We start from the raw sequence: 56,539 nt of genomic DNA on the forward strand, positions 1-56,539 counted from the left end.
TCGCTGCCGTCGGCGTACTTCAGCGTGACGGTTTTGCCGAGCGAGGCGAGGACGTCCTGCGGGCTGCGGACGTCCAGCAGCAGGTACGCGATCCAGAACGCGAGCAGCGGCACGCCGACCGCGAATCCGGTCAGGTAGTAGGCACCCTTGCGGATGCGGCGCCACGTGCGACGGGCGGATTGGTCACTCTCCGGGGCTGGCTCCACGAAGGAAGGACGACTGAACCAGTGACAAGGTTCTGCCGAGTCCGTGAATTGCTCACGAGAGGAACGCGCGCAGCAACGACGCGGTGCCCTCGATGTGCTCGGCCATCGCCTGCCGGGCGGCGACCGGATCGCCGGCCAGGATCGCGTCGACGATCGCCTCGTGCTGCGCGTTCGAATGCTCCAGATTGGGTTCGAGCAGCGGAATCCGGTCGAGCAACTGGTTGACTCGCGTCCGCGCGTCCGCGACCGTGCTGGTCAGCGACGCGGACGCAGTGACCTCGGCGATCGCCAGGTGCAGCCGCGAATCCTTGCGCCGGTAATCGGCGAGACTGGCCGCGGACGCTTCCGCGAGCGTGCCGGTGAGATGCTGCCGGTCAGCCGGGCTCAACGTGCGCGCCGCGGCCGCCTCCGCGGCACCGGTCTCGAGCACATGCCGCAGGCACAACGCGTCTTCCAGTCCGGCCGGGTCCACCTGCCCAATCGCGCGCTCCGCGGGCTCCGGCAGTTTCTCGTTCACGAACGTGCCGCCGTACCGCCCGCGCCGCGACTCGACGTACCCCGCGTCAGCCAGCGCGCGGATCGCCTCCCGCAAGGTCACGCGGCTCACCCCGAGCCGCTCGGCCAGCTCGCGTTCGGAGGGCAACCGGTCCCCCGCGCCGACGACTCCGAGCCGGATCGCCTGCAACAGCCGCTCGACGGTCTCCTCGAAGGCGTTCCCGGCGCGCACTGGCCGGAACAGGGCCGCGTTCGCGCTCACCACCGAGGTCGACTCCACCTGTCCGATTCTATGCTGCCTGGTTGCAGAGAACTCTTTGCAAGGATCCTCTGCGCTCTACTCTACGGAGCGTGCCCGACGAACGCCGAGCCCGCCGGATCGACGCCCGCACCCTGCGCGCGCTGGCGCATCCGCTGCGCATGGAACTGCTCGACCTGCTGACCGTCGACGGCCCGGCCACCGCGACCGGGCTGGGCAAGCGCGTCGGCGAAAGCTCCGGCACCACGTCGTGGCACCTGCGCCAGCTCGCGGACGCCGGACTGGTCGAGGAAGACACCAGCCGGGGCTCGAAGCGCGAACGCTGGTGGAAGGCGGCGCAGGAATCGACCCGGATGCGCGCGGCCGACTTCGTCGACGACCCGGAGATGTCCGGACCGCTCATGGCTTTCCTGCACCAGCACGTGGACATCCGCTACCGCGAACAAACGCAGTTCGTCTCGGAACTGCCGCGCTGGGCTGGCGAATGGCAGGACAGCGCGACGCTGAGCAGCACCCGGATGCCGCTCACGCCGGGCGAATCTGCTCGCCACCCCGAAACGCCGTGAAGGGCTCCTCGAAGGAATCTGCTTGGGTTCTAGTGGTGGTTGCAGCACCTGAGTTGTGCAGGAGTTGCAGTGGCCGGGGTCGGTGGGGATCGGGCGTCGCGGGGTCGGGTGCGGTTGGCTGCGGAACGCCGCCGGTATTTTGATCTTGTGGCGGAGGGCGTGGGCACGGTCGAGGCGTGCCGGATTGTCGGGGTCGGCCGCAGGACCGGGCATCGCTGGCGGCACGGGCGGCCGAGCCGGGCCGGCGCGAACGCCCGCCCGGCTCCCGCCCGGCCCGGGCCGGGTTCGGACCGGTTCCTCTCGGTCGAGGAACGGATCGCGATCGCGGACGGGCTGGCGACGGGCCGCTCGCAGCGGGCGATCGCGGCCGAGCTGGGCCGCAGCCCCTCCACGGTCAGCCGGGAGATCGCCCGCAACACCCCTCCCGCAGGCGGCTACCGGCCCCATGCGGCGCACGACCTGGCCCGGGCACGCCGCCCGAGGCCGAAAACGGGCAAGATCGCGGCCTGCCCCGAGCTGCGGGAACGAGTGCAGGCCATGCTGGGCGAGAAATTCAGCCCGGAGCAGATCGCCCGCCGGCTGCGCCGCGACCACCCCGACCGGCCGGAGCTGCACGTGACCCACGAAACGATCTACCAGGCCCTCTACGTCCAAGGCCGCGGCGAACTGCGCCGCGAACTGGCCCGCGCCCTGCGCACCGGCCGCGCCAGGCGCAAACCCCGCGCCGGCCAGCAACGCCGGCCCCGCTTCGCCGAACCCATGGCCATGATCAGCGACCGGCCCGCCGAAGCCGCCGACCGCGCCGTCCCCGGGCACTGGGAAGGCGACCTGATCATCGGCAAGGACAACGCCTCGGCCATCGCCACCCTGGTCGAACGCACCACCCGCTACGTCCTGCTCGTGCCCCTGCCCCGCGGCCGCGGCGCCGAGGCCGTCCGCGACGCCCTCGCCGCCACCGCCGCGACCCTGCCCGCGCACCTGCAACGATCCCTGACCTGGGACCAGGGCAGCGAAATGGGCCGCCACCACGAATTCACCATCGCCACCGGCATCCCCGTCTACTTCTGCGACCCCCACAGCCCCTGGCAACGCGGCAGCAACGAAAACACCAACGGCCTGCTGCGCCAATACTTCCCCAAAGGCACCGACCTGTCCGCCCACACCCCCGAACACCTCGCCGCCGTCGCCGCACAACTCAACCGCCGACCCCGCAAAACACTCGACTGGGACACCCCAGCCGAACGCCTCGCTAACCTCCTCACCACAACCACATAACCACCCGTGTTGCAACCACCCCTCGAATCCACCCTGATTCCCTCAAGGAGCCCTTCACGGAACGAAAATCAGCACTCGATGACGTTCACGGCCAACCCGCCGCGCGCGGTCTCCTTGTACTTCACCGACATGTCCGCGCCAGTCTCGCGCATGGTCTTGATCGCCTTGTCCAGCGTCACCACGTGGCTTCCGTCGCCGCGCAACGCCATTCGCGCGGCGTGGATCGCCTTCGACGCACCGACCGCGTTGCGCTCGATGCACGGGATCTGCACCAGGCCGCCGACCGGGTCGCACGTCAAGCCAAGATGGTGCTCGACCCCGATCTCAGCCGCGTTCTCGACCTGAGCGGGCGACCCGCCCTGCACCTCGGTCAAGCCGGCCGCCGCCATCGCCGATGCCGAGCCGACCTCGCCCTGGCAGCCGACCTCCGCACCCGAGATCGACCCGGTCTGCTTGAGGATCGACCCAATCGCCCCAGCAGTAAGCAGGAAGGTCACGATCCCGTCGTCCGACGCACCGCGCACGAACCGCTGGTAATAGTGCAAGACCGCGGGAATGATTCCCGCCGCGCCATTCGTCGGCGCGGTGACGACGCGACCGCCCGCAGCGTTCTCCTCGTTGACCGCGAGCGCGTACAGACTCACCCAGTCCATGGCGTACAACGGATCGTCCGCGCCGTCTTCCGCGAGCAGCTTGTCGTGCAACGACTTCGCCCGCCGAGGAACCTTCAGACCACCGGGCAGCACGCCCTCATGCGTGTACCCGTTCCGCACACACTCCGCCATGACCTGCCAGATCTTCAGCAGCCCGTCCCGAATTTCCTGGCGGCTGCGCCAGGAAAGCTCGTTCCGCAGCATGATCTCGCTGATCGGCAGACCGGTGTCCGCGCAATGCTTCAGCAAATCCGCCCCGGTGCGGAACGGATAAGGCACCGGCGTGGAGTCCTCCACGAACACCGTGTCGGTCTCGAACGACTCGTCCCGCACGAACCCGCCGCCGACCGAGTAGTACGTCCGCTCCCGCAGCAACTCGCCGTCCGCGTCGAACGCCCGGAACACCATCCCGTTCGGATGCGCGGGCAGAGACTTCCGCCGGTGCATCGTCAGGTCGGTGTCCTCGGCGAACGCCACCTCGTGCGTCCCGCCGACAGCCAGCCGCCCGGACTCCCGGATCGCCGCCACCTTGGCGGGCACCGTGTCGGTGTCGATCTCCTCCGGCCGCTCCCCGGAAAGCCCGAGCAGCACCGCCTTGTCGCTTCCGTGCCCGAACCCGGTCGCGCCGAGGGAGCCGAACAACTCGGCCCGCACCCGCGCGACCCGTTCGAGCACGCCGTCCTCGACCAGACCGTCCACAAAGGTCTTGGCCGCTCGCATCGGGCCGACCGTGTGCGAACTCGACGGCCCGATGCCGATCGAAAACAGGTCGAAGACGCTGATCGCCATTGATCCGCCCCTTCTCTTAGTTCCTCGCCAGCACGCTGCTGGCTTCTTGTGCCGCCGGTCCTTCGGCGGTCAGGTGGGCGAGGTTCTCCGGCAATTCCTCGCCCCGGTGGGCCTTCGTCTGCGCGTACAACCGGCCCGCGCGATACGACGACCGCACCAACGGCCCCGCCATCACACCCGGGAACCCGATCGCCTCCGCGGTTTTCGCGTGTTCGACGAATTCTTCCGGCTTGACCCACCGGTCGACCGGGTGATGGCGCGGCGAGGGCCGCAGGTACTGGGTGATGGTGATGATCTCGCACCCGGCGTCGAACAGGTCCCGCAACGCCGCCGACACCTCGTCCGGGGTCTCGCCCATGCCGAGGATCAGGTTCGACTTCGTCACCAAACCCGCCGCACGCGCCCGGGTGATCACCTCCAGCGAACGCGCGTACCGGAACCCGGGACGGATCCGCTTGAAAATCCGCGGCACCGTCTCCACATTGTGCGCCAGCACCTCCGGCCGCGACCCGAACACCTCCGCCAACTGCTCCGGCTCCGCATTGAAATCCGGGATCAGCAACTCCACCCCCGTGCCCGGATTCAACGCATGGATCTGCCGCACCGTCTCCGCATACAACCACGCCCCGCCGTCAGCCAGATCGTCCCGGGCGACACCGGTGATCGTCGAATACCGCAACCCCATCGCCTGCACGCTCTCCGCGACCTTCCGCGGCTCCGTGCGGTCCAGCTCAGCAGGCCTGCCCGTGTCGATCTGACAGAAATCACACCGCCGCGTGCACTGATCCCCGCCAATCAAAAAGGTGGCTTCCCGGTCCTCCCAACACTCGTAAATGTTGGGACACCCCGCCTCCTCGCACACGGTGTGCAAGCCCTCACGCTTCACCAAACCCTTCAGCTCAGTGAACTCCGGACCCATCCGCACCCGCGTCTTGATCCACGACGGCTTCTTCTCAATCGGCGTCTCACTGTTGCGCACCTCAAGCCGCAACAACTTCCGCCCCTCGGGCTGCGCGCTCATCGGCTCAGGTCCGCGTACAGCGGGTGCTTCTTGGCCAGCAACTCGACCCGGGTGCGCAACGCTTGCTGCGCGGCCTCGTCGAAGTCCGGTTTCAGCGTCTCGGCGATGATGTCAGCGACCTCGGTGAAGTCCTCCGCGCCGAAACCGCGGGTGGCCAGCGCCGGGGTGCCGATCCGCAGGCCCGAGGTGACCATCGGCGGACGCGGGTCGAACGGCACCGCGTTCCGGTTGACGGTGATCCCGACCGAGTGCAGCCGGTCCTCCGCCTCCTGGCCGTTGAGCTGGGAGTTCACCAGGTCGACCAGCACCAGGTGCACGTCGGTGCCGCCGGTGAGGACGCGGACGCCCGCCTCGGCGCAGTCGGTCCGCGACAGCCGGTCGGCGAGGATCTTCGCGCCTTCCAGGGTGCGCTCCTGGCGCTCGCGGAATCCGTCGGTCGCGGCGATCTTCAGCGCCACGGCCTTGGCCGCGATCACGTGCTCCAGCGGCCCGCCCTGCTGACCGGGGAACACCGCCGAGTTGATCTTCTTCGCCAGCTCCTGGCGGCACAGGATCAGGCCGCCGCGCGGGCCGCCGAGGGTCTTGTGCGTGGTGGTCGTGACGATGTCCGCGTGCGGCACCGGCGACGGGTGCAGCCCGGCGGCCACGAGGCCGGCGAAGTGCGCCATGTCGACCATCAGCTTGGCGTCGACCAGGTCGGCGATCCGGCGGAACTCGGCGAAGTCGAGCTGGCGCGGGTAGGCCGACCAGCCGGCGACGATCAGCTTCGGCTTGTGCTCGACCGCCAGCCGCTCGATCTCGGCGACGTCGACGATCCCGGTCTCCTTGTCGACATGGTAGGCGACCACGTTGTACAGCTTGCCGGAGAAGTTGATCTTCATCCCGTGCGTGAGGTGCCCGCCGTGCGCGAGGTCGAGGCCGAGGATGGTGTCGCCCGGCTTCAGCACCGCGAACATCGCCGCCGCGTTGGCCTGCGCGCCCGAATGCGGCTGCACGTTCGCGTGCTCCGCGCCGAACAGCGCCTTGGCCCGGTCGATCGCGAGCTGCTCGACGACGTCGACGTGCTCGCAGCCGCCGTAGTAGCGCCGGCCCGGGTAGCCCTCGGCGTACTTGTTGGTCAGCACCGAGCCCTGCGCCTCGAGCACGCCGACCGGCGCGAAGTTCTCCGAGGCGATCATCTCGAGCGTCGACTGCTGGCGGTCCAGCTCCGCGGCCACCGCGGCGGCGACCTCGGGGTCCACCTCGGACAGGGGGGCGTCGAACGGGGCGGTCATCAGTTCTCCTGGGTCAGCTCGGCGTACGCGGACGCGTCGAGCAGCTCCGGGACGTCGCCCGAGAGCCGCACCTGCAGCAGCCATCCTTCGGTGTAGGGGTCGGAGTTGATGACCTCGGGGGTGTCCGATGTGGCCTCGTTCACCGCCACCACCTCGCCGCTGACCGGCGAGTACAGCTCGCTGACCGATTTCGTCGACTCGACCTCGCCGAACACCTCGCCCGCGGTGACCGTGTCGCCGACGCTCGGCAGCTGCACGAACACGATGTCGCCGAGCGAGCTGGCCGCGAACGCGGTGATGCCCACGGTCGCGACGCCGTCGGAGACCGACAGCCACTCGTGTTCCTTCGTGTAGGACAGGTTCTGGGGGATGCTCATGGTTGGGCGGCCTCTCAGGCTCGGGAGTAGAAGGGCAGGGCGACGACCTCGACCGGCTCGACGCGGCCCCGGATGTCGACGGACAGCGCGGTGCCGGGCTCGGCGTGCTCCCGGTCTACATACGCCATGGCGATCGGGTAACCCAGCGTCGGCGACAGCGCGCCGCTGGTGATCTCCCCGATAGTGGCATCCCCGGACAGCACGGCGTACCCGTGCCGCGGGGCGCGGCGGCCGGTGCCGCGCAGGCCGACCCGCACGCGCGGGACGTCGGCCTTCGCCAGTTCCTCCAGGGCCGCGCGACCCACGAAGTCGCCCGGCTTCTCGAACTTCACGACCCGGCCGAGACCGGCGGCGAACGGGTTCAGCTCGCGGCTGAGTTCGTTGCCGTACAACGGCATTCCGGCTTCCAGCCGCAGCGTGTCGCGGCAGGCGAGGCCACACGGGACCAGACGGTGCTCCTCGCCCGCCTCGGTCAGCAGCCGCCACAGAGCCGGGGCTTCCGCCGCGGGCACGAACAGCTCGAAGCCGTCCTCGCCGGTGTAGCCGGTGCGGGCCAGCAGGATCTCGTGGCCCTTCACGACGGCGGGCACGCTCGCGTAGTACTTCAGCGCACCGAGGTCGGCGTCGGTCACGGCGGCGAGCACGTCGACCGCCTTCGGGCCCTGGACCGCGATCAATGCGGTGTCCGCGGACCGGTTCTCCACCACCGCGTCGAATCCGGCGACGCGCTCGGCCAGCGCGTCCGCGACCACGGTGGCGTTGCCCGCATTGGCCACGACCAGGTACTCCTCGTCGGCGAGCCGGTAGACGACCAGGTCGTCCAGCACGCCGCCGTCGGCGTCGCAGATCATCGTGTAGCGGGCGCGGCCCGGCTTCACGCCGCTCAGATTGCCGACCAGCGCGTAGTCGAGCACGTCGGCCGCCTGCGCGCCGCGCACGTGGATCTCGGCCATGTGCGACAAGTCGAACAGCCCAGCCGCCTCGCGCACGGCCTTGTGCTCGGCCAGTTCGCTGGCGTAGCGCACCGGCATCGACCAGCCGGCGAAATCGGTGAACAGCGCGCCGAGATCCTGGTGGACCTGGTGCAGTGGGGTTTCCGTCACGGGAAGCCTTTCGTTGTCGCGAGCGGAGAGCGCGCTCACGCGTCGTACGCGTCGAGGGGCGGGCAGGAGCAGACGAGGTTGCGGTCGCCGCGCGCGCCGTCGATCCGCCGCACCGGCGGCCAGTACTTGGTCCTGCGCGCCACACCGACCGGGTACACCGCCAGCTCGCGGTCGTAGTCCGCGGTCCACTCGCCGACGACCGACGACGCGGTGTGCGGCGCGCCGCGCAGCGGGCTCGTCTCGGCGGTCCAGCGACCGGCGGCGACCTCGTCGATCTCGTGCCGGATGGCGATCATCGCCTCGCAGAACCGGTCGATCTCGGCCAGGTCCTCGCTCTCGGTCGGCTCCACCATCAGCGTGCCCGCGACCGGGAACGACATGGTCGGCGCGTGGAAGCCGTAGTCGATGAGCCGCTTCGCGACGTCGTCCACGGTCACGCCGGTTTCCTTCGTGATGCCGCGCAGGTCGAGGATGCACTCGTGCGCGACCAGGCCGTCCTGGCCGGTGTAGAGCACCGGGTAGTGCGGCGCGAGCCGGGCGGCGATGTAGTTGGCCGCGAGCACCGCGACCTTGGTGGCCTCGGTGAGCCCGGGCGCGCCCATCATCCGCACGTACGCCCAGGAAATCGGCAGGATCGACGCCGAGCCGTACGGCGCGCCGCTGATCGGGCCGACGCCGGTGTCAGGTCCGGCCAGCTCCAGCAGCGGGTGGTTGGGCAGGTACGGCGCGAGGTGCTCGCGCGCCGCGACCGGGCCGACGCCCGGGCCGCCGCCGCCGTGCGGGATGCAGAACGTCTTGTGCAGGTTCAGGTGCGAGACGTCGCCGCCGAACTCGCCCGGCTTCGCCAGGCCCAGCAGGGCGTTGAGGTTCGCGCCGTCGACGTACACCTGTCCGCCGCCGTCGTGCACGATCTTGGCGAGCCGCTCGATGCCGTGCTCGTAGACGCCGTGCGTGGACGGATAGGTGACCATGATCGCGGCCAGGTCGGCGCTGTGCTGGTCCACTTTGGACTGCAGGTCTTCGAGGTCGACGTTGCCCTCGTCGGTGCACTTGACCACGACCACGCGCATCCCGGCGAGCACCGCGGACGCGGCGTTGGTGCCGTGCGCGGACGACGGGATCAGGCAGACGTCGCGCTCGGGCTGTCCGTTCGCCTGGTGGTAGGCGCGGATGGCCAGCAACCCGGCGAGTTCGCCCTGGCTGCCCGCGTTCGGCTGCAGCGACACCTGGTCGTAGCCGGTGACCTCGGCCAGCCAGCCGGACAGCTGGCGGACCAGCTCGTGGTAGCCCTCGGCGTCCTCGGCCGGCGCGAACGGGTGGATCCCCGCGAACTCGCGCCAGCTGATCGGCTCCATTTCGGTGGTGGCGTTGAGCTTCATCGTGCAGGAGCCGAGCGGGATCATCCCGCGGTCGAGCGCGAAGTCCTGGTCGGCGAGACGGCGCAGGTAACGCAGCATCGACGTCTCAGACCGGTGGCTGCTGAACACCTCGTGCGTCAGGTAGCCGCTCTCGCGCGCGAGGCCGTTCGGGAGCGCCTGCGCGGCTTCCCACGCACTGTCGACGCCGAAGGCGCGAAGCACCTTCGCCAGCGTGTCGGGACGCGTGACCTCGTCGCAGGCGATACGGACGTGGTCGGCGTCGATGTGGCCGAGGTTGATCCCCGCTTCGCGCGCAGCCGCGTGCATCTCAGCAGCACGGCCAGGCACCTTCGCGACGACAGTGTCAAAGAAGGCCTCGTGCACGACCTCGACACCGCCGGCGCGCAGCGCGTTTGCGAGACCGGCCGCGAGGCCGTGGACCCGCGTCGCGATCGCCTTCAGCCCCTCGGGACCGTGGTAGACCGCGTACATCGCAGCGAGCACCGCGGGCAGCACCTGGGCGGTACAGATGTTGGAGGTCGCCTTCTCGCGACGGATGTGCTGTTCGCGCGTCTGCAGCGCGAGGCGGTACGCAGTGTTCCCGTCCGCGTCCACGGACACACCGACGAGACGGCCGGGCAGCGAACGCTCCAGACCAGCGCGCACCGCCATGTATCCGGCGTGCGGACCGCCGTAGCCCAGCGGCACGCCGAAGCGTTGCGTAGAGCCGACGGCGACGTCCGCGCCGAACTCGCCGGGCGCGGCGATCATGGTGAGCGCGAGCAGGTCGGCAGCGACCGCGTACACCGCGCCCGCGGCCTTCGCCGCTTCGGAAACCGCGTGGTAGAAACCGCGTCCGCGCAGCACACCGGACGCGCCGGGGTACTGCACGACAACGCCGAAGAACTCCTCGGGCAGCCCGGTGAGCAGGTCGCGCACCTGCACGTCGATGCCGAGACCGGCGGCGCGCGTCCGCACGACCTCGATGGTCTGCGGAAGGACCTCGGAGTCGAGAACGACCACATTGGACTTCGACTTCGACGCGCGGCGCATCAGCGTCATCGCCTCGGCGACGGCGGTGGATTCGTCGAGCATCGAGGCGTTGGCGATCGCCAGCCCGGTCAGGTCGGACACCGCGGTCTGGAAGTTCAGCAGCGCTTCGAGCCGTCCCTGCGAGATCTCCGGCTGGTAGGGCGTGTACGCGGTGTACCAGGCCGGGTTCTCCAGCACGTTGCGGCGGATGACACCCGGCGTGACGGTGTCGGAGTAGCCGAGGCCGATCATCTGCGTCATCGGCCGGTTGCGCGCGGCGAGCGCGCGCAGTTCGGCGGTGGCCTCTTCCTCGGACGCGGGCACGGGAAGCGCCAGGTCACCGGCCGTGCGGATGGCGGACGGCACCGCCGCTTCCACGAGGGCGTCCAGGCTTCCGTAACCGCATTCGGCGAGCATCTTCGCCCGCTCGGCCTCGCCGGGACCGATGTGGCGGGTGTCGAAGGGGGTGGAGGTGATGGGAGCTCCTCGGGACGGGCACCGGGCGCGGCGGTGCACTGGGAACTCCCCCTCTGTCATGGGCACCTGAGAGTTTCACCGCGCGCTCGGCACGGCTTTCACCTTGGGTGAGGCGCGGGTGCGCCTGCTTTCCAGAGTGGCCTCGCCGAAAGCGGTAGCGGTTACCTGAGAGATTCCGGGGAGTTTGCTCCTTCGGTGTCCCACTGATCGCATGGGACTCTCCCGCTCCGGCTCGAACGGCCCAGTATTCGATTGTGGGTGCGGCCACCTTACCTGCCGCTTCACGCGCCAGTCTACCGCGCCGGGCCTACGCCACACCCCCTGCCAAAGGTCCGTGAAGGGCTCCTTGAGGGAATCCGATTCTCTCAAGGAGCCCTTCACGGACAGTCACAGCGGCGTTACGTAGGCACCGGAGATGCCGCCGTCGACCAGGAATTGCGCGGCGGTGATGAAGCTGGCGTCGTCGCTGGCCAGGAAGGCCACCGCGGCGGCGATCTCCTCCGGTTCGGCGAACCGGCCGACCGGGACGTGCACCAGCCGCCGGGCCGCGCGCTCCGGGTCCTTCGCGAAGAGCTCCTTCAGCAGCGGCGTGTTGACCGGCCCCGGGCACAGCGCGTTGACCCGGATGTTCTCGCGCGCGAACTGCACGCCCAGCTCGCGAGTCATGGCGAGCACGCCGCCTTTCGAAGCGGTGTAAGAAATCTGCGACGTCGCGGCTCCCATCACGGCCACGAACGACGCGGTGTTCACGATCGAACCGCGGCCTTGGCGCTGCATGTGCGGCAGGACGGCCTTGCAGCACAGGTACACCGACGTCAGATTGACCCGCTGCACCTTCTCCCAGGCTTCGATGCCGGTGGTGAGGATCGAATCGTCCTCGGGCGGCGAGATGCCCGCGTTGTTGAACGCGACGTCGACCGCGCCGAACTCGTCGACCGTCGTCTGGAAAAGGGCCTCGACCTGGTCGGCGTCGGTGACGTCGACCTGGACGAAGGCCCCGCCCACCGCGTCGGCGGCCGCCTTGCCCTGCTCCGGCGTGACGTCGCCGATGACCACCTTCGCGCCTTCGCTCGCGAGTCGCTTGGCGGTGGCGAGGCCGATGCCGCTCGCGCCGCCGGTGATCACCGCGACGCGGCCGTCAAAACGCTGCACCATCGTGGGTCATTCCTCCGTGCTCAGAAAGACGTTCTTGGTTTCGGTGAAGGCAGCCGCGGCATCCGGGCCCAGTTCGCGGCCGAGACCGGACTGCTTGAAGCCGCCGAAGGGCGTCCAGTAGCGGACCGAAGAGTGCGAATTCACCGACAGGTTCCCGGATTCGACGCCGCGTGCGACGCGGAAGGCGCGGCCGACGTCGCGGGTCCAGATCGAGCCGGACAGGCCGTATTCGGTGTCGTTGGCCATCCGCAGTGCCTCGGCTTCGTCGCGGAAGCGGACCACCGCGACGACCGGGCCGAAGATCTCGTCACGGGCCAGCGGATCGTCCAGTCCCGGCGGGAGCACGACTGTCGGCGGGAACCAGTAACCCGGCCCGGACGGTGCGCTGCCGCGGAAGGCGACCGGCGTCTGCCCGGTGACGTAGGAGGAGACTTTGGCGTGGTGGTCCGCGGAAATCAGCGGGCCCATCTCGGTCGCCTCGTCGCCCGGATCGCCGACGACCACGCCTTGCACGGCGGGTTCCAGCAGTTCGAGGAACCGGTCGTACACGGTGTCCTGCACCAGGATCAGCGACCGCGCGCAGCAGTCCTGCCCGGCGTTGTCGAACACCCCGTACGGTGCGGTCGCCGCGGCCTTTTCCAAGTCGGCGTCAGCGAACACGATGTTGGCGTTCTTGCCGCCCAGCTCCAGCGTCACCCGCTTCACCTGCGCCGCGCAGCCCGCCATCACCTGCTTGCCGACCTCGGTGGACCCGGTGAACACGACCTTGCGCACCGCCGGATGCGTGACAAACCGTTGCCCGACAACGGATCCCTTGCCCGGCAGCACCTGGAAGACGTCCTCCGGGATGCCCGCCTCGCGAGCGAGTTCGGCCAGCCGCAGCGCGGTGAGCGGCGTCAGCTCGGCCGGTTTGAGCACGACCGTGTTGCCCGCCGCGAGCGCCGGCGCGAAGCCCCAGCCCGCGATCGGCATCGGGAAGTTCCACGGCACGATCACGCCGACCACGCCCAGCGGCTCGTGGAAGGTCACGTTGACGCCGCCGTCGACCGGGATCTGCTTGCCCAGCAACCGTTCCGGCGCGCCCGCGGAGTATTCGAGCAGGTCGCGCACGTTGCCCGCTTCCCAGCGAGCGTTGCCGATGGTGTGCCCGGAGTTCTCGACCTCGAGCCGCGCAAGGTGCTCGATGTCCGCGTCGACCGCGTCCGCGAACCGGCGCAGCAGCCTTGCCCGATCGCCTGGGGCGACTGCTCGCCAGGCCGGGAACGCGGCGTGCGCGCGGGCGATCGCGGCGTCGGTCTCCGCCTCGCTGGTCAACTCGACCTGGCGCACCACTTCCGCGGTCGCCGGGTTGCGCACCTCGAACGTCGTCATTTCCCCTCCTGCGCGGCGTTCACCAGCGCGGCGAACAGCCGTACGTCGTCGCCGTCCTGTTCCGGATGCCACTGCACGCCGAGCACGAACTCCCCCGGCACCTCGGCGGCCTCGATCGTCCCGTCCGCCGCGTGGCCGGACGCGATCAACCCGGAGCCGAGCCGGTCGATGGCCTGATGGTGGTAGCACTGGACTTTTGTTTCCTGGCCCAGAATCGCTGCCGCCCGGGTGCCGTCGACCAGGGTGACCGTGCTGGTGCCGAACGTCGCCGGAGCTGGCTGATGCGTCGTGTCCCCCAGGGTTTCCGGCAGATGCTGCGAGAGCGTGCCGCCGAGCGCGACGCTGATCACCTGCAGGCCGCGGCACACGCCGAGCACCGGTTTTCCGGCCGCGCGCGCCGCCTCGAACAAGCCGAACTCGAACGCGTCGCGCTCCGGGCGGATGTAGGTCGCGGGGTGCGGTTCCTGGTCGTAATGGCTGGGTTCAACGTCCGCGCCGCCGGTGAGCACGAGACCGTCGATGCGCTCGACGAGGCTGGCGTATTTGTCCGTCACTGGCGGCAACAGCACCGGAATCCCGCCCGCCTTGACCACGCAGTCCGCGTACACCCGGTGCAGCAGCGTCGCTTCGGTGTCCCAGGCCAGGAACTTCGCTCGTTCCGAATAGGTGCTGAGCCCGATGACCGGCGGGTCAGAGTCGTTCGAAACCACGGATGCGCTCCCAATCGGTCACAGCTCGCTCGTACGCTTCGCGCTCGATCCGCGCGGCGTTGAGGTAATGGTCGACTACATCGGCACCGAAGGCATCTCGCGCGATACGGCTGCCTTCGAGGACTTGAGCGGCTTCAGCGAGCGTAACGGGCACAGTGGGTTTGTCGGACGCGTACGCGTTGCCGACGAACTCAGGCTCCAACGGCAGTTCGTTCTCGATGCCGTGCAGCCCCGCAGCGATCATCGCGGCGACTGCGAGGTACGGGTTCACGTCTCCGCCGGGTACGCGGTTCTCGACGCGCAACCCGTCACCGTGTCCGACAACGCGCAACGCGCACGTACGGTTGTCCGTGCCCCACGCGATCGCTGTCGGCGCGAAGCTGCCAGGTACGTAACGCTTGTACGAGTTGATGTTCGGGGCGAAGAAGTAGGTCAGCTCGCGCAACGCATCGAGCTGTCCGGCAAGGAAGTGCTGCATCAGCTTCGAGAAGCCGTGGTCGCCGTCGCCGGGAAGCACCGCTTCGCCGGACTTGCCGCGAAGGCTCAGGTGGATGTGGCAGGAGTTGCCCTCGCGTTCGTTGTACTTCGCCATGAACGTGAGGCTCTTGCCCTCCTGCGCGGCGATCTCCTTCGCACCGTTCTTGTAGATGCCGTGGTTGTCGCACGTCGTGAGCGCGTCGGCGTAGCGGAAGGCGATCTCGTGCTGACCCGGGTTGCACTCGCCCTTCGCCGACTCCGGGTACAGACCCGCGCCCGCCATCCCGTTGCGGATCCGGCGCAGGAGCGGCTCGACGCGCGCGGTGCCGAGCATGGAGTAGTCGACGTTGTACTGATTGGACGGTTTGAGGTCCTGGTAGCCCTTGTCCCACGCGGACTCGTAGGAGTCGTCGAACACGATGAACTCGAGCTCCGTGCCCACGTACGCCGTCAGGTCGTGCTCGGCGAGCCGGTCGAGCTGACGGCGCAGCACCTGGCGCGGCGAAACGGAAACCGGGCCGCCCTGCACGCGCTCGACGTCCGCGAGCACCAGCGCGGTGCCCTCCTGCCACGGAATCTCCCGCAGCGTCGCGAAATCCGGCCGGAGCACGAAGTCGCCGTAGCCGCTCTGCCAGGACGAGATGTCGTAGCCGTCGACGGTGTTCATGTCGACGTCCACCGCGAGCAGGTAGTTGCACGCCTCGGTCGCGTGGCCGGCCACCTCCTCGAGGAAGTACTCCGCCGAACACCGCTTGCCCTGAAGGCGCCCCTGCATGTCGGTGAGCGCGACGAGCACCGTGTCGATCGTGCCCGCCGTCACCCGTTCGCGGAGAGCTTCGAGCGTGAGCATTCCTCGCCTGGCCGCCATCGCATCGCCCCAAAGGTTCGGATCAGGTCCTTTGCGGCTTCTTCCTACCGGGCCGCCGGGGCCGGGTCAATCCGCTGAAAGGTATTTTCCTAGACCTTTAAACGGCCGGTTGACTAGCCTCACCCGCCCGGCGCCTGCTATGTCCGGCTTGCCCGGCTGAGAAGATACTGTGAATCCGGTGCGTCCGGGACCAAATCCGCCGCCTCGTGCGTTGGACCGGGCAAGAGAGGTGAGAGGGATGACTGAAGCATTCACGCAGACCACGTTCAGCCAGCAGCAGGCGCGGTCGCAGCTCCCGACGCTGCCCACCGGGTGGCCGATCGGGTCGTACGAGTCCTACGAACAGGCCCAGCAGGCCGTCGACCACCTCGCGAACGCTGATTTCCCGGTCACCGACGTCACGATCGTCGGGGTCCAGCCGATGCTCGTCGAGCGCATCGCGGGCAGGATGAGCTGGAGCCGGATGCTCAGCAGCGCGGCCATGTCCGGCGCGGTGTTCGGCCTGTTCCTTGGCCTGGTGCTGAGCATGCTCAACCCGGCCGCCGGGCTGCTGTCCATCGTGCTCGGCCTGGCCGCGGGTGTCGTGTTCAACGTCGCCTTCGGCGCGCTGGGCTACGCGGCGAACCGCAACAAGCGCGGCTTCATCTCGCAGAGCCAGCTGGTCGCGCAGCGCTATGACGTGCTGTCGCAGCCGCGCAACGCCGAGAAGGGCCGTCAGCTGCTGGCGGACCTGGCCGCGCGCTCCGCGTTCAACCACTGAGTTTCGATACTCGCCTCCCGGGCGTCCGGGCCGTTCGCGGCCGGGGCGCCCGGTTTCGCGTTCCAGGGCCTCGCCACAGGGTCGGCGACTGATCCGGTTGGGTCCCGGGCAAGGTGAAGCGGTATCGCGCTCCGGGCCGCTTCGCGAGACGCGCCGAGGGTTCGGCGAGAAACCGGCCTGGCCACCCGCCCGACTCCGGCGCTCCGGGGCTCCTCGCGAGACACAGGCTTCACCGCAAGACTGGCCTAGCCACCCGAACCTGACTCCGGCACGCCACTCCCCTCGCGAGACCCGCCGAGAGTTGAGCGCGAAACCGGCCTGCCACACAAACCCGGCTCAGGGGCCGCGAGATGCACGGAGGCGCTGGCCAGAGACCGTCCGGCCGAGCAAATCCGGCTCCGGCAGCCCAGTCGCGCCTCGCGAAACCGGCCATGCCCCTGCCGAGCGCCCGCGTCAGGCCCGCAGTCTGCGCTGGAGGCGGCTTCCGGAGCTGTCGCGGCGGGGTCGGCGAACGTCGCGGCTTCGGGCGCAGCCGAGGTGCCGGTCAAGTCTCGACCTCCGCTCCCCGCCCCGAGCCGATCTACCTTGTCGGCGGAGCAGGCTTCACCGGGCCGGTCGGCGGCACCGGGACCCGGATATCGCCGACGCTTTCGGGATCACCGCCGCGAACGGCACCCCGCGTCCTCCCGGCAGTAGCCGCGATAACCGTTGACGTTCCCCCGATCATCCTGCACCCCCTCGACGACCTTCGGACGCGGGAACTGGTTGTCCTGCCCGATCATCTGGCTCGTGCCGGTGTCCTTGTCGCAGCCGTAGCGCGTGATCGTGAGCGGGCGGCCGCGATCGTTGTATACGTAGACGTTCTCGAGCGATTTGCCGTTCGCGTCGAAGACGTTTCGACGGCCGCGGAACGCAATGCCCGCTGGCAGACTCGGCCGCACTCGGCTGTGTGGGCACCGACCAGCAGCTACGCCGCCCGTGCCCGCCGCTGGCACCTCGGGCACGAAAACGACGACCGGTTCATGAACGGTTCCCTCCGGATCGGCGACCCGCATCGACGGCACGGCATCCCCTCCTGGCCGTACGCGTCGAGCGAACGCTCGAAGTACCCCGATTGCCCGTTCACATTCACATAAAGCGCGTCGAACGACGTCCCACCCGCGAGCAACGCCGCCGCCATCACGTCGCTCGCCGCGGACAGCAGCGTTCGCCCTTGCGCGGCAGTGAGTTTCTCGGTCGGCCGCGACCAATGCAGCTTGGCGCGCCACAACGCTTCGTCCGCGTAGATGTTGCCCACCCCGGACACCAGCGTCTGATCGAGCAGCGCGCGTTTCACCTCGGTCCGGCGGGAACGCAGCGCACGCACCGCCGCCTCCGGATCGAACTTCGGGTCCATCGGGTCACGGGCGATGTGCGCGATGGTGCCGGGCAGGCTGTCGCCGTCGACCTCGACCAGTTCGTCCAGGGCCAGGCCGCCGAACGTGCGCTGGTCGACGAAGCGCAGTTCCGGTCCCCCGTCGGCGAACCGGACCCGGACGCGCAGGTGTTTCTCGTCCGGCGCGTCCTCGGCCTGCACCAGCATCTGGCCGCTCATGCCGAGATGAGCCAGCACCGCCTCGCCGTCGGACAGTTCCAGCCACAGGTATTTGCCGCGCCGCCGGGCCGCCTCGATCGTGACTCCGGCGAGGCGTCCGGTGAAGTCGGCGGCTCCTTGCGCGTGCCGCCGGATGGCGCGGTCGTGCAGCACCTCGACGGCCCGGACGGTACGGCCGGCGACGTGCGCTTCGAGACCGGCGCGGACGGTCTCGACCTCGGGTAGTTCGGGCATGCGCTCATTCTGCCTGGCACCCCCGACAAAAAACGGGGACCCGTGCCCCGGCAACGAAAACGGGGCCGGCCGACATCGAGTCGGCCAGCCCCGGAAAGAGTGAAACGCGTCAGCTCGCGTCGTCGCCCGTGCCGAGTTCCTCCGACAGGGCCCGCCAGGCGGTCTCCGCGGCCTTCTGCTCGGCTTCCTTCTTCGTGGTGCCGGTGCCTTCGCCCAGCGCGCGGCCCGCCACCAGCACGGTGGCGGTGAATTCCTTGCGGTGGTCCGGACCGCTGTCCTCGACGCGGTACTCGGGCACGCCGAGCCCCCCGGACGCGGTCAGCTCCTGCAGGCTGGTCTTCCAGTCGAGGCCTGCCCCGCGCAGCGGAGCCTCGGCCAGCAACCCGTCGAAGAGGTGGTGCACGAGCTTGCGCGCGACCTCGATGCCGTGCGCGAGGTACGTGGCGCCGATGACGGCTTCGAGACCGTCGGCGAGAATGCTCGCCTTGTCCCGGCCGCCGGTGAGCTCTTCGCCCTTGCCCAGCAGCAGATGCGCCCCAAGCCCGCCCTCGCCGAGCCCGCGCGCGACGCCGGCCAGCGCGTGCATGTTGACGACGCTGGCGCGCAGCTTCGCGAGCTGGCCCTCGGGCAGGTCGGGGTGGGTGGTGTAGAGATGGTCGGTGACGACGAGGCCGAGCACCGCGTCTCCGAGGAACTCCAGTCGCTCGTTCGGCGGCAGGCCGCCGTGCTCGTACGCGTACGAGCGGTGGGTGAGCGAAAGACGGAGCAGCTCGGGGTCGAGTTCGACCCCGAGCGCCTCGAGCAACGATGCGGGATCGGCCGCGGGTCCTCCGACGGGCTTACCCCCCATGGTCGGCTGCCCGCTCAGGCGGGCTCGACGACCTGGCGGCCGTTGTGCTGGCCGCAAGCCGGGCAAGCGACGTGCTGGATTTTCGGCTGGCGGCAGGCGCGGTTGGAGCAGGGCACCAGCTGAACCGGAGCCGCCTTCCACTGGCTGCGGCGGGAGCGCGTGTTGGATCGCGACATCTTCCGCTTCGGGACGGCCACGAGTAGATCTCCTTCAAACGGTCTGCTCGCGGGTGCGAGCGAACTTACTTCTCCCGGATCGAGCTGGACGCTCGTCAGGCTTGCTCTCCGGAGCCGTGCGCAGGCTTTTCGCCCGCGTTCTCGTCGAATCGCTCGACCAGCGCGGCCCACCGAGGGTCTATCTTCTCATGCCCGTGTCCGGGCTCGAGATCGGCCCACTTGACGCCGCATTCGACGCACAGTCCGGGGCAGTCCTCGCGGCACAGCGGGGCGAGCGGAAGCGCCAGCACCACGGCGTCGCGGACGGTCGGCTCGAGGTCGATCCGGTCGTCGACCAGGCGAGGGATCTCGTCCTCGTCGGTAGTCTCCTCGGTGGCCGAGCCCGGGTAGGCGAACAGCTCGGTGAGGTCCACCTCGATGTGCTCGGTCACCGGGTCGAGGCAGCGCGAGCACTCGCCGGTGGCCACGGCCGCGGCGGTGCCGGTGACGAGGACGCCCTCGACGACGGATTCGAGCATCAGGTCGAGCTCGACGGGCTCGCCTTCGCGGATTTCGAGCACGCCCGGCACGCCGAGCGAGGTCGGCACGGGCGCGCTGCGGCGCAGCTCCCGGCTGAGTCCCGCGCGGCGGCCGAGCTCACGGGTGTCGACCACCCAGGGGCTGCGGTCGTCGAGCTGCGCGGGGCGGGGGTTCTGGGCAGGGTTTTCGGACATCGCCTACCAGCGTACGCAGGCCCCGCGCACATCGCTGCGGCGGCTGGTCAGACCTGGTAGTCGTACAGCGTCGAGCGGCCCCCGCCGTGGCCGGTCGCGGGCGAACGCAGGTGGTTGCGGCCCGAGTCGACGGTGCGCAGCGTGGTGGCCAGCAGTTCGGAGAACTCGGCCAGTTTGCCGTCCACGTACGCGTCGCAGTCGGCGCGCTGACGGTCGGCCTCGGCGTGCGCCTCGTCGACGATGCGCGCGGATTCGGCGTGCGCGGCCTGCACGACCTCGGTCTGCGAGACGAGCCGGGCCTGTTCGGCGCGGGCGTCCTCGATCGCGCGGTCGTAGGCGTCGCGGCCGGCCTGGATCATCCGCTCGGATTCGGCGCGGGACCGTTCGGTGAGGTTCTGGTACTCGGCCTGCCCGCCGGCGACCATGCGCTCGGCCTCGTTGTGCGCGTCGCTCAGCATCTGCTCCGCGCGGGCGCGCGCGTCGGCGAGGATGCGCTCGGCCTCGGACGTCGCGTCCGACACCGTCCGCTCGGCTTCCTCGTTCGCGCCGGCGACGGTCTCCCCCGCCTCCTTGCGCGCGGCCAGCAGCAGGTCGTCGCGTTTGTCGAGAACGTCCTGCGCGTCGTCCACCTCGCCGGGAAGCGCGTCGCGGACGTCGTCGAGCAGCTCGAGGACGTCGCCGCGGGGCACCACGCAGCTGGACGTCATGGGAACCCCACGGGCCTCTTCGACGATCGTGACGAGCTCGTCGAGTGCCTCGAAAACCCGGTACACGGCCACTCCCTCAAGCAGTTTCCCCGATCACTGGCTTCCAGTCTGCCCGCTTCGCAGCCTGAACCGGTGAACGAGCACCCGACCGGGCGTGTCCTGGCATCGGAGGGAAGGGGCGGTCTCACTCGCTGGTGGGACCGCCCCTTCCGGACCGGGTCAGCTGTCGAGATCGATCTTCTGGAAGGTGGCGTAGTGGTCCGGCGTGTAGACGAGCTCGCCGCCCTTGCCGGAGATCACGCGGTCTTCCGAGCCGACGTCGTAGAGCGTGTAGTAGCCGGCGTCGCAGGCGGGCAGGACGCCCTCGCGGTTCTGATAGGTCGTGCCGTCGCTGAGGGTGCCGTTGCGTACGCCGTCGACGACCTGCTGGGCGTCGGCGGAAAGCGTCGAGTAGCCGACCGGGCTCAGCTTCGACAGGTCGCCGCACTTCGTCGGGGTGCTGCCGCCGTCGATGTCGATGACCTGGAAGGTCGCGTAGTGGTCGCCGGTGTAGAAGTACTCGCCGCCCTGGCCGGTCACGATCCGGCGGGTGCCGCGGTTGCTCGCGCCGGGCGTCGGCACGGTGTACTCGTGGTAGTAGCTCGACGAGCAGGAGGGCAGGATCCCCTCGCGGTTGGTGAAGACGACGCCGTCGTTCTTCGGGTACGGGAACGGCCCGTTCGTCTGGATGAGCTTGTAGGTGTCAGTCGCCTCCGGAGGCAGCGCCGACAGCTTGACGTGGGTGAAACCGGACAGGTCGCCGCAGGAGTTCTGCTGCGGCTGCACGGATGCCGGTGCCGCCGGGGAAAGCGGGACGGCCTCCGCGGCCGTGCCGAACCCCAGGAAACCGACCAGCAGTGCGAAAAGGACACCGACTACGCGGCTGCGATTGTTGGTCATTTTCGGACGGTAACCCGATGGGGTGGTCTGCAGAATGACGCGAGGTGAACAGCTTCGGGCCGCGGCCGAAGTCCCGACGAAGGCAGTAATCCGTTCAGGCTAAATCCGCCGCCGGACTGGCGTCCGGGCCCGACGCGGTACTCAGTCCTTTTTGGCGTAGACCGCGAGGAGGCGTTCGTGGACCACCGGCGGCACCAGGTTCTCGATGTCGCCGCCGAGCGCCGCGATCTCCTTGACCAGCGAGCTGGACACGAAGCCGTACGCCGGGTTGTTGGCCATCAGCAGCGTTTCGAGGCCGGTGAGCTCGCGGTTCATCTGGGCCATCTGCAGTTCGTAGTCGAAGTCGCTGACCGAGCGCAGGCCCTTCGCGACCGCGGCGATGTCGTTGTCGCGGCAGTAGTCCACGAGCAGGCCCTGCCACGAATCGACGCGCACGTTCGGCAGCTTCGCGGTGATTTCGCGCAGGATCTCCATGCGTTCCTCGACGCTGAAGAGGCCCTTCTTGCTCTTGTTCACCCCCACCGCGACGACGACCTCGTCGAAGAGCTTCGATGCCCGCTCGATGATGTCGAGATGTCCGTTGGTGGCCGGATCGTAAGAACCGGGACAGACCGCACGCCGCATGGCGCGGACGCTATCAAGCCCCGCCGCCGCGCGCGCTCTCGTGCCGACTGCGTCACACCTCGGATGAGCCGTCGTACTCCGCCCAGTACAGCGCCGTGTCGCCGTAGCGCTTGTCGCGAAGCGGCTTGAACGTCGACGGCCAGTCCGGAGCACCGTCGCGCGCAGCCCGTTCGATCACGGTCAACGCGCCTTCAGCGAGCCAACCGCCGCTGTGTAGCGAAGCGAGCACGGTGCCCAGCGAAGCAGCGTCGACCGCGTACGGCGGGTCTGCGAGCACAACGTCGAACTGCACCGGCGCAGGCGCTGCGACCACTGTCTCGACCTGACCGGCTCGCACCGTGCCGCCTAGCCGCAAATCGGCGACGTTGCCGCGAAGCACGTCTGCCGCCCGACGGTCGGCTTCCACGAACCACGCGTCCGCGGCACCGCGCGAAAGCGCTTCGAGACCGAGCGCGCCCGAGCCGGCGTAGAGGTCGAGCACGCGGGCTCCGTCCAGCTCCCCGGCCACTTCGAGGGCGTTGAACAGTGCTTCCCGCACCCGCTCCGACGTCGGGCGGGTGCCCTTGGGCGGCACCTTCAGCCGCCGTCCGCCCGCCTTCCCCGCCACGATCCTCGTCACCCGGCCATCTTCGCCCAAGGTCGCGATGTGGCGTTGGGCAGGACTTGCCGAACCCTCGCGCGCGGGCGCGTAGAGTCGTCCTTCGCCCTCCAGGGGCGCGTTGATGGAGTTCAAGGGAGCGTTGCGTGTCGGAACCCCGGGTGAGACGGGCTGAGATCGCCGTCGAGCAGGCACACGTGGACCGGGTCTACACGCGGCTCGCCGAGCTGCGGACCCAGGCCGAGGCGATGCGGACCAAGGGCTACGAGCTCGGCCAGGGCGCCCAGCGCGAAGCGATCTTCGAGCAGGCGTCGATGCTGTTCGAGCGCGACATGATGGTCTACCACGCGAACCAGACCCTGCAGACGCTCGACGCCGAGTACGAGGGCCTGGTCTTCGGCAGGCTCGACCACCTCGACCGCGAGCACATCTACGTGGGCCGCCTCGGCATCCGCGACACCGAGTTCGACAACCTGGTCACCGACTGGCGCGCCCCGGCGGCCGCCGCGTTCTACCAGGCCACCGCCGAAGAGCCGATGGACGTCGTGCGCCGCCGGGTGATCCGCTGCTCCGGGCAGACGGTGCTGGACGTGGACGACGACGTGCTGATCGCCGACGCCGTGCCCGAGGACATGCAGATCGTCGGCGAGGGCGCGCTGATGGCCGCGCTGGGCCGCTCGCGCGGCGAGAAGATGCGCGACATCGTGGCCACGATCCAGAAGGAACAGGACGAGGTCATTCGCGCGCCGTGGCGCGGCGTCACCGAGATCACCGGCGGCCCGGGCACCGGAAAGACGGCTGTCGCGCTGCACCGCGCCGCGTACCTGCTGTACCGGCACCGCCGTCAGCTCGGCGGCGCGGGCGTTCTGGTGGTCGGTCCGTCGGGCGTCTTCACCACGTACATCTCGCGCGTGTTGCCTTCGATGGGCGAAACGAACGTAGAGCTGCGCGCGCTCGGCGAAGTGCTCGACGGTCTCGAAGCGACGCGACAGGACACCGCCGCGCTCGCCGCGATCAAGGGTTCGCTTCGGATGCGAAAGGTGCTTCTGCGCGCGTTGCGCGACACCCCGCCCGAAGCGCCGACAGAGCTGAAGATCGTCTATCGCGGCGAAGTCCTGAAGCTCGCCGCGCGCGAGCTGGAGAAGGTGCGGCGCAAGGCGCACACGCAGGGCGCGCCGCCGAACCGGTCGCGCGTACGCGTGGCAGAGCTGCTGCTGGCCGCCCTCGCGGACAAGGCCGAGGAGTACGCGAAGGCGGACGGCAAGGAGATCGACCGCGCGGAGCTGATCACCGATCTCGGCGAGCGCATCGACTTCCACCGCTTCCTCGTGGTGTGGTGGCCGGTGCTGTACCCGGCGCAGGTGCTCAAGTGGCTGGGCAACGAGAAGCGGATGGCCGCGGCGTCGAAGGGCATCTTGAACCGGAACGAGATCAGCCTGCTGTCGGCCGATTTCGCGGACCGTTCGCGTGGCTGGTCGGTCGCCGACGTCGCGTTGCTGGACGAGCTGCGCGTGCTGGTCGGTCCGGAACCGAAGCGCCGCCGTCGCCAGACCGTGGTCGAGGCGGCCCCGGAGCGCGGCGGATCCGGAGGCGCGCCGCACCGTCCGGAGCACTACGACGAGTACTCGCACGTGGTCGTCGACGAATCGCAGGACCTTTCGCCGATGCAGTGGCGGATGATCGGCCGTCGCGGCAAGTACGCGAGCTGGACCGTCGTGGGCGACCCGGTGCAGAGTTCGTGGCCGGATCCAGACGAGGCGGCGCAGGCACGCGACCAGGCGTTCGGCGTGAAGACCACGCGGCGGCGCTTCACGTTGCGCACGAACTACCGGAACTCGGCGGAGATCTTCGACCTGGCGGCGAAGGTCGTGGCCGGGCACGCGCAGGCCGACGAACTGCCCAAGGCCGTGCGCACCACCGGAATCGAGCCGGAGGTCCGGCCGGTCGACCAGGCCGCCTTGGCGACGGCGACGCAGAGCGCGGCGAAGGAACTGCTCGGCGCGGTCGAGGGCACGGTCGGTGTGATCACTGCCATGGACCGCGTCGAAGAGGTCGAGGGCTGGCTCGCCGGGCAGACGGACGAGCGGCTGAAGGTCGTCGGCAGCCTCGATTCGAAGGGCCTCGAGTACGACGCGGTCGTGCTGGTCGAGCCGATGGACCTGGTCACCGAGTCCTCGACTGGGCGGCGCGTGCTGTACGTCGCGCTCACCCGGGCGACCCAGCAGCTGATCGTGCTCGCCTCGAACCCGGATTGGCTGCCGCACGCATAAGCGCGTCAGCCGGGAAGGGAATCGCGGCCGCGCGCGTTACTGCTGTACGTGACTTCCCTGCCTGACGTGCCGCTGTCCGTGCTCGATCTGTCTCCCGTTTCCGAAGGGAAGGGGGTCGGCGAAGCACTGCGCAACACGCTCGATCTCGCCCGCAACGCCGAGCGGCTGGGCTACCACCGGTACTGGCTCGCCGAGCACCACAACATGCCGGGCATCGCCAGCTCGGCAACGGCGGTCCTGATCGGGCACGTCGCGGACGCCACCGAGAGCATCCGCGTCGGCTCCGGAGGGATCATGCTGCCGAACCACGCGCCGCTCGTGGTGGCCGAGCAGTTCGGCACGCTGGAGGCCTTCCACCCGGGCCGGATCGACCTGGGCATCGGCCGCGCGCCGGGCACGGACCAGCGCACCGCGCTCGCGCTGCGGGGGCCGGGCGGGCTGTCCGCGGAGAACTTCCCCGAGCACCTGATGGAGCTCATCAGCTACTTCGAGCCGGACCCGGCGCGCGGCGTCAACGCGGTCACCGCCGAGGGCAACAAGCCGCCGGTGTGGCTACTCGGCTCGTCCGGCTTCAGCGCGCAGCTCGCCGGAAGGCTGGGGCTGCCGTTCTCTTTCGCGCACCACTTCGCGGCCGAGAACACGCTGCCGGCGGTGCGGCTGTACCGCGAGAACTTCCGTCCGTCCGAGGTGCTTTCCGAGCCCTACGTGATGCTGGGCGTCCAAGTAATCGCCGCCGAGAGCGACGAACGCGCGGAGTATCTGGCCGGGCCGAGCGGGCTGACCTTCCTCAGCCTGCGCCGCGGCCGCCCGATCGCGCTGCCGACGCCGGAGGACGCCGCCGAGTACCCGTACACCGAAATGGACCGCGCGTTCCTCGCCGAGCGGTTCGGGTCAAGCATCGTCGGCGGACCGGAGACCGTCCGGAAGGGCCTGGACCAGCTTCTGGCCGACACCGACGCGAACGAGCTGATGATCACCACGATGGTGCACGGCCACGAGGACCGCGTGCGCTCGTACGAGATCGTGGCTGATCTGAAGCGCTGATGGACGTCTTCGACTGGCAAGGAAAGCACGGTCAGCGAGTGCGGTGGTCCCGGCAGGGTTCGGGGCCGCCGCTGGTGTTCTGCCACGGCACGCCTTGGTCGTCGAAGCTGTGGGAACCGATCGCCGCGACGTTCGCGTCGGACTTCACCGTGTACCTGTGGGACATGCCGGGCTACGGCAGTTCCAGCATGGCTGAAGGCCAGGACGTTTCGCTGGCCGCGCAGGGCGAGACGTTCGCCGCGCTGCTGGACTATTGGGGCCTCGAAGAGCCGGACGTGGTGGCGCACGACTACGGCGGCGCGGTCAGCCTGCGCGCGTTTCTGTTGCACGGCGCGGCCTACCGGTCACTGGCGCTCGTCGACGTCGTCGCGCTGGCACCGTGGGGCTCGGAGTTTTTCCGTTTGGTGGCGAAAAACGCGGACGTGTTCTCGCAGCTGCCGCCGAATCTGCACGAAGCGCTGGTGCGGGAGTACATCGCCGGTGCCGCTCATCGTCCGTTGTCCGCCGAAGCGCACGACATGCTCGTCGCGCCGTGGCTCGGCGAGACTGGGCAAGCGGCCTTTTATCGGCAAATCGCGCAGGCCGATCAGCGCTACACCGACGAAATCGAGCCGCGCTACCGAGACGTCAGCGTGCCCACGCTCGTCGTGTGGGGCACCGAGGACACCTGGATTCCGGTCGACCGCGCACACCGGCTCGCCGGGATGATCCCGGGTGCCGGACTGGAATTGGTCCGTTCGGCCGGACACCTCATCCAACTCGACGCACCCGAGGCGCTCACCGCTTCCTTGCATCGCTGGCTCGCGCGCTGAAACACCCGGAACCCGCCACACCGGAATTCATTTTCGCACGCTGACAACCGAATCCCCGTCGGTTGTCACACCGCACAGGAATCCGGCGATGACGCAGCCGACGGCACAGCGCGATCGAGTCCCCGCTCCACCGACATCGCAGCTTCTTCGCTTCGCCCCGGTTTCCCGACCGCGCCACAACGTCGCCAGGAGCCCCTCGCCCTTTAATGGCGACACCCGGCACATCGAAAGCCAACACCAAACGTGTCAGCACCCGCCGAAGAGACTTCTCGTCACGTTCGCGACAAGTCACGAGGTCGGAGTGGCACAACACCACCAGGCGCGCCACGCCGTGCGTACCAACGGGCGCACTCAGATGCCTGGCCCTTCAGCGGCGACCGAAGTTCAGCGAAAACGACCATAGAGCGTCATCCCGCAGAGCCCGCGGCTCTCTTGTAGCATGCACTTGATACAAGAGGGAGGGGTCCACGATGCAACTCGACTCGACGCTCGCCCTCGCGGGCGTCACCGGCCTGTTCGGGTTGATCATCCTCGTCGTGTTGTGGCCAGGCGAGAAGCAAGGCACCCGGCTGCTCACGAAATGGGGCGTGCGGAACCCGACCGCCGACCAGGTGCCGGTGGCCGTGCGCTATCTGCGCCGTCGGCGATTCTGGTATCCGTGGCTGTTCCTCGGCCTCCCGCTCATCCCGGGCGCGACGGATCTCGTCGGAGAACGGAACGCGAACTCGCTGGTGTTCGTGGTGCTGCTCGGCGGGCTCGCCGCCGAAATCCTCGCCCAGCGCCCCTCGCGGGAACCGCGCAGAGAAGCTGTGCTGGCACCGCGCGGCGTGCTCGATTTCGCTCCGTTGTGGACGGTCGTCGTCTCCGGACTGGCCACCCTCGCCGCCGTCGTGCATATCGCCGTTTTGCGGCAATGGGGCCCGCTCGCGGCGACCGTCGGCGCGGCCGCGGTGTCGTGGATCATCGTGCTCCTCGCGGTGCGGCGTCCGGCCGCCGGCGACCCGGAGGTCGACATGGCACTGCGCGTTCGCAGTGCACGCGTCGCACTCGGGCTCGGCACCGGAACGGCTGCCACGCTCGGCTGGACGGTCGGCGACTTCACCTCGTTCCTCGCGTTCGTAGTGACCGTCGCCGCGTTCCTCGCGATCGTCGGCCCGCCGCCGAAGCAGCGCGCGACAACCACGGCAGCGCGGTAGATGTCGCTGCGAGTAGTGGTCGACGCCGAGAGCGGGGTTCCGCCCTGGCGTCAGGTGCACGACCAGATAGTCCGCGCGATCACGACCGGCTCCCTTGCCCGGGACGCCCGTCTTCCGCCGATCCGTCAGCTTTCGAGGGACCTCGGACTCGCCTCCGGGACCGTCGCCCGCGTGTATCGCGAACTCGAGGCCGCCGGCTGGGTCACCACCGCACGAGCACGCGGAACCGTCGTGACCGGCCCGGCCGAACGACCGGATCCGGGCACGCTGCTCCGCAACGCGGCCGCCGACTACGCCCGGCACAGCCGGGAACTCGGGGTCGCGCCGGACGAAGCCGTCGACGCCGTACGCGTGGCATTGGCGAGCCTGGACGCACCGCCGCAGTGAATCCTCGGCGATCGTCCGGCCGGCGCGGTTTTCGCCGTTCTGTGAACCGTCGTCCGCACGGTCTCGGGCTCACCTCCTTTGTGCCCGTGCGTTCCCGTGGTCCACTCACCGGACGAGGCGCGGATCCGCTGCCTCGATGCGGAGGTTCAGCCCTCCATCAGCACCCTCCCCACCGCGGCCAGCACGGGTTCCAGCGCGGCGACTTCCGCGCTGACGCATTCCGTGATGCCCACACCGACGACGTCCATTCCGGAAAGTCCGTCGATTGCTTCGGCCAATTCGGCGATCGTGAGCCCGCCGGGCTCCGGATAATTCACTCCGGGGAACTCTTCGGGATCAAGAATGTCCAAATCCACATGCAGATAAACGCGGTCGGCGCCCGCGGCGTTCAGCGCTCCGGCGGGGTCGTCGGAGCGCACGGCGAGACCGTCGGCAATGGCTTCCTCTTCCGCGGAATCGAGCGAACGGGTGCCGAACAGCACCGCCCGTCCCCGTTCGATCGCCGGGCTCGCGGCGAAATCCTGGTCGCCCTCGCCGAGCAACGACCGCAGCACCATGCCGTGGTACGCGCCCGAGGGCGACGAATCCGCGGTGTTCAAGTCCGCGTGCGCGTCGAACCACGCGACGCCGAGCGTTGCGCCGTAACGGAAACGCGCGACGCCGACCGGGACCAGGTCAACACCGCAGTCGCCGCCGATCGTGAGCACCGGCCCTTCCGGCGCTTCGAGCGCGGCGAGCTGCCACTGCCGGTTCGTGCCCGTGAGCACGGCCCGGTTGGCTATCCCGGCGACGACGTCGGACGTCGCGGCGTCCTGACGTACGTGGTGCACCGGCTTGCCGAGCACGTGCCCGGCCAGTTCGGAAAGTGCGCGACAGCCCTCGATCAGCCCCTTGGCTCGGGGACTGATCGCGCCCTGCCATTGCGGCACCGCGTTGATCAGCATGCATCGACGCTAGCGCGAACACCCCGGAAAAAGCGAGCCGTAAATGGTGCGAGGGGTCCCCTCGCTCCGTTATGGAGCGAAGGGACCCCTCGTACCGAAAAAAGTGGCGCGAGCGCGGGCTATTCGAGCACGATGAGAAGGTCTCCGCCCTCGACCTGCTGAACGGAGGTGATTGCCAGCCGGCCGACTTTGCCCGCCACCGAAGCGGTGATGGACGCTTCCATCTTCATGGCCTCGATCGTCGCCACGGTCGCTCCGGCCGCCACCTGGTCGCCCTCGGCCACCTGCAGCGTCACCACGCCGGCGAACGGCGCGGCGATCTGCTTCGGGTTGCCCTTCTCGGCCTTTTCGGTGGCCGGGATGTCCGAGGCGATCGACCGGTCCCGGATCTGGATCGGCCGCAGCTGGCCGTTGAGCGTGGACATGACGGTCCGCATGCCGCGTTCGTCGGCCTCGCCGATGGCTTCCAGCTCGATGAGCAGCCGGACGCCGGGCTCGAGGTCCACCGAGTACTCCTCGCCCGGGCGCAGACCGTAGAAGAAGTCCTTGCTCGGGAGCACGCTGGTGTCGCCGTACGCTTCGCGGTGCGCGAGGAATTCCTTGGTGGGCCCGGGGAACAGCAACCGGTTCAACGCGGCGCGGCGGTTGTCGGTGAGTTCCTTGTGGTCCTCTTCGGACAGTTCGGCGACGGGTTTGGCCGCCGAACGGCCTTCGAGTGCCTTGGTGCGGAACGGTTCCGGCCAGCCGCCGGGCGGGTCGCCCAGTTCGCCGCGGAGGAAGCCGATCACCGAGTCCGGGATGTCGAACTTGTTCGGCTCCGCCTCGAAGTCCGCCGGGGAAACGCCGGAGCCGACGAGGTGCAGCGCGAGGTCGCCGACCACCTTGGACGAAGGCGTGACCTTCACGAGGTGGCCGAGGATCTTGTCCGCCGCGGCGTACATGGCCTCGATGTCCTCGAACCGGTCGCCGAGGCCCAGCGCGATCGCCTGCGTGCGCAGGTTGGAGAGCTGGCCGCCGGGGATCTCGTGGTCGTAGACGCGGCCGGTGGGCGACGCGAGACCGGCCTCGAACGGGGCGTAGATCTTGCGGACGCTCTCCCAGTACGGCTCCAGGTCGCCGATCGCGTGCAGGTCGAGGCCGGTGCTGCGGTCGGAGTGGTCAGTGGCCGCGACGATCGAGCCGAGCGACGGCTGCGACGTGGTGCCCGCCATCGACGACACGGCGCCGTCCACCGCGTCGGCACCGGCCTGGATGGCGGCCAGGTAGGTGGCGAGCTGACCGCCGGCGGTGTCGTGCGTGTGGATGTGCACCGGAAGGTCGAATTCCTTGCGCAGCGCAGTCACCAGCCGAGCCGCGGCGGGCGCGCGGAGCAGGCCGGCCATGTCCTTGATGGCGAGGACGTGCGCCCCGGCTCCGACGATCTGCTCGGCGAGCTTGAGGTAGTAGTCGAGCGTGTAGAGCTTTTCGTTCGGATCGGACAGATCGGAGGTGTAGCAGAGCGCGACCTCCGCGACCGCGGTGCCGGTGGCGCGGACGGCTTCGATGGCCGGCCGCATCTGCTCGACGTCGTTGAGCGCGTCGAAGATGCGGAAGATGTCGATGCCGGTCGCGGTGGCCTCCTCGACGAAGGCCGTGGTGACCTCGGTCGGGTAAGGCGTGTAGCCGACGGTGTTGCGGCCGCGCAGAAGCATCTGCAGGCAGATGTTCGGCACGGCCTTGCGCAGCTGCTCCAGCCGTTCCCACGGGTCCTCGGCGAGGAAGCGCAGCGCGACGTCGTAGGTCGCGCCGCCCCAACACTCCAGGGACAGCAACTGCGGCACAGTCGCGGCGACGACCGGAGCGACGGCGAGCAGGTCCTTCGTCCGGACGCGCGTCGCGAGCAGCGACTGGTGCGCGTCGCGGAACGTGGTGTCCGTGACGCCGAGCTGCGGCGTTTCCCGCAGCCAGCGCGCGAATCCCTCCGGGCCGAGTTCGGTCAGCTTCTGCTTCGAGCCGTCCGCGGGAGTGAGATCCGCGGGCAGCTTCGGCAGCTTCGTCACGGCATCGGGGGTGCGCGGACGCTCGCCGTGCGGACGGTTCACCGTCTGGTCGGCGAGGTAGGTGAGCAGGCGCGTGCCGCGGTCGGCGGAATGCCGCGCGGTCAGCAGGTGCGGCCGCTCCTCGATGAACGACGTGGTGACGTTGCCCTCGCGGAAGTCCGGGTCGTCCAGCACCGCCTGGAGGAACGGGATGTTCGTCGCCACGCCGCGGATCCGGAACTCGGCGACCGCGCGCCGGGCGCGGCCGACCGCGGTGCGGAAATCGCGGCCGCGGCAGGTGAGTTTCACCAGCAGGGAGTCGAAGTGGGCGCTGATCTCGGTGCCGGAAAACGCGGTTCCGCCGTCGAGCCGGATGCCCGAACCGCCCGGCGAGCGGTAGGCGCTGATCATGCCGATGTCCGGGCGGAATCCGTTGGCCGGGTCCTCGGTCGTGATGCGGCACTGGAGCGCGGCTCCGCGCAGGTAGATCTTGTCCTGCGACAGGCCGAGGTCGGCGAGGGTTTCCCCGGAGGCGATACGAAGCTGGGACTGCACGAGGTCGACGTCGGTGACCTCTTCGGTGACCGTGTGCTCGACCTGGATGCGCGGGTTCATCTCGATGAACACGTGCTTGCCTTCGCGGTCCAGCAGGAATTCGACGGTGCCCGCGTTGCGGTAGCCGATCTGCCGGGCGAATTTCACGGCGTCGGCGCAGATGCGGTCGCGCAGTTCCGGGTCGAGGTTCGGCGCGGGGGCCAGCTCGATGACCTTTTGGTGGCGGCGCTGGACGGAACAGTCGCGCTCGAAGAGGTGGATCACGTTGCCCTCGCCGTCGGCGAGGATCTGGACCTCGATGTGCCGCGGTTCGACCACGGCCTTCTCCAGGAACACCGTCGGGTCGCCGAACGCGGACTCGGCCTCGCGCGCGGCGGCCTCGATCGACTCGCGCAGCAAAGCCGGGTCCTCGACGCGGCGCATGCCTCGGCCTCCACCGCCAGCGACCGCCTTGACGAACACCGGGAAGCCGAGCTCGTCGGCGGCCGCGACCAGTTCGTCGACGTTGCTGGACGGCTGCGACGAACCGAGCACCGGGACGCCGGCCTCGCGCGCCGCCTTGACCGCGCGCGCCTTGTTACCGGTCAGTTCGAGGATTTCGGCGCTCGGGCCGACGAAGGTGATCCCCGCTTCTTCGCAGGCCATGGCCAGGTCGGGGTTTTCCGACAGGAAGCCATAGCCCGGGTAGACCGCGTCCGCGCCCGCCTTCTTGGCGGCCTTGACGATCTCCTCGACCGACAGATAGGCGCGGACCGGATGGCCCGGTTCGCCGATCTCGTAGGCCTCGTCGGCCTTCAGCCGGTGCAGCGAGTTGCGGTCTTCGTGCGGAAACACGGCGACTGTGCCCGCGCCCAGTTCGTAGCCTGCGCGGAACGCCCGGATCGCGATTTCGCCGCGATTGGCCACCAGCACTTTGCGGAACATGCCCGGTCCTTCCCTTTTCGGATCGGTATCGAAGGCACGTTACCCGGTTCGTCCCGCGGTGCGGGAGCCGTAGTCCAAGTGATGGACATCATGCGCGCCGACCTGCATGCATGATGCGGGCCGAGCCGTCGTGCCGCAACCGTCAGGGCGTTCCCGCAGGCAGTGTGCACAGCAGCCTATTCGCGGTTCCGGAGGGCGCATTCTTGACCACGTTCTGCGTTGCGTCCTGCACAATTGCTTCGCTGACCGCATTGGGCGCGGCGTCGGGGTGGGCGGACCGGTAGAGGGTCACCGCGCCAGCGGTCACCGCGGCGGCCATCGAGGTGCCCGACAAGGTCCCGACGTCCGCGGTCCCGGCGATCGGCGCGGGGATGTCGACGCCCGGTGCGTACAGGTCGAGCGACGTGCCGAAGTTCGAGAAGGGCGCGACCTGGTCTTGGACGTCAGTCGCACCCACGGTGAGCGCCTCTGGGACTCGGGCGGGCGAGGTTTGGCTGGCGTCGGTGCTGCCCTCCCCCGCCGGAACCACGATCGGCATCACCGCGGCGACTCCCTTGACCGCGTTATCGAGCTGCTCGTTCGGCACCCCGCCGATACCCAGCACCGCGACCGCCGGCTGGTTTGCGTTCTGGGCGACCCAGTTCAGCCCGGCGATGATCGTGTCGGTCGCGCCGCCGCCGGCTTTGTCGAGCACTCGGACCGGGAAGATCTGCGCGTTTTTGGCGACGCCGTAGTTGTGTCCCGCCACGATTCCCGCGACCCGGGTGCCATGGCCGTTGGTGTCCGACGTGTCCGGTCCGGTGGTGAGGAAATCCTTGCCGGGCAGGACTCGGCCCTGCAGATCCGGGTGTTTGGCGTCGACGCCGCTGTCGATCACGTAGACGGTGACGCCGGAGCCGTCCGAGTCGTAGTGGTACTTCTGATCGAGGCCGGTTCGCTGGTCGATCCGGTCGAGCGCCCAGCTCGGCGGGTTGACCTGAGTCCCGCTCGCCGCGAGCGCGGCCGGTTGCACCCCGACGACCAGCAGAAATGTCAGTGTTGCCGAAAAAAGGCCACGCGCCGCTCGGTTCCGCATGCCTGCGGTGGTATCCCGGTCGCCATCCCGCGGCAACTCGACGTCACACGATGGGCTGGTCCGGGTCCACCCGCACTGCCGCAGGACGCACCTACCTGCGACCGGCACGAGACGACGAACTGCAGCACTCGAGGTTTAGCCGTTATGCGACCAACTGTTGACCGACCGACAGCTACTTCGCCGCGGGAACGTGCGCGCTCACCGACATCGTCGGCAAGTAGACCAGTGCGTCGAAGGCTTGCACGACGTCGACCTTGGTGAACATGTGCGCGTGCCGCATGCTCGACGGTCCGGCTTGACCCTGTGCTCGGTCTTGCCGCAAATCGACTACGCACGGACCAGCACCGGCCAAAGCTGCCTCGACACTGCCTTCGACGGGAGGCTCCAGCTCCTGTTCGAAGACACGGAAGCCGAGACGCTCGCTCTCGTCCGGTTCGAGGCCGGTGGTCGTGCCGGTGCCCGCAGTCAGGCCGAGCGCGAAGTAGTCGTCGCCGAACTCTGCGGCGAGATGCGTGCCCGCGGAAGGGAACGTCATGTTCGGCAAAGGGGCGAACGGCACTCGCTGCAGGTGTCCGTTGTGGACCATCACCACGATCTTCTCGCCTTCGCCGTACAGCTGGCGAAGCAGCTTCACGGTTGCGGCCATGTACGTGTCGCGCGACGCCCCCTGGAGCGACGGCGCCGTTCCCGACATCATCGCGGTCAGTTCTCGCAAGTACGCGTCTACGCGGAGCGCGCCGACCGCGTGGTGTTCGGCGACGGCGTACCGAGCCGGATTAGTCCGTTGCCGAAAAACTGGCGACAGCGAACGAAGGTGCGCTAGGAGAGTCGTCAACGCAGCAGTCGCCGCGTCCCGTTCCGCGGCGGACATTGCCGCATAACGGCCAGGCGCGACCGCGTTGCTGACCGCCGAATACGGCTCCGATGCGGTGATCGCTGCGTCGACCAGCGTAAGCGCTTCCGGATCGACTTCCTCCATGAAGCTGCGGACAACCTGCAAAGCAGGCTGTGGCGAACCGCTCGAGCTGGGCAGGTCGAGGCCGGCGAAGCGGACGCCGCCGTGGCTGCGCATCCACGTCAACATTTCGTGCACCTCGACTGACTCACCAAGGGAAAAGGTGAATCCTTCTCGCGCAATCTCGGTGACAGTGCCCGGACCACCGCTCAGCCACTGCTGCACAAGGTCGCCCTCGGCGAAGCCCGATTCGAAACCGAGCACCGTGAACCCGTGGTCCTCGACGAGCCTGCGGAGCAACCGGGCGCGGAGTTCGCCGAACTCGCGGACGTGATGGTTGTTCTCGCCGATCGCGACGATGCGTGCGTCGCCGATCAGACTGGCGATCGCAGCGACGTCGCCGTCCAGCGGCGAGCGGGTGGTCAGCGGTGCCATACTGAGGACACTAACGCAACAGGAGTAGTGATTGGCAACTGAGTTACCAGGGACGAGCCGGCCGGGCGGGCGCACGGAACGCACGCGCGTCGCCGTTTTGCGGGCGACGCTCGACCTGCTGGCGGAGGTCGGGTTCATCGACCTGACGGTCGAGGCCGTCGCCGAACGGTCGGGCGTGCACAAGACGACGGTTTACCGGCGATGGGAATCCCGCGAGGGGCTGATCGCGGCCGCGTTGAGGTTCGGCACCGACGAACCGTGGAGCCCGGCGGACACCGGCTCGCTTGTCGCCGATTTGCGGCAAATGGCGTTGGAGGTGGTGCACGCGCTGACCACTCCGGGGCAACGCGAGCTTCCGACCGCCGCGGTGCTGGCGGGATTCCACTCAGAACGGGCGGCCGAGGCGTTGCGGGAGTTCTATCAGGACCGGCATGCCCGGGCTGCGGTGATCGTGGAGCGGGCGGTCGCGCGCGGAGAAGTCCCGGCCGACACCGATCCAGACGAGGTGACGCGGACGGTGTGCGGGCCGGTGTTCTACCGGTTGTTCGTGTCGCGGGAACCGGTGTCGGAGGAGACGGCCGATGTCGCGGCGGAGGCTGGTGGCGCGGCGGCACGGGCGGGGGTTTTGCGCAGGCGATTGCCAAGGAGTGGGGACGGGAGTTGAGTCCCCGGGCTAGGGGTTGTTGCCGGAAAACGGCGACGGATGGAGGCGAGACGGCTGGCGGGTCGACTCGGCGATTGCCGCGAAACGGCGAAAGAGCGGACCGGACAGAGAACCGGCTAAGTTTCGCCGAGAGACGGCGACGGAAGACGCGGCTTGGTAAGCAGGGTGGCTAGGTTCCGCCACGAGACGGCGACAGATGACACGGCTTGGCAAGCAGGGCGGCCCGGCATTCGCCGCGCAACAGCGAAAGACGAGCGGGCCAGCCCGAGGACCGGCTAGGTTCCGCCGAGAGACGGCGACGGAAGACGCCGTTCGGCAAGCCGGATGGCCCGGCATCCGCCGTGCAACTGCAAAAGACGAACGGGCCGGACCGAGAACCGGCTAGGTTTGGCCGCGAGACGGCGACGGAAGACGCCGTTCGGTAAGTCGGGCGGCTCGGCGTCCGCCGCGCAACGGCGAAAGACAAGCGAGCCAGACCGAGGGACCGGCTAGGTTTCGCCGCGAGACGGCGACAGATGACGCCGTTTGGCAAGTCGGGCGGCTTGGCATCCGCCGCGCAACGGCGACTCACGAGGCACGCTTGCTGAATAGGCTGAACAGACAGCCGCCATTCAGCAGCGACAGGAGCGACGGGCCGCGCAGGCTGTCCAGCACCCCTTCCCGACAGACCGCTGCCACATGGCGACGAGGTCGTGCGTGCGGGGACGGGCAGACCCAGAAGTCGCCGCCCAACGGCGACCAGGACCAATTCGCGGGGCTGACCTGGCAATCGCCGCTAAAGGGCGACAGGCGAACTGGCCTAGCCCTCCAGCGGCAACCGGTACCGGACCTCCTCCAAGGTCACCGCTCCGTCGGAGATCGTCTCTACCTTGGTCTTCCCGTCCGTGACCCACCCGGCCCGTTCGTAGAACTTCCGGGCTCTCGTGTTCGTCGACAGCACCCACAGCGTCGCCGCTTCGTACTGGGCTGACAGGCCACGCACGCACTCCTCGTGCAGCGCTCGGCCCATCCCCCGGCCCCACTCCGAGGGCAGGAGGTAGATCGACGACAGTTCGCCCGTACTCGGGGTGGCGTCGTCGTCTCGGCTGGGGCCGAAGACTGCGAAGCCGGTGATTCCTCCGTCCGCACTTGCCGCCAGGACGGTGTGCGGCCGGGAAGGGTCGGCCAGGTTCGAGGCCCAGAACTGTTCCCGCGTCGCGATCGACAGCCGGGACAGGAACTCGTCCGGCAGCAAACCCGCGTAGGCCGCTTGCCAGGAACCGACGTGGACGGCTGCGATGCCCGCCGCGTCTTCCGGCGTCGCGGGGCGGATCACGAGGTCGGGCACCATTCCTCCGGCGGCTCGGCGACGATCGGCTGTGAGCAGTCCAGCACAGAAGCCCACGCGCCCGCATGCGGTTTAGCCGAAGTGACCACAAAGGACAGTCAGGGGCACGGAGCCGGGCAAAGGCACCGAAAGCGGCCGGAGAGTGCGTTCGGGCAAGGGCACCCGGGAGTTCAGGCATCACCGCCTCGTCCCGGCGGCTGGTCCTCCGGCGTGCCGATAGCTTCGTCGGACTGGTGGGTCAGTCCGTCATGCCCGTGCGACCGCGCGTCAGCTTTTCTCCAGGTACTCCGCCCGCTCCAGGTCGACCACGTCCGCCACCATCTGCGCCAGGCCCGGCAGCGAGGCGAGGTCCGGATCGGCCGTCACGATCTCCTGGGCCTGCGCCCGCGCCTCGGTGATCAGGTCCTCGTCGCGCAGCAGCGACAGCAGCTTCAGCCCGGACCGCTTGCCCGACTGAGCCGCGCCCAGGATGTCGCCTTCCCGGCGCAGTTCCAGGTCCAGCCGGGACAGCTCGAAACCGTCCGTTGTGGACTCGACCGCGGCGAGCCGTTCGCGCGTCGAAGTGCCGTCCAAAGTTTCCGTGACCAGCAAGCACAATCCGGGCACGCTCCCCCGTCCGACGCGGCCGCGCAGCTGGTGGAGCTGGCTCACGCCGAAGCGGTCGGCGTCGAGGATGACCATCGCCGTCGCGTTGGGGACGTTCACGCCGACCTCGACCACGGTCGTCGCGACCAGCACCTCGACCTTCCCCGCGCCGAACGCCTGCATGACGGCGTCCTTCTCGTCGGTCGGCATCCGGCCGTGCAGCGCGGCGATCTTCAAGCCCTTCAACGCGCCGTTGGCGAGATCCGGCGCGACGTCCAGCACCGCGAGCGGCGGCCGTTTGTCGCTCTTGTCCGACGGCGGTTCGTCGCCGATCCGCGGGCACACGACGTACGCCTGGTGTCCCTTGCCGACTTCCTCGCGGACCCGCTGCCACACCCGGTCGAACCACGCCGGCTTTTCCGCGACCGGCACGACCGTCGTCTTGATCGGCGAGCGGCCGACCGGCATTTCGCGCAGCGCCGAGATTTCCAGGTCGCCGTAGACCGTCATGGCGACCGTGCGCGGGATCGGCGTCGCCGTCATGACCAGAACGTGCGGACTCGTCGAATCGGCCCCGCGCGAACGCAACGCATCCCGTTGCTCCACGCCGAACCGGTGCTGTTCGTCCACCACCACGAGCCCGAGATCGGCGAACTGCACGGTGTCCTGGATCAGCGCGTGCGTGCCGACGACGATGCCCGCCTCGCCGCTCGCCGTCTCCAGCAACGCTTTCTTGCGTTCCTTCGCGCCCATCGACCCGGTGAGCAGCGTGATCCGGGTGGAATTCTCGGCCGCGCCCAGCTCGCCCGCCATCCCGAGGTCGCCGAGCATTTCGCGCAGCGAGCGCGCGTGCTGCGCGGCCAGGACCTCGGTGGGCGCCAGCATCGCCGCCTGCCGTCCGGAATCGACGATCTGCAGCATCGCCCGCAGCGCGACCACCGTCTTGCCGGACCCGACCTCGCCCTGCAGCAGCCGGTTCATCGGATGCTCGGTCGACAAGTCGGCCGCGATCTCGTCGCCGATCGCGCGCTGGCCCGCGGTGAGGTCGAACGGCAGCCGCTTGTCGAACGCGTCGAGCAGGCCGCCGTCGACGTGCGGGCTCGCCTTCGCCGGACGCGACACCGCGGAATGCCGTCGCTGCGCGAAAATCAGCTGCACGGCCATCGCTTCGTCCCATTTGAGCCGGTGCCGGGACGTCTCCAGATGCGCCCAGTCCTCCGGGCGGTGGATGCCACGCAACGCACGTTCGAGGCCGGGCAGGCCGTGCCGCTTGCGCAGCTCCTCGGGCATCGGGTCCTCGCCGACCTCCAGCACGTCCAGCACCTGCCGCACGCATTTGGCGATCGACCAGGTCGGCATGCCTTGCGCCGCCGGGTAAACCGGGATGATCTCGGCGAGGAAATTGTCGACCGCCTCGGCCTCGCGTTCGGCGTCGAGCAGTTCGTATTCCGGATTGGCCAGCTGCAGCGTGTCCCGGAACGCGGTGACCTTGCCCGCGAACAGCCCGGTCTTGCCGGGGACCAGCTCCTTCTCGCGCCACGCCTGGTTGAAGAACGCGCACGCGAGCCGTCGCTTGCCGTCGGTGATCACCATGTCGAGGATGGTGCCGTTGCGCGATTTCATCCGGCGCTTGCTGATCTTCTCGATCCGCGCCAGCACAGTCGCGTGCTCGCCCAGCTCCAGCCCGGCGATGTCGGTGAGCTCGCCGCGTTCGGCGTAGCGGCGCGGATAGTGGCGCAGCAGATCGGAAACCGTCTCGATGTCGAGCGCGGTCGAAAGCGCCTTCGCCGTTTTCGCGCCCAGCAGCAGCGGGAGCTTGTCGCGAAGACCGGCCATGATTATTCGACCCCCATCAGCAGCACAGCGTCGCTTTGCCCGCTGGCGTAACTCGTCAACTCCACCTCGGGGTGCTCCAGCCGCAGTTGTTCGGCGAGTTCGGCGGCCACGCTCGGCGGAGCGTCCGCCCCGCTCAGGACGGTGACCAGCTCGCCGCCGAGCGCCAGCATCCGGTTCAGCACGCTGACCGCGGCCGCGACGAGATTCGTCGCCGACGCCGGGGCGGGTTCGATCAGCACCACTTCGTCGTCGACCAGACCGATCACGTCGCCGGACTGGGCTCGGCCCACCCAGGTTAGCGACTCCTCGCGGGCGATCCGCAGCTCGCCACGCCTGGTCGCGGCCGCCGCCTCGGCCATCGCGACGACGTCGTCGTTGACCCGGCGGCCGCCGTCGTGCACCGCGAGCGCGGCCAGCACCTGCACCGGCGACGCGCACGGGATCACCACGACGTCGCGGTCGCCCGCCATCGGATGCCCGGCGGCGGCGTCGGCGGACGCGGTCAGGTCCGGTCCGCCCGGCAGCACGCTCAGGTGCTGTCCGGCCGCCTCGTTGAACAACCCGATCATGTCCTCGACGCTGGGAAGCTCGCCGTCCGGCACCGCCAGCACGGCGACGCCCTCGGCCCGCAGGAGCTCGGCGAGCCCGCCGCCGCGCACCACCGCGACCACGGACCGGTCGATCCCGCCGCCCGGTTCGATCGGCGTCGGCGTGATCAGCGGTTCGACCCGGATCCGCCGCGGCCTGCCCAGCTGCAGCCCCGCTTCGATGGCCGCGCCGATGTCCGCGCAATGGACGTGGACCGCGTGACTGCCCGAACCATCTCCGGCCACGGTCACGCTGTCGCCGAACCCGCTCAGCTCCTTCCGCAACGCCGGCAGCCGGGCCTCGTCGACCTCGTCCAGCAAGTACATGACCTCCCACGCGTACGGCGCCTGCTCCGGCAGCGAAGCGACCGCCTTCAGGTCGTGCCCGGGGTCTTCGGTTTCGCCGGTGATCACGCTGGCGAGCGCGTCGAGCACCGCGACCAGGCCGCGGCCCCCGGCGTCGACGACCCCGGCCTTGGCCAGCGCGGGCAGCTGCTTGGGCGTCTCCTCCAGAGCCGCCGCGGCCACGGTGACGACCTCGCGCGCGACCTCAGCCAACGTCCGCGTCGCCCCGCGCACGGCAGCGGCCACGGCGTGCAGGACGGTCAGCATCGTCCCCGCGACCGGCCTGCTGACCGCGCCTGTGGCGGCCTGGTCGGCGTGCCCGAGCGCGGCGGCGAGACCAGCGCCGTCCAGGTCTCCGCCGGTCGCCGCCCAATCGGCCATCCCCCGCACGACCTGGGAAAGGATCACACCCGAGTTGCCCCGCGCGTGCGCCACCGCCCCGCGCGCCAGGACCGCGAGCGCCTCGGCCGCGTCAGCCGGTTCCGCCTCGGCGAGCGCCTCGTGCGCGCCGGTCATCGTGTACAGCAGGTTGGAGCCGGTGTCGGAGTCCGCGACCGGGTAGACGTTGATGCCGTCGATAGCCGAGCGCAGCCTGTCCAAGCTGCGCACAGAAGCCGCCGCCCAGCCCGACACCGCCGCCGCGTCCAGCACCCGCACCCCGTAACCTCCTAGCCGGTCACCGCGAGGGTAACGACCCCGAGGCAAGCCCTCCGGAACCACTCGTTACTATGGTCGAGTTGCCCGGCACGTTCGGGCGCGCATTCTTTGTCCCATATCCAGAGGAGTTCGACGTGGCTGCCGTGTGCGACGTCTGTGGCAAGGGACCCGGCTTCGGCAAGTCGGTCTCGCACTCCCACCGGCGTACCAACCGCCGGTGGAACCCGAACATCCAGGTTGTGCACGCGAAGGTCGGCGTGTCCCAGCGCAAGCGCCTGAACGCCTGCACCTCGTGCATCAAGGCTGGCAAGGTCGTCCGCGGCTGAGCGCAGATTTGAGGGTGGCGAGTGCTCGTGGAGAGCACTCGCCATTTTTCTGCGCTCAGGTGTCTTCCGGGGGTCGAACCCCCGGAAGACCCCGCCAGGGGGCGAGCCCCCTGGACCCCCGCGTGGGGTCACCTTGGGTTTAAGGCAGGGGTGAAGGGGCGAGTGCGTTGCACTCGCCCCTTTTTCGTCACCTCAGGAAGTTGGTCAGGACGTCTCGCAGGGACTCCGGCGCGTTCAGCACTCCGTGGTCCTGGCCGGGGATCTCTTCGTAGCGGCCGTGTGCGACGGCGGCGGCGACTGCCTTCGAGGAGGACGTCATCCACGCCTCCCCCGCACCGCCGGAGAGGGACAGCACCGGGACGGTGATCGCCGCCAGCCGGTCCGCCGGCAGACGGCTGCCGGGGCCGCAGACGGTCAGGTCGTAGGGCAGCGTGTGCGCCAGTCCGACGAACCAGCCCCACACCGGCGCGGCTTTCATCGACTCCACGATCTCCGCCGGGGTCCCGGTGCCCTCGACCAGGAACAGCTCCACCGCGCCGTCCCGGTCGCCGTCGGCGAGGCGGGCGCTGACCCGGTCGACCAGGTCTTCGGCCGGACGCGGGCGGTCGTCGCCGATGTACGGCGGTTCGTACACGGCCACCTTCGTGATCGGCAGACCGCGCGCCGCCGCTTCCAGGGACAGGATCGCGCCGGACGAGTGGCCGAACACCGCGGCCGAGCCGCCGACGGCCTCGATCAGCACCTCGAGGTCGTCGATCTCGCGCTCGACCGCGTAGACCGGCGCGTCGCCGCTGTCGCCGCGGCCCCGCCGGTCGTAAGCGATCGCGGCGAAGCCGGCGTCGGCCAGCACCGCGGCGAGTCCGGCGACGGTCGTCCGGTCGTTCACCGCGCCGCCGACCAGCAGCACCGGCGTACCCGAGCCGTAGGTGTCGAAGGCGATGGGGGTGCCGTCGGCGGACGTGACGGTGGCGGTCATGGCGTTCCTCCAGGAGTTCAGTCGGTGCTTACCCTCGTGGTCGGAACCAGCCGCCGGAACTGGACACGCCGCGTCAGGGAAGTTTCCAGTCGAGCGGTTCCGCGCCCTGCTGGACCAGCAGCTGGTTCGCCCGGCTGAACGGACGCGACCCGAAGAAGCCGTTGCGCGCCGACAGCGGGCTCGGGTGCGCCGACTCGATGCACGGCACGTCGCCCAGCATCGGCCGCAGGTTCCGCGCGTTGCGGCCCCACAGGATCGCCACCAGCGGTCCGCCGCGCGCGGCGAGCGCCTTGATCGCCTGCTCGGTGACCTGCTCCCAGCCCTTGCCCTGGTGCGAGTTGGACTTGTACGGCTGCACGGTGAGCGACCGGTTCAGCAGCAGCACGCCCCGCTCCGCCCACGGGGTCAGGTCGCCGTTGGACGGCGTCGGATGGCCCAGGTCGTCGCAGTACTCCTGGTAGATGTTGATCAGGCTCTTCGGGATCGGCCGCACGTCCGGGGCCACCGAGAAACTCAGGCCGACCGCGTGTCCCGGGGTCGGGTACGGGTCCTGGCCGACGATCAGCACGCGGACGTCGTCGAACGGCTGCTTGAACGCGCGCAGCACGTGCTCGCCCGCGGGAAGATAGGTGCGGCCCGCGGCGATCTCGGCGCGGAGGAACTCCCCCATCGCGGCTACCTGCGGGGCCACTGGTTCAAGGGCCTTCGCCCAGCCGGCCTCGACGATTTCGTCCAGCGGTCGTCCAGTCACGGCCCGCGAGCCTAGCGCCACGTGCCCGGCGTCACCGTGGCGGGTCCAGGCTCCGGCGAGATGTCCGTGAAGGACTCCTTGAGGGAATCAGATTCCCTCAAGGAGTCCTTCACGGACTTAGTCCAGCCTGCGCAACTCGGCGCGGAACCGGGCCCCGCGCCGCACGTAGGAATCCACCACCGAGGCGATCTGGTCGGGCGAAAACGACTTGTTCGGCCGCGTTTTCGCCGGAACCCCGAGTGCGATCTCGCCGGTGCCGACCGTCGAGTCGTACGACAGCACCGCGCCCGCGCCGACCATGCCGCCGTCCTCGATCACGCTTCCGTTCAGCACCACCGAACCCGACGCGATCAGGCAGCCGGTGCCGATCGTCGCGCCCTCGATGTGCACCGCGTGCCCGACCGCCGAGGACGGGCCGAGGATCGTCGGATGCCGCGCGGTGCAGTGGACGACGCAACCGTCCTGCACGTTCGAGCGTTCGCCGATCTCGATGTACCCGTGGTCGCCGCGCAGCACCGTCTGCGGCCAGACCGAGGCGCGCGCTCCGATCCGGACGTCGCCGATCACGGTGGCGTCGGGATGGACGTAGGCGTCCGGGTGGATCGTCGGGACCAGGTCGCCGAGCGCGTAGATGGCCAATGCCGCCTCCGGGTCAGGTGTCAGTCGCGGACGAGGTCCTTGCCGTAGTACCGGCTTTCCGGCAGGTCGCCGTAGTAGCCGAAAGCCGGGATCTCGCCGTACCCCGACGAACGGTAGAGGGCGATCGCCTCCGGCTGTTCGGTGCCCGTCTCCAGCACGACCCGGCGCCGTCCGGCGGCGACCGCGGTGCGTTCCAGTTCGGCGAGCATCGCGCGGGCGAAACCGCGGCCCCGCGCGGATTCGACCACGTACATCCGTTTCACCTCGACGTCGCCGGGCCAGAACGTCGGCGCGGGACCGTCGTGCGCGCGCCACGCACCGGACGCCACCGGCACGTTGTCGAGGTACCCGACCAGAAACAGACCCCGCGGCGGCGCGAACTCCGCGGGGTCCATCGGGGTTTCGTCCTCGGAGCCGTAGCGGCGCACGTACTCCAGCTGTACTTCGGCCATCAGCTTGGCGGCGTCGGGATGGTCGAAGGCGACGACACGGATGTCCACGCCGCCAGCCTAATGAAGGATCATTGCTGCCAGTGCTCCCAGCCGCCTTGCTGGTCGAACTCCCGTCCGTCCACAGTGACCCCGGAGCCGGGCATGGTGACCACGCCGATCTTGCGCCAGCCCTCAGGCAGGTCGTCGAACGGCGGGAACGTCGCGACCAGCGCGTGGTCCTCGCCGCCGGTCAGCACCCACTGCAGTGGGTCCGCGCCCAGCGCGCTGCCGACCTCCTTCAGCCGCGTCGACACCTCGAGCAACGCGGTCTGCACGTCGAGCCCGACTTCGGACGCGGCGGCCAGATGCGCGAGATCGGCGAGCAGGCCGTCGGACACGTCCATCATCGCCGTCGCACCGGCCAGCGCGGCCTGCGGACCGGCCTGGTACGGCGGTTCCGGGCAGCGCTGCGCGTTCACCACGCCGACCGGCGACCGGAAACCGCGGCGCAGCACCGCGAGCCCGGCCGCGGCCCAGCCGAGCCGTCCGCACACCGCGAGCACGTCGCCGGGGCGCGCGCCGGACCGGGTCACCGGTTCGCGGTCTTCGAGATCGCCCAATGCGGTGACGCTGATCACGAGCTGGTCCGCGCTCACGAGATCGCCGCCGGACACCCCGATGCCGACCGCGCCCGCCTCGGCCCACATGCCGTCCATGATCTCCGTCACGACCTGCGCCGGAGTGTCCGCCGGGCACGCGAGCCCGACGACCACCGACGTCGGTTTCGCTCCCATCGCCGCGACGTCGGACAGATTCACCGCGACCGCCTTGCGCCCCACCTGCTCCGGGCTCGACCAGTCGAGCCGGAAGTGGACGCCGTGGACCAGCACGTCGGTGGTCACGACCACGCGGCCGTCCGGCGCGGCGAGGACCGCCGCGTCGTCGCCCGGGCCCAGCAGTGTCGACGGGGGCTGCCCGCGTCCTTCGGTGACCCGCCGGATCAGGCCGAACTCGCCTGTCGCGGCCACCGAGTGCTCGTCCGGTGACACCGGTCACCTCCTGTTTCCCTCGCCTGTGTCGGATCGGCCACCGACAATCGGATCCCCTAGGTTTTTCCCAGGGCTGGCGCTACGTTGCCTACACCGTTCCTACCTCGACTCGATCGCCACCGACGAAAGGGCACGCCGTGGTCCACGCATACATCCTCATCCAGACCGAGGTCGGCAAGGCGGCCGCGGTGGCTGCGGAGATCGCCGGGGTCCCGGGCGTGACCAGCTCCGAGGACGTCACCGGCCCGTACGACGTGATCGTGCGCGCCGCCGCGGACACGGTGGACCAGCTCGGCCAGCTCGTCGTCGCCCGCGTGCAGAACGTGGAAGGGATCACGCGCACGCTGACCTGCCCGGTCGTCCACCTCTGAGCCGTGGTCCACTGAGGCGGTGGCAGACACCGACACCGGGGCTCCTCCGAAGGTCGTCCTCGTCACCGCGTCGTTGCTCGTGGCCGCGCTGGCGGTCGCGGTCGCGGTCGTCGCGCTGACGCAAAGGTCCTCCGGACAGTCCGAGCAGAACCAGCCGCTCGCGCTCGTGTCCGTTCCCGCGCCGCAGGCCGGGTCGGCGGACTGCGCGAAGCTGCTCGCCGGGATCCCGGCCACGCTCACCTCGAATGGCAAGGAACTGTCGCCGCGCACGCTCGCCGAGCCCGCGCCGAAGGCCACCGTCGCGTGGGGCGGCCCGGATCCGGTCGTACTGCGCTGCGGCCTCGAACGCCCGCCGGAGCTCACCCCGACCTCGCCGCTGCGCATGGTCAACAAGGTGCAGTGGCTGCAGGTCGAGCAGGGCGATTCGGCCACGTGGTACGCCGTCGACCGTCCGGTCTATGTGGCGCTGACCGTCCCGGTGAGCGCGGGAACGGGTCCGCTGCAGACCATTTCGGACGCCATCTCCGCGAAGCTTCCGGTCACCCCGCTGAAGTTTTAGCCGCGATCGTCTCCAGCGATTCGCCGGTGGTGCGCGGACCGAGCACGGCCACGTCGATCATCAGCAGCACCATCGCGCCCGCCACCACGGCGAACATCGTCGTCGCGCCCGCCGAGTGCAGGACCGGCAGCAGCACGAACGGCATCGCGGCCGTCGCCAGCCGGGACAGCGCGTAGGCCGAACCGGCCGCGGTGCCGCGCAGCGACGTCGGGAACAGCTCGCCCTGGTAGGTGTGGAACGCGTTGGAGAAGACGTTGCTGACAGCGGTGTAGCAGAAGCCGAACACCGCGATCAGCACGCCGGACGTGGCGTAGCCGAAGGCCAGCCCGAACACCGCCATCGCCGCCGCGCTCGCGACGATCAGCCACTTGCGTTCCAGCCGTTCGATGATCGGGATGGACAGCGCCGAACCGATCGGGTAGCCGAGGAAGGTGAGCGCGCTGAACGTCAGCGAGGTGACGAGGCCGAAACCCTTGGCCGCCAGCACAATCGGCACCAGCGAGCCGAAGCCGTAGTAGCCGAACGACTGCAGCAGCTGGAAGACGTACAGCATCGCGGTGCGCCGGAACCACGGCGGACGCAGCAATGCCGACGCGCGCACCGGTTCGGGCGCGGGCGGTTCCGGCTCCGGTTCGGGCAACGGCTGCGGCGCGCTCGCTTCGAGCTTGCGCACGACCTCGTCCGCTTCGCCGATTCGTCCTTGTGCGGCAAGCCAACGGGGTGATTCCGGCAGGGTGAACCGCAGCGCCCAGACGACCGCCGCGCCCAGCGCGCCGATCACGAACAGCCAGCGCCAGCCTTCGACGCCGAGCGGCGCGTGCCCGGCGAGCGCGCGGGCGAGGAAGCCGGCGGCGGGGACACCGCAGAAGCCGATCGTGTAAGCCCAGGCTGTCGCGCGACCGCGGGCGCGGGCGGGCAGCAGGTCGGCGAGGTAGGCGTCGGCGACCGGCAGTTCCGCGCCGATGCCGATCCCGGCGATGAAGCGGCAGATCACCAGCATCCACACGTCGGTGCTGAACGCGCCGAGCAGCGTGAACACCGAGTACAAGCCCAGCGTGAGCAGGAAAGCGCGCCGCCGTCCGAGCCGGTCGGCGAGCCTGCCGAGGAACACCGCGCCCACGAACGCGCCGACGAACGCCGACGCCAGGACGTACTTCAGCGTCGTCGGGGTGACGCCGAACTCCTTGCTGAGGACGGTGCTGATGGTCGCGGCGAGGAACAGGTCGTAGAGGTCGAAGAACGTGGCGATGCCGACCACTGCCACGAAGTACCGGTGCCGCCGGGTGACCGGGAGCCGGTCGAGACGGGATGCGATCTGCACGCGCGGTGTTCCCTCCGGTCGCTCTCAGCGCAGGCCGGTGCCCCGGGCGAGCGCGGTGTCGATCAAGGTCGACAGCAGCGTCGGGTAGTCCACCCCGGTCACCTCCCACATCTTCGGGTAGGCGGACTTCGTGGTGAACCCGGGCATCGTGTTGACCTCGTTGATCACCAGGTCGCCGCCCTCGGTCACGAAGAAGTCGACGCGGGCGAGGCCCTGGCAGTCGAGCGCGCGGAACGCCTCGACGGCCATCGCGCGCAGCCGGTCGGTGAGCGCGTCGTCCAGTTTGGCCGGGATGTCCAGCTCGGCGTCCTCGCCGAGATACTTGGTTTCGAAGTCGTACCAGGCGTCCTCGCCCTCGGCGAGCACCCGGATCTCCGCCGGGAGCGACGCCTCGACGCGGCCGTCCGGGAATTCCAGCACGCCGCATTCGACCTCGCGCCCGCGCACCGCGGCCTCGACGAGCACCTTCGGGTCGGTGCGCCGGGCCAGCTCGATCGCCGCGTCCAGTCCGGCCCAGTCGGCGACCCGGGAGATCCCGACCGACGAACCGGCGCGCGAGGGCTTCACGAACACCGGCAGGCCAAGGCGTTCGCGGTCCTGTTCGGCCAAAGTGGACTGTCCCCGGCGCAGCGCGGCGTAGGTGCCGACCGGCAGCCCCTCGGCGGCGAGCAGCTTCTTCGCGTATTCCTTGTCCATCGCCGCCGCGCTGGCGAACACGCCGGGGCCGACGTACGGGAGGTCGGCGAGTTCGAGCAGGCCCTGGATGGTGCCGTCCTCGCCGAAGGCACCGTGCAGCACCGGGAAGACGACGTCGACGGTGCCGAGCACCTCGGTGGCCTGGCCGGGGTCGACCGTGCGCAGTTCGCGGCTGGTCGGATCGCCGGCGAGCACGAGCGCGCGGCCGGATTCGACCGACGGCAGCTCGCGGCCCTGGATGCTGAGCTGCTTCGGGTCGCCGGTGCCGAGCACCCAGCCGCCGCTCGGCGTGATGCCGACCGGGAGCACCTCGAAGCGATCCGGATCCAGGTTCGAGATCACACTGCCCGCCGACAGGCACGAGATGGTGTGCTCGCTGCTGCGCCCGCCGAACACGACCGCGACCCGGATCTTTTCAGCACTCATAGCCGGTCACCGTACCGGGTGAGCACCGCCCCGAGCGCGCGCCGGGGGTGTCTTCGCAGGTGACCAGGCTTCCGGCCGATGCGCGCCGCACGCGTCGGCCGGGCACGCGCGCGGTGCGGGAGTTCTCGCCGCTGCCGGTGGGCCCGATGCGCGCTGCTGAGGTCCGCAGCCAGGCAGCCCGCCTCCGCTCAGCCGATGGTCCACCCCGTCCCCGGCGAGGCATCGCGGCAGCGAACCCGCCGCACAACCGCATTCCCGAGAGCACCGAAGACACGCGGACAGTCAGCGGAGGAGATCGACCAGCGTCGGCACCGCGGCCATCAGCGCTTCCCGCGAACAGCCCGCGTACCCCAGCGCGATGCCGTGCGTCGTCGGCGTTCCGGCGAAATGCCGGGCCAGCCCGTCGAGGCGGATGGAATGCCGTTCCGCCGCGGCGATCAGCTCCGCCTCCGCTTCCGCGCTTTCCGTCGGCACCACCAGGTGCGCGCCGGCGTCGTCGCCGACGAACGGGATTCCGGCGTTCGACAGCGCGGCCACCAGCACCGTCCGGCGTTCGGCCATTTCGCGGCGCAGCTTCCGCAGGTGCCGCCCCAGATCGCCGGTCCGGGCCAGTTCGACCAGCACCCGCTGCCCCGCCGGCGACGGGCGGGTCCCGGTGAGATCCCGGTACGCCAGAATGGAATCGACCACTGAGGCGGGGGCGACGAGCCAGCCCGCGCCGAGCGTCGGGGTGAGGATTTTGCTGGTGGTCCCGAGGTGCACGACGACGTCCGGGGCGAGCGCGGCCAGCATCGGCAGCGGCGCGACGTCGAAGCGCAGCTCGCCGTCGTAGTCGTCTTCGATGACCAGCATGCCTTCCGCACGGGCGCGTTCCACGAGCTGCACTCGCCGGGCCGCGCTCATCCGGCTGCCCATCGGGTACTGGTGCGCGGGCGAGCAGTAAACCGCGCGCGCCGCAGCGGGAATCGCGTCCGGGCGCAGCCCTTCCTCGTCCACCGGCACGCCCACGACGGTGAGCCCGGCCTGCCGGAACGCTTGCACCGCACGCTGATAACCCGGTTCTTCGAAGGCAACGACCGCACCTCGGCGCAGCACGGCAGCGGCGAGTTCCACGACAGCCGCGGTGGTACCGCCGGTCGCGAGCACCGAGCCCGCGGCTAAACCACGGTGGCGCAGCAAGTGTTCCGAGACCGTCGCGCGGTATTCCGGCAACCCGGCGCGGTGCGCACGCGTGAGCGGTTCGGGATCGGCGGCCGCTCGCCACGCCCGCCGCCACGCAGCTCGGTCGAGGCCGCCAGCCCACGGCGTACCCGGTGCGAGGTCGAGCAACGGGGCCGGTTCCGCTTCGGCGAGCAGCGAACCGGGCACCGTGACGGACGCGGCGGCGCGGGTCGGCGGGGTCGTCACGTAGGTGCCGGAACCGTGCCGTCCGGCGATCCAGCCCTCCGCGTGAAGTTGCTCGTACGCAGCGGAAGTGACCGTCCGCGAGACGCCGAGCCGTTCAGCCAGCGCGCGCGTGGACGGCAGCCGGTCGCCGCCGCGGAGATGTCCGCCTGCCGCCGCTTCGCGCAGCGCGTCGGCCAGCTGCACGGCCAGCGGGGTGGCCGCGTCGCGGTCGAGACTGACCGGCAGGGCGGTGTCGGCGTAGGACACGGCGAACCTCCGTTACAGCGAAGTGGACTTCTCAAGTGTAGAAGAAGTGGACATTCAACGTAGCCACTTGCCCGGCCCACACTGAACGCATGAGCAGCCTTTCGCCCACCGAACGCACCACGCTCGGCCGCAAACGCCACCGCGCCGCCAGCGAGCGCGCGGCGCTGCACGCCGTGCTCGACGAGGCGCTGATCTGCCACCTCGGCGTGGTCCGCGACGGCGTCCCGCTGGTGCTGCCCACCGGATACGGCCGCGACGGCGACATCCTGTACCTGCATGGTTCCACGGGCGCGGCCAGTCTGCGAGCCGCCACCAGGGGAACCGACGTCTGCGTGACGGTCACGCTGCTCGACGGGATCGTCTACTGCCGCTCAGTGAACAACCACTCGGTCAACTACCGCAGCGCGGTCATCCTCGGCCAGGCCCGGCTGGTGACCGACCCGGACGAGAAGATGCACGGCCTGCACGTGCTCACCGACCACCTCTCCCCTGGTTCGTGGGAGCACGCCCGTGCGGTGAACAAGAAGGAATTCGCCGCGGTTTCGGTGATCGCGCTCGATCTGACCGAGGCGTCCGTGAAGCTCCGCGCCGAGGGGCCGGACGACGAACCCGAGGACGTCGCCGCGAACGCCGCCTGGGCCGGAGTGCTGCCGGTGCGCACGGTATTCGGCGAACCGGAACCGTCCGCCGACCTGCCGCCAGGCTGGACCGTGCCCGAGCACGTCGCGGCGCGGGTCACGAGGACAGCGGCAGCCGCACGGTAAACACCGTCCGCCCGGGGCGGCTCTCCAGCGAAACCGTCCCGCCGTGCTCCACCACCAGTGAATGCACCACCGACAACCCCAGCCCGGTGCCGCCCGCGGCCCGGGTGCGGGAGTTGTCGACGCGATAGAACCGGTCGAAAATCCGCTGCTGGTCTTCCGCGGAAATTCCCGGCCCGGCATCGGTGACGGTGGCGACGGCCATTCCGTCGGTCGCCGTCACCGCCAGCTCCACCGGAGTTCCCTCGGCGGTGTGCACGGCCGCGTTCGCCAGCAGGTTGTCCAGGACTTGTCGCAGCCGGGCCGGATCCGCATGCAGCAGCACCGGTTCCTCCGGAATCGACACCGTCAGCGGATGTCCCGGACGACCGGCCCGAAAGGCGTCCGCGGCAGCGGCGGCGATCTCGGTGAGGTCCATCCTCTGCGGCCGCACCGGCGGTTCGACGTCACGCGCGTCGAGGCGGGCGAGCAGCAGCAAATCGTCGACCAGCACGCTCATCCGCGCGGTCTCGGCCCGGATTTTCTCCAGGTGCGCCTCGCGTTCCTCCGGCTCGTTCGCGGCGGCGTAACGGAAAAGATCGGCATAGCCGCGAATCGACGTCAACGGCGTCCGCAGCTCATGCGAAGCATCAGCGACGAACCGGCGCAGCCGATCGTTCGCCTCGGTGCGCGCGGCCAGCGAAGACTCGATGTGGCTCAACATCAAGTTGAACGCCGTCCGCAGTTCCTCAACCTCCGCGCCGCCACCAGTACCGGACGCGCGCACCGGCAAATCCGCGGTGGCGGTGAGGTCGTGCGAAGCGATGTCGTGCGCGGTGCCGGCCATGTCCGACAACGGCCGCAACCCGCGCCGCAGCACCACTCGGCCAGCGACCACGAGAATCGCCAACGCGATCAGGAACGCGATCACTTCGATCAACATCAGCTGCCGCACCGTGTTGTCGAGATCCGCCTGCGGTGCGGCGCTCAACAACACCGTGCCGGTCCCGTTCTGCGAAGTCTCCACCGGACACGCCCGCACGCGGTAAGAACCCTGACCCGGCAAGGCGATGGTACGGAAAAGGTCGCCGCTGGTCGCTTCTTCGGCGACCTGCGCCAGCGGCCGCACGTCGTTCGGCAACGTGCTGCCCGGCTGCGGGACGGCGTGCCCCTCCCGCACGTCGAAAACCGCGGAGTACCAGGAGTAGACGACTTCCGGATTGTCCTTCGACTCGCGCAGATGCGGCACCTGCGCGACCTGGCTGGTCTTGAGCTGCTCGTCGAGCCGCCGGTTGAGGTAGTCGTGCATCAGCTCGACGGTCAGCGCGCCGACGATCGCGAACACCACCAGCGACAGCGCGCCCAGCCCGAACGCCAGCCGCGTGCCCAGCCTCGATGCGCGCCAAGCCCGGTACCACCGGCGGGCCCAGCGCCCGATCCGGTTCACTTGCCCGCCTGCCGCACCGAGTACCCGACGCCGCGCACGGTGTGGATCAGCGGTTCCGCCTCGGTGTCGAGCTTGCGCCGCAGCCGGGAGATCGCGAGTTCGACCACATTGGACCGTCCGCCGAAGTCGTACTCCCACACGTGGTCGAGAATCTGCGCCTTGGTGAGCACAGCCGGCGAACGCCGCATCAGATAACGCAGCAGCTCGTACTCGGTCGGCGTCAGCTCGGCGAGCTGACCGCCGCGCCGGACTTCGTGCGTCTCCTCGTCCAGGGTGAGATCGCCGACCTGCAGCACCACCGTGCGGGTGTCCGGCTTCTCGGACGTCCGGCGCAGCACCGCGCGCAGCCGCGCCATCAACTCCTCGACGGAGAACGGCTTGACGAGGTAATCGTCACCCCCGCGGGTGAGGCCGGCGACGCGGTCGGCGGTCGCGTCCTTCGCGGTCAGGAAAACCACCGGGACCGAGTCGTGTTTCTCGCGCAGTTTGTCGAGCACGGTGAAACCGTCGAAATCGGGCAGCATGAGGTCGAGCACGATGATGTCGGGGGCGAACTCCGCGGCGCGGGCGAGCGCGTCGGCACCGCATCCGGCCGTCACGGCCCGCCAGCCCTCGTAACGGGCGACGGTCGCGACCAGGTCGGCGATGTGCGGCTCGTCGTCCACGACCAGCAGCCGCACCGGATTCGGGTTCTCCACCCCGCCATCCTCCGCGACGGTCGCGCGGGCGCGCGAGCCGAACCCCGAGCTGACAGCCACTCGACAGGTTCGCCGTCGCGGCGAAGCCGGAAATCCGTCGCGCGCTTCGGGCATTCCGGGCAGACTCCGGGCCATGACCTCAGTCGTGCACAACATCACCGTCGACTGCGCGGACCCGTGGGAACTGGCCAAGTTCTGGACCGACGTGACCGGCCGCCCGGTCGGCGAGGACGACCACCAGGGCGACCCGGAAATCGGCATCACGCTCGACTCCGGCGTCACGCTGCTGTTCATCGCCGTCCCGGAACCCAAGGCGGGCAAAAACCGGCTGCACCTCTGCCTGCGGCCGGACGTGCCCCGCGACGAAGAAGTGGACCGGTTGCGCAAGCTGGGCGCGACCCTGCATTCCGATCACCGCCGCGAGGACGGCAGCGGCTGGGCGGTCCTCCAGGACCCGGAAGGCAACGAATTCTGCGTCCTGCGCAGCGCGGCGGAGAAGGCATGACGGATTCGTTCGAGGTCAATCGCGCCAACTGGGACGACCGCGCCCCGATCCACGCGCGCTCGGCGTACTACGAGTTCGACAAGTTCAAGGCCGATCCCGCGCACCTGAGCCAGATCGTGCGGTTCGACCAGCCGCGGCTCGGCGACGTTTCCGGGCTGCGCACCGTGCACCTGCAGTGCCACATCGGCACGGACACGCTGTCGCTGCACCGGCTCGGAGCCAGGATCTCTGGTCTGGACCTCTCCCCGGCGTCGCTCGCCGAGGCGCGCAAGCTCGCGGACGCCACCGGCGCGGACATCGACTACCACGAGGCGAACGTCTACGACGCGGTGGAAGTCTTCGGAGACAACGCGTTCGACCTGGTGTACACCGGAATCGGCGCGCTCTGCTGGCTGCCGAAGATCGTGCCGTGGGCGGAAGTCGTCGCGCGCCTGCTGCGACCGGGCGGACGGCTGTTCATGCGCGAAAGCCATCCGATGCTGTGGACGCTCGACGACGAAGCCGAACGCGCGTGGCCGAAGTACGACTACTTCGAGCATGACGAGCCGCTCGTGTTCAGCGACGACACCACGTACGTCGACACGGACGAACCGGTACGCAAGACGACCACGCACAGCTGGAACCATTCGCTCGGCGAGATCGTCACCGCACTGCTCGACCAGGGCCTGATCCTGACCGGGCTGACCGAGCACGACACCGCGGCGTGGAACGCGCTGCCACACGAGATGGAAGAGGCCGGGGGCGGCGAATGGCGGCTGCGCGACAACCCGCGCCGGATCGCCGCGAGCTACACCCTGCAGGCACGGTGCCCCGCATAGAGTGCGGGACATGACACGCATCGCCGTCGCCGCGCTGGGCGGCACCATCTCGATGGCTCCCGGACGTTCGAGCGAAGACGGCGTCGTGCCGCGGCTGAGCGCCGAGGACCTGCTGGGAGAACTGGGGTCCCGGCTTCCGATGGAGGTCACCGCGGCGACGCTGGCCGGGCTGTCGAGTTCGTCGATGGACTACGCGACGCTCGCGCGGACCCGGCAGTGGGGCATCGAGCAGATCGAGGCGGGCGCGGACGGTCTCGTGGTGGTGCAGGGCACGGACACGCTGGAGGAAACGGCGTACCTGTTCGACCTCACGTGGCCGTCCGACGCGCCGGTGGTGATCACCGGCGCGATGCGGAACCCGAGCCTGCCCAGCCCGGACGGACAGGCGAACATCCTCGCCGCGCTCACCGTCGCCGCCGATCCGCGCAGCCGCGGCCGGGGCGCGCTGGTGGCGTTCAACGACGACGTGCACGCGGCGCGGTGGGTGCGGAAGACGCATTCCAGCCACGTCGAAACGTTTTCGTCGCGGCCGGCGGGTCCGCTCGGCATGGTCGCCGAGGGAGCGGTGCATTACTTCCACCCGTCACCGCCGCGTCCGCCGGTGCTGCCGGGAGCCGAAGCCGTCGATTTCGTTCCCCTGCTGGAATCGGGGCTCGAAGATTCGGGCGAATTGCTGTCGCTGGTTCTCCAGGGCGGAGCGCGCGGCGTGGTGGTGGCCGCCAACGGCGTCGGACACGTGTCGACCGCGACGGCCGACGTGATCGCGGCGGCGGAAGTGCCGGTCGTCGTCGCTTCCCGGACCGGCGCGGGCCCGACTTTCCGCAGCACCTACGGATTTCACGGCTCCGAATCGAGCCTGATCCGGATGGGCGCGACGATGGCCGGATGGCTGTGCCCGCGGAAATCGCGGATCCTGCTGCAGGTTCTGCTGGCGGCGAGGGTCGGCCGGGAGGAGATCGAGCGGCAGTTCAGGCTGCGCGGCGACCTCGACCGCTGATCACGCGCGGAACGGCCCGTCCACCGGATTCGCCTGGTACGACCGCATCTGCCGACCGCCCTGGCGGTAGACGTGCACGCTGATGGCCGGGTCCGGGCCGTCGTTGCGCACCTCGTGCACGTAGCCCGGGCCGAACACCCGCGACTGCCCGGCCGACAGGCCGTGCACCTCGGTCACCGCGCGCCCGCCCGGGGCACGCCGCGCGACGGTTTCGGTCAGCCGCCCGGACACGACGGTGAACGCACCGGTCGAGAACGCGTGGTCGTGCAGGTCGGTGTGCTGGCCGGGAAGCCAGCTGAGCAGCCAGACCTCCTGGTCCTCGGTGCGTTCGACGAGGGCGGAGAACCGCTCGTCGGGGTCGTAGCGCAGCAGGCTGCCCCAGCGTTCCCGGTCGGCGGCCACGTCGACGGCGACGCGGACCGGGTGGCGCAGGGCGGGGTTCTCAGGACGCAGCAGGGTGTTGTCCGGAACGGCGAACATGAAAAGAAGTCCTCACGGGAAGAAGATGGGTGTCGAACTGGCCGGGGCTAGGTTCACCGACAACAGCGACACGACATGCCCATGACGGGGCGGAGGTCGGAAGACCCCGGCCGCATCGTCATCTCGCACGTCAGCATGCCGCACAGCGAACCAGCCCCGGAGCGCCTGGTCAACCCGTCCCACCCCCTGGACCGACCTCGGTGAGGGCAGGTTCACACCCGGGGACCGCTCAGCGCCACTCCGGCTTCCGCGACCGTCCGAGCAGCTCCGCGCCCGCCTGCCGCGGGTCGACGCCCTCGTGGCACACCCGGTACATCGCGTCCGTGATCGGCATGTCGGCCCCGTGCCGCTGCGCCAGCTCGCGGATCGACGAACACGA

At 69.6% G+C, this 56,539-nt stretch carries 56 protein-coding genes and 1 riboswitch (2 of these 57 running past the window's edge); of the genes, 16 read left to right on the forward strand and 40 right to left on the reverse strand.

All coding sequences use genetic code 11. The features are described 5' to 3' along the window. Both ATK30_RS09295 and ATK30_RS09300 read right to left on the reverse strand, forming a co-directional pair. On the reverse strand, positions 1-206 hold the 5' portion of the coding sequence (locus ATK30_RS09295; protein WP_101435233.1) for a transglycosylase domain-containing protein. The gene continues 1,612 nt to the left of window position 1, outside the view; only the first 206 of its 1,818 coding nucleotides appear in the window; its start codon is at positions 204-206; its stop codon lies beyond the left edge, outside the window. Positions 207-258: 52 nt separating this feature from the next. Further along, positions 259-981: a FadR/GntR family transcriptional regulator gene (locus tag ATK30_RS09300; protein ID WP_167441871.1), complete on the reverse strand. Its 723-nt coding sequence runs from the start codon at positions 979-981 to the stop codon at positions 259-261. Between the two features lie 71 nt (positions 982-1,052). Between ATK30_RS09300 and ATK30_RS09305 the strand changes: the two genes are divergently transcribed. Next, the gene (locus ATK30_RS09305) at positions 1,053-1,526 is read left to right on the forward strand and encodes an ArsR/SmtB family transcription factor (protein ID WP_101435235.1); all 474 of its coding nucleotides are present in this window, start codon (positions 1,053-1,055) and stop codon (positions 1,524-1,526) included. A 69-nt stretch (positions 1,527-1,595) separates the two neighbouring features. Next, positions 1,596-2,801 (forward strand): IS30 family transposase, encoded by a 1,206-nt coding sequence (locus tag ATK30_RS09310; RefSeq protein ID WP_101434569.1) that lies wholly within the window; start codon positions 1,596-1,598, stop codon positions 2,799-2,801. A 68-nt stretch (positions 2,802-2,869) separates the two neighbouring features. Here the strand turns inward: ATK30_RS09310 and ATK30_RS09315 are convergent, their stop codons facing one another. The 10 genes from ATK30_RS09315 to ATK30_RS09355 all read right to left on the reverse strand — a co-directional run bounded on the left by ATK30_RS09315 (position 2,870) and on the right by ATK30_RS09355 (position 15,466). Beyond that, positions 2,870-4,243 carry an L-serine ammonia-lyase gene (locus ATK30_RS09315; protein ID WP_101435236.1) on the reverse strand — a complete coding sequence of 458 codons (1,374 nt, stop codon included), beginning with the start codon at positions 4,241-4,243 and terminating at the stop codon, positions 2,870-2,872. Positions 4,244-4,259: 16 nt separating this feature from the next. Next, positions 4,260-5,264 (reverse strand): lipoyl synthase, encoded by a 1,005-nt coding sequence (gene lipA, locus ATK30_RS09320; RefSeq protein WP_101435237.1) that lies wholly within the window; start codon positions 5,262-5,264, stop codon positions 4,260-4,262. After that, positions 5,261-6,538: a serine hydroxymethyltransferase gene (gene glyA, locus ATK30_RS09325; RefSeq protein ID WP_101435238.1), complete on the reverse strand. Its 1,278-nt coding sequence runs from the start codon at positions 6,536-6,538 to the stop codon at positions 5,261-5,263. The genes lipA and glyA overlap by 4 nt, the downstream gene beginning before the upstream one ends. Next, positions 6,538-6,915, reverse strand: coding sequence for a glycine cleavage system protein GcvH (gene gcvH, locus ATK30_RS09330; protein WP_101435239.1), 378 nt, complete (start codon positions 6,913-6,915; stop codon positions 6,538-6,540). Before gcvH ends, glyA begins: the two co-directional genes overlap by 1 nt. A 14-nt stretch (positions 6,916-6,929) precedes the next feature. Beyond that, the gene (gene gcvT, locus ATK30_RS09335) at positions 6,930-8,018 is read right to left on the reverse strand and encodes a glycine cleavage system aminomethyltransferase GcvT (protein ID WP_101435240.1); all 1,089 of its coding nucleotides are present in this window, start codon (positions 8,016-8,018) and stop codon (positions 6,930-6,932) included. Between the two features lie 35 nt (positions 8,019-8,053). Continuing rightward, positions 8,054-10,885: an aminomethyl-transferring glycine dehydrogenase gene (gcvP, locus tag ATK30_RS09340; RefSeq protein WP_101440723.1), complete on the reverse strand. Its 2,832-nt coding sequence runs from the start codon at positions 10,883-10,885 to the stop codon at positions 8,054-8,056. A 43-nt stretch (positions 10,886-10,928) separates the two neighbouring features. Continuing rightward, positions 10,929-11,030, reverse strand: a riboswitch (glycine riboswitch). Between the two features lie 242 nt (positions 11,031-11,272). After that, complete coding sequence (locus tag ATK30_RS45570; RefSeq protein ID WP_182892139.1) at positions 11,273-12,040, reverse strand: 3-oxoacyl-ACP reductase; 768 nt, start codon at positions 12,038-12,040, stop codon at positions 11,273-11,275. Positions 12,041-12,046: 6 nt separating this feature from the next. After that, a complete protein-coding gene (locus ATK30_RS45575) occupies positions 12,047-13,411 on the reverse strand; it encodes an aldehyde dehydrogenase family protein (RefSeq protein ID WP_208637306.1) in 1,365 nt (454 codons plus the stop codon). Beyond that, entirely contained in the window at positions 13,408-14,121 is a 714-nt protein-coding gene (locus tag ATK30_RS09350) for a gamma-glutamyl-gamma-aminobutyrate hydrolase family protein (protein WP_101435241.1), read from the reverse strand. The genes ATK30_RS45575 and ATK30_RS09350 overlap by 4 nt, the downstream gene beginning before the upstream one ends. Beyond that, entirely contained in the window at positions 14,102-15,466 is a 1,365-nt protein-coding gene (locus tag ATK30_RS09355; protein WP_208637307.1) for a glutamine synthetase family protein, read from the reverse strand. Before ATK30_RS09355 ends, ATK30_RS09350 begins: the two co-directional genes overlap by 20 nt. Positions 15,467-15,704: 238 nt before the next feature. Here ATK30_RS09355 and ATK30_RS09360 point away from each other — a divergent pair, with 238 nt between their 5' ends. Next, positions 15,705-16,226, forward strand: coding sequence for a YflT domain-containing protein (locus ATK30_RS09360; protein WP_101435243.1), 522 nt, complete (start codon positions 15,705-15,707; stop codon positions 16,224-16,226). A 656-nt stretch (positions 16,227-16,882) separates the two neighbouring features. Here ATK30_RS09360 and ATK30_RS09365 read toward each other — a convergent pair. From ATK30_RS09365 to rsmD, 9 genes are all read right to left on the reverse strand, one after another. Next, positions 16,883-17,167 (reverse strand): hypothetical protein, encoded by a 285-nt coding sequence (locus tag ATK30_RS09365; RefSeq protein ID WP_244194568.1) that lies wholly within the window; start codon positions 17,165-17,167, stop codon positions 16,883-16,885. A 26-nt stretch (positions 17,168-17,193) separates the two neighbouring features. Continuing rightward, positions 17,194-18,054 carry a bifunctional DNA-formamidopyrimidine glycosylase/DNA-(apurinic or apyrimidinic site) lyase gene (gene mutM / locus ATK30_RS09370; protein WP_101435244.1) on the reverse strand — a complete coding sequence of 287 codons (861 nt, stop codon included), beginning with the start codon at positions 18,052-18,054 and terminating at the stop codon, positions 17,194-17,196. A gap of 109 nt (positions 18,055-18,163) precedes the next feature. After that, the gene (gene rnc, locus ATK30_RS09375) at positions 18,164-18,904 is read right to left on the reverse strand and encodes a ribonuclease III (protein ID WP_183124320.1); all 741 of its coding nucleotides are present in this window, start codon (positions 18,902-18,904) and stop codon (positions 18,164-18,166) included. A gap of 14 nt (positions 18,905-18,918) precedes the next feature. Next, the gene (gene rpmF, locus ATK30_RS09380) at positions 18,919-19,101 is read right to left on the reverse strand and encodes a 50S ribosomal protein L32 (protein WP_009074209.1); all 183 of its coding nucleotides are present in this window, start codon (positions 19,099-19,101) and stop codon (positions 18,919-18,921) included. Positions 19,102-19,175: 74 nt separating this feature from the next. Continuing rightward, entirely contained in the window at positions 19,176-19,793 is a 618-nt protein-coding gene (locus tag ATK30_RS09385) for a YceD family protein (RefSeq protein ID WP_101435246.1), read from the reverse strand. 47 nt (positions 19,794-19,840) lie between these two features. Next, on the reverse strand, positions 19,841-20,566 hold the full coding sequence (locus ATK30_RS09390) for a DivIVA domain-containing protein (protein ID WP_101440724.1): 726 nt from the start codon (positions 20,564-20,566) through the stop codon (positions 19,841-19,843). Positions 20,567-20,719: 153 nt separating this feature from the next. Beyond that, positions 20,720-21,439 carry a ribonuclease domain-containing protein gene (locus ATK30_RS09395; protein WP_101435247.1) on the reverse strand — a complete coding sequence of 240 codons (720 nt, stop codon included), beginning with the start codon at positions 21,437-21,439 and terminating at the stop codon, positions 20,720-20,722. Between the two features lie 141 nt (positions 21,440-21,580). Continuing rightward, on the reverse strand, positions 21,581-22,063 hold the full coding sequence (gene coaD / locus ATK30_RS09400; RefSeq protein ID WP_101435248.1) for a pantetheine-phosphate adenylyltransferase: 483 nt from the start codon (positions 22,061-22,063) through the stop codon (positions 21,581-21,583). A 52-nt stretch (positions 22,064-22,115) separates the two neighbouring features. Next, entirely contained in the window at positions 22,116-22,682 is a 567-nt protein-coding gene (gene rsmD, locus ATK30_RS09405) for a 16S rRNA (guanine(966)-N(2))-methyltransferase RsmD (protein ID WP_183124321.1), read from the reverse strand. A 125-nt stretch (positions 22,683-22,807) separates the two neighbouring features. Between rsmD and ATK30_RS09410 the strand changes: the two genes are divergently transcribed. The 5 genes from ATK30_RS09410 (at position 22,808) to ATK30_RS09430 (ending at position 28,370) form a co-directional block, all read left to right on the forward strand. Beyond that, on the forward strand, positions 22,808-24,931 hold the full coding sequence (locus tag ATK30_RS09410; protein WP_101435250.1) for a HelD family protein: 2,124 nt from the start codon (positions 22,808-22,810) through the stop codon (positions 24,929-24,931). Between the two features lie 48 nt (positions 24,932-24,979). Beyond that, on the forward strand, positions 24,980-25,975 hold the full coding sequence (locus tag ATK30_RS09415) for an LLM class flavin-dependent oxidoreductase (protein WP_208637308.1): 996 nt from the start codon (positions 24,980-24,982) through the stop codon (positions 25,973-25,975). Continuing rightward, on the forward strand, positions 25,975-26,787 hold the full coding sequence (locus ATK30_RS09420; protein ID WP_101435251.1) for an alpha/beta fold hydrolase: 813 nt from the start codon (positions 25,975-25,977) through the stop codon (positions 26,785-26,787). The genes ATK30_RS09415 and ATK30_RS09420 overlap by 1 nt, the downstream gene beginning before the upstream one ends. A gap of 470 nt (positions 26,788-27,257) precedes the next feature. Next, a complete protein-coding gene (locus tag ATK30_RS09425) occupies positions 27,258-27,983 on the forward strand; it encodes a hypothetical protein (protein WP_101435252.1) in 726 nt (241 codons plus the stop codon). Then, positions 27,984-28,370, forward strand: coding sequence for a GntR family transcriptional regulator (locus ATK30_RS09430; RefSeq protein WP_101435253.1), 387 nt, complete (start codon positions 27,984-27,986; stop codon positions 28,368-28,370). It begins immediately after the preceding gene. A 146-nt stretch (positions 28,371-28,516) separates the two neighbouring features. Here the strand turns inward: ATK30_RS09430 and ATK30_RS09435 are convergent, their stop codons facing one another. From ATK30_RS09435 to ATK30_RS09450, 4 genes are all read right to left on the reverse strand, one after another. Beyond that, positions 28,517-29,314, reverse strand: coding sequence for an arginase family protein (locus ATK30_RS09435; RefSeq protein ID WP_101435254.1), 798 nt, complete (start codon positions 29,312-29,314; stop codon positions 28,517-28,519). A 119-nt stretch (positions 29,315-29,433) separates the two neighbouring features. Beyond that, positions 29,434-32,811 (reverse strand): pyruvate carboxylase, encoded by a 3,378-nt coding sequence (locus ATK30_RS09440; protein WP_101435255.1) that lies wholly within the window; start codon positions 32,809-32,811, stop codon positions 29,434-29,436. Between the two features lie 142 nt (positions 32,812-32,953). Then, positions 32,954-33,886, reverse strand: coding sequence for a S8 family peptidase (locus tag ATK30_RS09445; RefSeq protein WP_101435256.1), 933 nt, complete (start codon positions 33,884-33,886; stop codon positions 32,954-32,956). 172 nt (positions 33,887-34,058) lie between these two features. After that, entirely contained in the window at positions 34,059-35,276 is a 1,218-nt protein-coding gene (locus tag ATK30_RS09450; RefSeq protein ID WP_101435257.1) for an erythromycin esterase family protein, read from the reverse strand. 31 nt (positions 35,277-35,307) lie between these two features. Here ATK30_RS09450 and ATK30_RS09455 point away from each other — a divergent pair, with 31 nt between their 5' ends. Then, positions 35,308-35,940: a TetR/AcrR family transcriptional regulator gene (locus ATK30_RS09455; RefSeq protein WP_101435258.1), complete on the forward strand. Its 633-nt coding sequence runs from the start codon at positions 35,308-35,310 to the stop codon at positions 35,938-35,940. Between the two features lie 799 nt (positions 35,941-36,739). Here the strand turns inward: ATK30_RS09455 and ATK30_RS09460 are convergent. The 3 genes from ATK30_RS09460 to ATK30_RS09470 form a co-directional block, all read right to left on the reverse strand. Further along, positions 36,740-37,267 carry a GNAT family N-acetyltransferase gene (locus ATK30_RS09460; RefSeq protein ID WP_244194569.1) on the reverse strand — a complete coding sequence of 176 codons (528 nt, stop codon included), beginning with the start codon at positions 37,265-37,267 and terminating at the stop codon, positions 36,740-36,742. Between the two features lie 267 nt (positions 37,268-37,534). Next, the gene (gene recG, locus ATK30_RS09465; RefSeq protein ID WP_101435260.1) at positions 37,535-39,688 is read right to left on the reverse strand and encodes an ATP-dependent DNA helicase RecG; all 2,154 of its coding nucleotides are present in this window, start codon (positions 39,686-39,688) and stop codon (positions 37,535-37,537) included. Between the two features lie 2 nt (positions 39,689-39,690). Then, entirely contained in the window at positions 39,691-41,277 is a 1,587-nt protein-coding gene (locus tag ATK30_RS09470; protein ID WP_101435261.1) for a DAK2 domain-containing protein, read from the reverse strand. Between the two features lie 134 nt (positions 41,278-41,411). Here ATK30_RS09470 and rpmB point away from each other — a divergent pair, with 134 nt between their 5' ends. After that, positions 41,412-41,603: a 50S ribosomal protein L28 gene (gene rpmB, locus ATK30_RS09475; protein WP_009074135.1), complete on the forward strand. Its 192-nt coding sequence runs from the start codon at positions 41,412-41,414 to the stop codon at positions 41,601-41,603. A gap of 187 nt (positions 41,604-41,790) precedes the next feature. On the opposite strand, the gene ATK30_RS09480 is transcribed toward rpmB, so the two are convergent. The 5 genes from ATK30_RS09480 to ATK30_RS09500 form a co-directional block, all read right to left on the reverse strand. Continuing rightward, positions 41,791-42,579 (reverse strand): alpha/beta fold hydrolase, encoded by a 789-nt coding sequence (locus tag ATK30_RS09480; protein ID WP_101435262.1) that lies wholly within the window; start codon positions 42,577-42,579, stop codon positions 41,791-41,793. Positions 42,580-42,652: 73 nt separating this feature from the next. After that, entirely contained in the window at positions 42,653-43,330 is a 678-nt protein-coding gene (locus ATK30_RS09485) for a uracil-DNA glycosylase (protein ID WP_101435263.1), read from the reverse strand. A gap of 117 nt (positions 43,331-43,447) precedes the next feature. Continuing rightward, on the reverse strand, positions 43,448-43,969 hold the full coding sequence (locus ATK30_RS09490) for a gamma carbonic anhydrase family protein (protein WP_101435264.1): 522 nt from the start codon (positions 43,967-43,969) through the stop codon (positions 43,448-43,450). A gap of 20 nt (positions 43,970-43,989) precedes the next feature. Further along, the gene (locus ATK30_RS09495) at positions 43,990-44,469 is read right to left on the reverse strand and encodes a GNAT family N-acetyltransferase (RefSeq protein ID WP_101435265.1); all 480 of its coding nucleotides are present in this window, start codon (positions 44,467-44,469) and stop codon (positions 43,990-43,992) included. A gap of 20 nt (positions 44,470-44,489) precedes the next feature. Next, positions 44,490-45,449: a thiamine-phosphate kinase gene (locus tag ATK30_RS09500; protein WP_101435266.1), complete on the reverse strand. Its 960-nt coding sequence runs from the start codon at positions 45,447-45,449 to the stop codon at positions 44,490-44,492. Between the two features lie 137 nt (positions 45,450-45,586). Here ATK30_RS09500 and ATK30_RS09505 point away from each other — a divergent pair, with 137 nt between their 5' ends. Beyond that, entirely contained in the window at positions 45,587-45,820 is a 234-nt protein-coding gene (locus ATK30_RS09505; protein WP_009074118.1) for an Lrp/AsnC ligand binding domain-containing protein, read from the forward strand. A gap of 19 nt (positions 45,821-45,839) precedes the next feature. Then, positions 45,840-46,379: a DUF3515 domain-containing protein gene (locus tag ATK30_RS09510; protein WP_101435267.1), complete on the forward strand. Its 540-nt coding sequence runs from the start codon at positions 45,840-45,842 to the stop codon at positions 46,377-46,379. Here ATK30_RS09510 and ATK30_RS09515 read toward each other — a convergent pair. From ATK30_RS09515 to pdxR, 3 genes are all read right to left on the reverse strand, one after another. Further along, positions 46,360-47,700: an MFS transporter gene (locus ATK30_RS09515; RefSeq protein WP_101435268.1), complete on the reverse strand. Its 1,341-nt coding sequence runs from the start codon at positions 47,698-47,700 to the stop codon at positions 46,360-46,362. The genes ATK30_RS09510 and ATK30_RS09515 overlap by 20 nt on opposite strands. A 24-nt stretch (positions 47,701-47,724) precedes the next feature. After that, the gene (locus tag ATK30_RS09520; protein ID WP_101435269.1) at positions 47,725-48,822 is read right to left on the reverse strand and encodes a D-alanine--D-alanine ligase family protein; all 1,098 of its coding nucleotides are present in this window, start codon (positions 48,820-48,822) and stop codon (positions 47,725-47,727) included. A 282-nt stretch (positions 48,823-49,104) separates the two neighbouring features. Next, complete coding sequence (gene pdxR, locus ATK30_RS09525; RefSeq protein WP_101435270.1) at positions 49,105-50,475, reverse strand: MocR-like pyridoxine biosynthesis transcription factor PdxR; 1,371 nt, start codon at positions 50,473-50,475, stop codon at positions 49,105-49,107. Positions 50,476-50,564: 89 nt separating this feature from the next. On the opposite strand from pdxR, the gene ATK30_RS09530 reads away from it, so the two are divergent. Further along, positions 50,565-51,239: a pyridoxamine 5'-phosphate oxidase family protein gene (locus ATK30_RS09530; protein WP_101435271.1), complete on the forward strand. Its 675-nt coding sequence runs from the start codon at positions 50,565-50,567 to the stop codon at positions 51,237-51,239. Here the strand turns inward: ATK30_RS09530 and ATK30_RS09535 are convergent. Further along, positions 51,211-52,662, reverse strand: coding sequence for a sensor histidine kinase (locus tag ATK30_RS09535; RefSeq protein WP_101435272.1), 1,452 nt, complete (start codon positions 52,660-52,662; stop codon positions 51,211-51,213). The genes ATK30_RS09530 and ATK30_RS09535 overlap by 29 nt on opposite strands. Further along, positions 52,659-53,360, reverse strand: a complete 702-nt coding sequence (locus ATK30_RS09540) for a response regulator transcription factor (protein WP_101440726.1) — start codon at positions 53,358-53,360, stop codon at positions 52,659-52,661. The genes ATK30_RS09535 and ATK30_RS09540 overlap by 4 nt, the downstream gene beginning before the upstream one ends. A 133-nt stretch (positions 53,361-53,493) precedes the next feature. On the opposite strand from ATK30_RS09540, the gene ATK30_RS09545 reads away from it, so the two are divergent. From ATK30_RS09545 to ATK30_RS09555, 3 genes are read left to right on the forward strand one after another with little or no spacing between them, the layout of a single operon-like run. Further along, positions 53,494-53,865: a VOC family protein gene (locus ATK30_RS09545; protein ID WP_101435273.1), complete on the forward strand. Its 372-nt coding sequence runs from the start codon at positions 53,494-53,496 to the stop codon at positions 53,863-53,865. Continuing rightward, on the forward strand, positions 53,862-54,683 hold the full coding sequence (locus ATK30_RS09550) for a class I SAM-dependent methyltransferase (RefSeq protein WP_101435274.1): 822 nt from the start codon (positions 53,862-53,864) through the stop codon (positions 54,681-54,683). Before ATK30_RS09545 ends, ATK30_RS09550 begins: the two co-directional genes overlap by 4 nt. Positions 54,684-54,693: 10 nt before the next feature. Next, positions 54,694-55,680: an asparaginase gene (locus ATK30_RS09555; RefSeq protein ID WP_101440727.1), complete on the forward strand. Its 987-nt coding sequence runs from the start codon at positions 54,694-54,696 to the stop codon at positions 55,678-55,680. Here the strand turns inward: ATK30_RS09555 and ATK30_RS09560 are convergent, their stop codons facing one another. After that, positions 55,681-56,160 carry a cysteine dioxygenase gene (locus ATK30_RS09560; protein WP_101435275.1) on the reverse strand — a complete coding sequence of 160 codons (480 nt, stop codon included), beginning with the start codon at positions 56,158-56,160 and terminating at the stop codon, positions 55,681-55,683. A 229-nt stretch (positions 56,161-56,389) separates the two neighbouring features. Continuing rightward, positions 56,390-56,539, reverse strand: the final stretch of a protein-coding gene (locus ATK30_RS09565) for an NAD(P)H-dependent glycerol-3-phosphate dehydrogenase (RefSeq protein WP_101435276.1). The gene runs 876 nt beyond the window's last position; only the last 150 of its 1,026 coding nucleotides appear in the window; its start codon lies beyond the right edge, outside the window — the gene reads right to left on this strand; it ends in the stop codon at positions 56,390-56,392.

Source organism: Amycolatopsis echigonensis (assembly GCF_002846615.1).
GTDB lineage: Bacteria > Actinomycetota > Actinomycetes > Mycobacteriales > Pseudonocardiaceae > Amycolatopsis > Amycolatopsis echigonensis.

Excerpts from the sequence above, each read along its gene's own strand:
- ATK30_RS09315 (WP_101435236.1), bottom strand. The coding sequence starts at position 4,243 with ATGGCGATCAGCGTCTTCGACCTGTTTTCGATCGGCATCGGGCCGTCG.
- lipA (WP_101435237.1), bottom strand. The coding sequence starts at position 5,264 with ATGAGCGCGCAGCCCGAGGGGCGGAAGTTGTTGCGGCTTGAGGTGCGC.
- glyA (WP_101435238.1), bottom strand. The coding sequence starts at position 6,538 with ATGACCGCCCCGTTCGACGCCCCCCTGTCCGAGGTGGACCCCGAGGTC.
- gcvH (WP_101435239.1), bottom strand. The coding sequence starts at position 6,915 with ATGAGCATCCCCCAGAACCTGTCCTACACGAAGGAACACGAGTGGCTG.
- ATK30_RS45570 (WP_182892139.1), bottom strand. The coding sequence starts at position 12,040 with ATGGTGCAGCGTTTTGACGGCCGCGTCGCGGTGATCACCGGCGGCGCG.
- ATK30_RS45575 (WP_208637306.1), bottom strand. The coding sequence starts at position 13,411 with ATGACGACGTTCGAGGTGCGCAACCCGGCGACCGCGGAAGTGGTGCGC.
- ATK30_RS09355 (WP_208637307.1), bottom strand. The coding sequence starts at position 15,466 with ATGGCGGCCAGGCGAGGAATGCTCACGCTCGAAGCTCTCCGCGAACGG.
- ATK30_RS09360 (WP_101435243.1), top strand. The coding sequence starts at position 15,705 with ATGACTGAAGCATTCACGCAGACCACGTTCAGCCAGCAGCAGGCGCGG.
- mutM (WP_101435244.1), bottom strand. The coding sequence starts at position 18,054 with ATGCCCGAACTACCCGAGGTCGAGACCGTCCGCGCCGGTCTCGAAGCG.
- rnc (WP_183124320.1), bottom strand. The coding sequence starts at position 18,904 with ATGGGGGGTAAGCCCGTCGGAGGACCCGCGGCCGATCCCGCATCGTTG.
- ATK30_RS09385 (WP_101435246.1), bottom strand. The coding sequence starts at position 19,793 with ATGTCCGAAAACCCTGCCCAGAACCCCCGCCCCGCGCAGCTCGACGAC.
- ATK30_RS09395 (WP_101435247.1), bottom strand. The coding sequence starts at position 21,439 with ATGACCAACAATCGCAGCCGCGTAGTCGGTGTCCTTTTCGCACTGCTG.
- coaD (WP_101435248.1), bottom strand. The coding sequence starts at position 22,063 with ATGCGGCGTGCGGTCTGTCCCGGTTCTTACGATCCGGCCACCAACGGA.
- ATK30_RS09420 (WP_101435251.1), top strand. The coding sequence starts at position 25,975 with ATGGACGTCTTCGACTGGCAAGGAAAGCACGGTCAGCGAGTGCGGTGG.
- ATK30_RS09425 (WP_101435252.1), top strand. The coding sequence starts at position 27,258 with ATGCAACTCGACTCGACGCTCGCCCTCGCGGGCGTCACCGGCCTGTTC.
- ATK30_RS09430 (WP_101435253.1), top strand. The coding sequence starts at position 27,984 with ATGTCGCTGCGAGTAGTGGTCGACGCCGAGAGCGGGGTTCCGCCCTGG.
- ATK30_RS09435 (WP_101435254.1), bottom strand. The coding sequence starts at position 29,314 with ATGCTGATCAACGCGGTGCCGCAATGGCAGGGCGCGATCAGTCCCCGA.
- ATK30_RS09440 (WP_101435255.1), bottom strand. The coding sequence starts at position 32,811 with ATGTTCCGCAAAGTGCTGGTGGCCAATCGCGGCGAAATCGCGATCCGG.
- ATK30_RS09445 (WP_101435256.1), bottom strand. The coding sequence starts at position 33,886 with ATGCGGAACCGAGCGGCGCGTGGCCTTTTTTCGGCAACACTGACATTT.
- ATK30_RS09450 (WP_101435257.1), bottom strand. The coding sequence starts at position 35,276 with ATGGCACCGCTGACCACCCGCTCGCCGCTGGACGGCGACGTCGCTGCG.
- recG (WP_101435260.1), bottom strand. The coding sequence starts at position 39,688 with ATGGCCGGTCTTCGCGACAAGCTCCCGCTGCTGCTGGGCGCGAAAACG.
- ATK30_RS09480 (WP_101435262.1), bottom strand. The coding sequence starts at position 42,579 with ATGACCGCCACCGTCACGTCCGCCGACGGCACCCCCATCGCCTTCGAC.
- ATK30_RS09520 (WP_101435269.1), bottom strand. The coding sequence starts at position 48,822 with ATGAGTGCTGAAAAGATCCGGGTCGCGGTCGTGTTCGGCGGGCGCAGC.
- ATK30_RS09530 (WP_101435271.1), top strand. The coding sequence starts at position 50,565 with ATGAGCAGCCTTTCGCCCACCGAACGCACCACGCTCGGCCGCAAACGC.
- ATK30_RS09545 (WP_101435273.1), top strand. The coding sequence starts at position 53,494 with ATGACCTCAGTCGTGCACAACATCACCGTCGACTGCGCGGACCCGTGG.
- ATK30_RS09550 (WP_101435274.1), top strand. The coding sequence starts at position 53,862 with ATGACGGATTCGTTCGAGGTCAATCGCGCCAACTGGGACGACCGCGCC.
- ATK30_RS09555 (WP_101440727.1), top strand. The coding sequence starts at position 54,694 with ATGACACGCATCGCCGTCGCCGCGCTGGGCGGCACCATCTCGATGGCT.
- ATK30_RS09560 (WP_101435275.1), bottom strand. The coding sequence starts at position 56,160 with ATGTTCGCCGTTCCGGACAACACCCTGCTGCGTCCTGAGAACCCCGCC.